Genomic DNA, 56,387 nt, shown 5'->3' on the forward strand with positions numbered 1-56,387 from the left:
CCTGTTCCGGTGATGATGCTATTTTTTGCCGATATCCTCAAACTCGGCATCGACGACATCTTCATCCGATTTATCTTTTTTATCCCCTTCGGGACCGCCAGAGGCATCCCCTTCTCCGCCGGGAGTTCCCTGCTGAGCTTGGGAGTAAATGGTCTGGGCGAGGCTATGCGCGACCTGGTTGAGTTTTTCAATCTGCTCTTTCATCGGCTCAACTTCGTCTTCCAGATGTTTTTTGGCTTCTTCAATCACTTCTTCTGTAGATTTAATATCCTCTTCTTTCAACTTCTCCTTGTTCTCACGGATTGTTTTTTCCGTGGAATAGATAATGGAGTCGAGCTGATTTTTTACGTCAATCTTTTCACGACGGCGTTTATCCGATTCAGCATTAGCTTCGGCATCTTTGACCATTTTCTCGATATCAGCATCCGACAGACCCGTGGAATCGGTGATGGTGATTTTTTGTTCCTTGTTGGTTCCCTTGTCTTTGGCAGTCACGTTGATAATGCCATTGGCATCGATATCGAAGGTCACTTCAACCTGAGGTATGCCCCGAGGTGCAGGCGGAATGCCATCCAGATGGAACTTTCCAAGGGATCGGTTGTCCTTGGACATTTCCCGTTCCCCTTGAAGAATATTGATTTCCACGCTGGGCTGGTTGTCTGAAGCTGTGGAAAAAACTTCACTCTTGCGTGTGGGAATGGTCGTGTTGCGTTCGATCAGTTTGGTGGTCACGCCACCGAGGGTTTCAATTCCCAGAGACAGAGGTGTCACGTCGAGCAGGAGAATGTCTTTGACATCGCCTGACAAAACACCGGCCTGAACGGCGGCGCCGAGTGCGACCACTTCATCAGGGTTGACTCCGCGATGCGGTTCTTTCCCAAACAGTTCTTTAACCAATTTCTGTACCATGGGAACCCGGGTGGACCCGCCAACTAAAACAGCTTCATGAATTTTGCTGGCATCAAGACCGGCGTCAGCCAACGCTTTATTACAGGGTCCGTGCGATCTTTCCACCAGACCCTCGATCATGGATTCGAATTTCGATCGAGTTATCTTCAGATTCAAATGTTTCGGCCCTGTAGCATCGGCTGTTACAAATGGAAGATTGATATCGGTTTCGTTGGTGGTGGACAATTCGATTTTAGCCTTTTCTGCGGCTTCCTTGAGGCGTTGCAACGCCATACTGTCTTTGGACAGATCAATGCCTTGATCTTTTTTAAACTCCGCGACCAGCCAGTCAATGAGCTTCTGATCGAGGTTGTCGCCGCCGAGATGGGTGTCTCCGTTTGTGGATTTTACCTCGACCACATTGTCCCCGACTTCCAGAATGGAGACATCGAACGTGCCGCCGCCGAAATCATAAACGGCGATCATGTGATCTTTTTCTTTGTCCAAGCCATAGGCGAGAGCAGAAGCCGTCGGCTCGTTGATGATCCTCTTGACATCCAGGCCGGCGATTTTTCCGGCATCCTTGGTTGCTTGCCTCTGGGTATCATTAAAATATGCGGGAACGGTGATGACGGCTTCCGTTACAGGTTCACCAAGATAGGCTTCCGCAGATTTTTTGAGTTTTTGCAGGATCATTGCGGAAATTTCCGGAGGCGTGTATTTTTTACCTCCGACATCAATAAGAACATCGTTTTTAGTTCCCTTGACCACTTTATAAGGAACCATTTTCATCTCTTCGGAAACTTCGTCAAAGGACCGACCCATGAAACGCTTTACTGAAAATACCGTGTTGGTCGGGTTGGCGATGGCTTGGCGCTTGGCGACCTGGCCGACAAGAATTTCTCCGTCTTTGGTGAATCCAACCACAGAAGGGGTGGTCCGGCTTCCCTCTTCGTTGAGGATTACCTTCGGTTCGTTGCCTTCCATGACGGCTACCACCGAATTGGTGGTCCCTAAGTCAATGCCTACAATTTTTCCCATGAGTCCAATCCTTTCAACATATTAAGTTGTTATTTTTCAACGTATTATAGATTTAAGGGTGCATAACCTTACGTTATGAAATAAGACTACGATGTGTTTTTGTCAAGGTGATGGAAAAATTTAAAGGAAAAAACTTGTGAATACCGTGAGTTTGGCATGGGGATATCTATAAAACTAGAATACAATCAATAAGTTATTGAAAAAAAAGTGACGGTTGAGGCTTTTATTTGGCTCCAATATCCCTTATACTATAACCGATCAACATTAATAGAAAGGGTACACCATGAATAAGACGGGCGATCAAAATTTGCGGGAATTTACCCGGGTTCCTATAAATGCCAGGGTTGAGGTTAAAACTGGCGAAGTTTCTTTTAATGCGACAAAAACCATTGATTTAAGTATGAAGGGAGTCTCTCTGATTGCCGATCAAATATTGCCTTTGGAGACCAAATGTGCAGTGACTATTTTTCTCGGAAATGGGGATCTTGGAATCACCATTAATGTGAAGGGCAAGGTTAAGCGTTCTGTGGAATCTGGAATGGCAATTGAGTTTACAGAAATCGATCTGGACAGTTACGAATATTTACAAAACCTCCTTATGCACAATTCCCAGACTGTCCATGACGTTGTTGAGGAAGAAATCCACAGCCATTTGGGCTTAAAACGTCGGAGTTAAAATAATTGTTATGTTCGGGGGATAGCCTTATTTTTTTCATATGCTGAAGTGGGTATTTATAGCTGACATCAAAAAGCATTCCAGTTGAGAAACCGGACTGCTTTTGAGTTTTTGACCTTTACAATCACAAGCCCGCTACGCAGGAGGGGAGGTTATTATTCTGCGTCGGAATGGGGAAGTGTGTGGTTGTCCTGTGTTTCCATGTACTTCTTAAAATGGCCAAAATTGATGTAGCACCGTTCGCAACTGTCGGGGAAGATGGTCACGATGACGCCTTTCTTGATTCTGGAGGCCATCTCCAGAGATGCGCTCATGGCGGCGGCGGCTGAGTGGCCGACTAACAGTCCTTCCTCCCGTTCCAGCCGTTCCACCATGTTATAGGAATCTTCGGTGCTGACGCTGATTTTCCCGTCCAGTTCTTCTTCCTTGTAGATTCCCGGAACGATGGATGAGGCCATGTGTTTCAATCCTTCAATGCCATGCAGGTCTTCAGAAGGCTCCACCGCGTAACATTGGATGTCAGGATTCAGCTCCTTAAGGCGGCGGGTGTTTCCCATGATCGTGCCTCCGGTGCCGATGCCGGCGAGGAAGTGCGTTATTTTTCCTTCGGTTTGTTTCCAGATTTCGTTGGCAGTGGTTTCGTAATGGGCTTGCCAGTTGGAGTCGTTGTTGTACTGGTCCGGCATGAAGTAGATATCTGGATTTTCGTTGTATATTTTTCGGGCAAGAAGGATGGCCCCATCGGAGCCTTCAAAGGGACTGGAGGTCACGATTTCGGCGCCATAAAAATCCGCCATCAGGCCCTTGCGTTCTTTGCAGACGTTGGCGGGCATGACCAGTTTTACTTTGTAGCCCTTGATTTTTCCGATCAGGGCATAGGCGATGCCGGTGTTTCCCGAGGTGGAGTCGAGGATGATCTTGCCCTTGGTCAATTTTCCTGACTTTTCTCCGTCTTCGATCATTTTCAAGGCCGGACGGGACTTGACCGAGCCGCCGGCGTTGCGCCATTCGGCTTTGGCATAGATTTCGACATCCTTGAATTCGCTACCCAGATGATTCATGCGGATGATCGGCGTGTTGCCGATGGTTTTTAGTACCGCTTCATCGGTGATAACGGGACAGGATGGAGCCTGAACCTCAGAAGGTGCTGGTATGGTCATCTTGAGTTTAGACATTTGTCTTTTAAGATGTATTTTATAATCATGAGGTTGCGAATTATTTGCCAATATTTCAGGGATCGATAAAAAACCTGTTTTATCTGGAAAGTCCGCAAAACTCCTCATAATCTATTAATTCTGTGATCGTGGGATTTTCACTGCAAACCGGGCAGTTGACATCCCGTTTTAATTTTAATCTACGAAATTCGGTATTGAGAGCGTCGTAGATCAAAAGAGTTCCCACCAGAGTTTTTCCTTTACCAAGGATGAGCTTCAAGGTTTCGACCACTTGCAGATTGCCGATCACCCCGGCCAGAACTCCCAAAACGCCGCCTTCCTGACAATTGGGCACCAGCCCTGGCGGTGGCGGTTCCGGATAAAGACATCTGTAACAAGGGCCTGCACCAGGCTTAAAAACAGTTGCCTGGCCTTCGAAGCGGAAAATACTGCCGTGGATATTGGTTTTGCCGGTCATCACACAGGCATCGTTGATGAGATAACGGGTGGCAAAATTATCCGTTCCATCGAGGATGTAATCGTAACCCTCAAAAATCCTCATGATGTTTTGCGAGGTCAGCATTTCATTAAAGGTCGTTACCTTGACATCGGGATTGAGAGCCTCGATGGTTTTTTTTGCGGATTCGGTTTTCAGCATTCCGATCCGCTCGGTAGAATGAATGATTTGCCGTTGCAGATTACTCAAATCGACCCGGTCGAAATCGACGATACCGAGGTTGCCGATACCGGCGGCGGCGAGATAATAGGCCGCAGGTGAGCCAAGGCCTCCGGCTCCGATAAGAAGCACTTTGGCTTCGAGCATTTTGACTTGCCCCACACCTCCCACTTCAGGAAGCATGATGTGCCGGCTATAGCGCTCAATTTGTTCGTCGGTAAAATCCATGATCAGCGTGATCCACCTGCGATGGCCGGGATAATGGAAATTTCATCACCTTCCTTGACTGCAGTCTTTTCACCGTCGAGAAAACGAATGTCCTCTTCGTTGACATAAATATTGATGAAACGCCTGGGCGAACCATTTTCTTCGCAGATTCGTTCCTTGATTCCTGAAAACTGCGACTCCAGGTTGTTTAAAATGTCTGAAATTGTCGCCCCCTCGGCGGTAACCTCACTCTGGTTACTGGTCAACTTCATGAGAGGGGTGGGGATTCTGACTTTTACCGCCATGATATGCTCCTTATTCAACCGTTAAACTGCTGTGAAAATTCCATTGAAACTGTGTAGATTGGGTTCGATCATCACGGGAGGTTCAAAAACCCCGGCAAGCGCCTCCTGTGTTTTGAGGCCGTTGCCGGTGATGCAAATGACCGTCACTTCATCGGGTTTGATTCTCTCTTGTTTGATCAATTTCTGAGTCACCGCCAAGGTCACGCCACCGGCAGTTTCAGTGAAAATTCCTTCCGTTTGCGCCATGAGTTGCATGGCTTTGACGATTTCTTCATCGGAGACATCCTCCCCATACCCACCGCTTTCATTAGCGGTTTTGACGCCGTAATAACCATCGGCGGGATTGCCGATGGCGATGGACTTGGCAATCGTATTGGGTTTGACGGGCGTGATGACATCGGTGCCATTTTTAATGGCGGTCGTCACAGGGGAACACCCTGTTGCCTGAGCGGCAAATATCTTGGTTTTGAAGGGGTCGATCAGATCCATGGCTTCAAATTCATGAAAAGCCTTCCAGATTTTGGTGATCAGGGAACTTCCGGCAACCGGAACCACGACATTGTCAGGGGCTTTCCATCCTAATTGTTCGGCGATTTCATAACCGTAGGACTTGGACCCGTCTCCGTAATAGGGACGAATATTGATGTTTACAAACGCCCATTTATGGTCTGCGGCGACTTCACTGCACAAACGGTTGACATCGTCATAGCTGCCCTTGACGGCGATCAACTGAGTTCCATAAATCAGAGTACCAAGTATTTTCCCCGCTTCGAGGCCATCCGGGATGAATATACAGCTTTTCAGTCCGGCTTCTGCAGCGTGAGCGGCCACGGAATTTGCCAGGTTTCCTGTGGATGCGCAGGAAAGGGTGTCAAACCCGAATTCTATCGCCTTGGACACCGCTACGGCAACCACTCGATCCTTAAATGAAAAGGTGGGGTGGTTGACGGAATCGTTCTTTATGTAAAGATTTTTCAAGCCGAGGGCTTTGCCAAGGTTTTTTGCCCGCACAAGAGGAGTGTACCCGGTATGCAGACCGACTTTCGGATCTTCATCGATGGGCAGAAATTCTCTGTAGCGCCACATGGAGGGCGGACCCGCTTCAATGGACTTTCGGCTGACTACCTTCTTGATACCTTCGTAGTCGTAATCGACTTCCAGGGGGCCGAAGCAAAATTCGCAAACATGAATCGGTTCTTTTGGAAATTCTCTTTTACATTCTTTACAGCGTAAGCCTTTTACGTATCCCATAGATCCTTCTTATTCGAAATATTTATAAAAGCTAAAGTATCTTTCACCGGTGTCGGGCAGGATCACCACAACGTTTTTATCCGGTCCCAATTCTTCTGCTAACTGATGGGCGGCAAAACCGGCCGCCCCGGATGAGATTCCTACGAGCAGGCCTTCTTCCTTGGCCAGTCGCTGGGAAAATTTAAAAGCATCCTCATCGGAAACGGGACGAATGCTGTCCAAAATATCCATATTCAATACTTTGGGTTTGAAGCCCGCTCCGATTCCCTGAATCTTGTGTGGTCCGGGAGGATTTCCAGAAAGAACAGCGGATGTTGCGGGTTCGACCCCGACAATTTTTGTGTCACCATAATGTTTCTTCAGTACTTCGCCTGCGCCTGTGATTGTTCCTCCGGTGCCGATTCCCGCGACAAACCCATGAACCGGTTCCCCATTCATGGAAGCAATGATTTCCGGTCCTGTAGTTTGCCGATGGACTTCAGGGTTGGCCGGGTTATTGAATTGCTGGGGCATGAAATAATCCGGGTTTTTTGCCAGCAATTCTTCAGCCCGTTCAATGGTTCCTTCCATGCCGAATTCGGCACGGCTCAATTCTATTTTTGCTCCAAAACTCTCAAGAATCATCCGCCGTTCGGTGCTCATGTTTTCGGACATGACCAGAATCACTTTATAGCCCTTAACCGCTCCTACGAGAGCCAGGCCAATGCCTGTATTGCCGCTGGTGGGCTCAATGATGGTGGACCCAGGTTTCAGGACGCCTCTTTTCTCAGCGTCCTCAATCATAGCCAAAGCTATCCGGTCTTTAACACTTCCACCCGGATTCATAAACTCCAGCTTTGCGTAGATATTGGCGCCATTGGGAGGAGAAACCTTATTAAGTTTAACCAATGGGGTGCCGCCGATCAACTCTAAACTATTACTAAATCGGGTTTTAAGTTTTTCGATCGGTTTTGAGTTTGCCGTCATATTCTGTTGGATCCCATCCAGGAAGTAAAACACGGAATTTTAAGGGATAACTGGTTTTCAGTCAACATTTGGATGAGCAAAAGGTCTTCATAACCAGAAAAAAACTTGGGGATGATGCATCGAATTTAGCTATTAAAAACCCCTATTTGAGACCAGTATGCCCTAAAACCCCTTGATTTTTATAATTTATCAATGGGACTACTATGCTTCAGATTGGGGTAAAATTCAACAGGAATTCTTTGTAATTAGGAGATTCGGAATGAACCTTAAAAGTTTATTCCGAGGGCGAGAGAGGCGATGTTTTCCCTATAGTCCGAGGCAGCCAGATTGGAAGTGCTGTTGATAAACTGATAATTTAACTTGGCGAATATATTTTTATACACCGGCTGGATGACCCCAAATCCAATCGAATGTCTGTAATCATCCCTTCTCTCTCCAATGCTTGGCGTGACATTTTTAAAATCTTTGAAGAAATACTGATAGCTCAAGCTGACCTGTGTTTTTTTGGAAAAGGGGAGGGGTAGTTTAATTTTTGTATCCAGGTAGTGACCCAGAAAATCAAATGCATCTCCAGTGGTGATCTCATTTTCGAATCGGTAACCTAATTGAATGATCCCCTTGCCATTCATAATAAAAAGGTAATTGCTGAGAGCGAAACCATGATTTTGGGCGTCCCGTTCGGGAAGGTCGAAAAAATTGGTGTCCTTATAGGCGTAAGTCAGAGTAGCGTACCATTTGTCATTAACGGCTAAACCTACACTGGGGCTGGTCGAATGAATTTCTAAAAATTCATCGTCCCCCAGATTGGTGAGATTGTAAATGTTGAATAGCCCGAAATTTAATTTGCCCCATTCATAGGAACCGTTGAGAGAAAAGATATGAGACTGGAGATCAAAGGAAGAAAGGTTGTCATGGATGTTTTGATAAAAATCATATCCTGCTTCCAATTCATATTTTGGGGTTTGCAGGATTTTGTAGGCTCCCGTAAATTCAGCAATGTAGGAAAAATCACCCTGATTTGTAGTCAGGTTCTGTTCGTCGACGGTGATATTATCGTCATATTCGAATCCCGCCCCGAAGGAAAGACTCCAGGGCTTTTTGGGTTTTTCCCCATTCTGAACTTTTAAAAGAGTTTTGGCCCCTTTGGCGATTTCGGTGGTGGGATCAATTTTAATGGCCGCATTCCAATTTTTAGCGGCTTTTTCCTGGTTTTTCATTTGCGCATGGGCTTTGCCAATGTTGAACAATGCCAATTGAGAAAAATCAGGATCCAGGTTTCCAGCCTTTTCAAAGTAGGGAATGGATTTTTCAAATTGTTCCTGGCCCTGTAAAGACAAGCCGAGGAAAATCAGGGCAGAACTGTCGTTAGGGTCTTGGTCTAATATCTGCTGGAAAGTTTCTAGAGCTGAATCATAGGCTTGGAACTTGAAATAGGCGATTCCCAGGTTAAGGCGGGCGCTGTCGAAAGTCGGGTCGAGTTTCAGGGCCTGTTTGAAGGAGGCTATGGCCTTTTCTTACTCCCCCTCATCAGTGAAGGTCAGGCCCTGGGTTAAAAACCCATCGGCGGTTTCTTCAGCCCAGCTTAAATTAGGACAAACGAAGACAATAAAAAAATAAAGGAAAACTGCTAGGTATGTCAAAAACAAGGAGGGGAATGATCTCATGAGTCCGAATATCGTCAGGCATTTGGTAACGGGAGAAATTTCACGTCACTATACCAGTTCGTTGGACCGAACTCATTATTTTCATGAAGATAATTTTTAATCAAAAGAATTCCTCGTAGCTCTGCTACGGGGTTTCCTTTCACATTCCCCTCCTTTGCAAGGAGGGGTTAGGGGAGGTTATAAAAAAACTACCTTTAAATACCCCGCCCCTTGGAAGGGGGCGAATACGAAAAATATTTGCAACAAACAAAGCTGAATATGGATCAGTTTTTCAAATACAATGGATTTTCATAGTGGTTGTTAAATATATATTGCAATTGTTAGGCTTTTTCACAGGGATGTTACATATTTGTAACAATAAGTTAGCTTATTGATTTGTTTATTGATTAGAAGTTATGATCCCATTTTTGGGTGTGAGAGGGGAGTGTCATTTGAGATCCCCTTTTAGGGAAAAAGAAGAAATTATGAAAACGCGATATAATGACTGTGTTCTGAGAAATGTTTCTAGTTCTTGGTTCCTTGTTGAGATAGAGGCTATAAAAGGAAAGAAGTCCGGGAATCATAATTTAATGGGAGGGGAAATTGAGCGCACAGAGTTTATTGGTGGAAGTGAAAAAACAGTTGCCATTCAGGGTTTACGGCAAGGGTCCGGTGATTGAGCTTTTTCGAGAGTTGAAGATTTTTGTCGATAAAAAGACGCCGCTCCAGGTCACTGATGCCTTCAGGTCCGATGCGTCTGGAGAGATTGTTTGCGAAGTGACGGTAGAAGGTAAGGGGAAAATTTCAGCGGCCTTAACCAATTTGAAGCTGGATATTTCTCATCCGTTGTATCGCAAGGTTAAAAATTACCGGGATGAGGTGGTGAATGATTTGCAAAATCAGGAGCTAGATGTGAACCGGGCTTCATTTTCGGTTGGGGATTTGTATCGCAGGAATAAGTAGAATTGTTTATTTCTCAGAAACCATCACACTTAAGTGTGTGGGGCCAGCAGCGGCACGCTGTTCGAACGTGAATGTTTGTGCCGTTTAACGCTGTTGGAAAAGGGGAGGTTCGGCTCCCCTTTTCCTTGACGTTAATGAATTGGACGATAAAGACTAGGTGACACTTTACTCATCGTCATGATGGTGATGATGATGCCCTTTATTTACTTCTGTTACTTCCAGCTGCGTCGAAGGAACGCAGAGCAATTCGGACTCATCGATTTTGAATGACTGTTCACCAAACTGGTTTTCTACTTTTACCTTCCGTTTTGGCTTGAAACCTTTGACCCTGTAACAGGTCAAGTGGCTGTCAGGATTTGTGATTCCCTCACCGTTTTTATTAACCGGTGTGCAGTACTTTTCAGCTCTCCGGCTGACTCTGACGTTTTCTCTCACGGCGAACTGATCTTCCAGGTTCACGGTTCTGCGGTCGAGCTTTGTCGACCAATCAATGTCATAGCACTGTAAATGATCTGCACCGGGTTCAACCGGTTCGGCGCCTCCAACCAGGATTTGAATATCAGCTCTGGCGACGACATCCGCTCCATTCCTTGCCAGAAGGTAAATGGCATAGGTTCTAGGGGTTTCAGGGTTAAAGCCTGCCAGAGGACCTAGAGGGAAAAAGTCGTACCTCCAGGAATTCTGGGCGACGTTGTTGGCCGCAATCAGAGCCGCATACCCGGGTGCGTCAACCGCTTCGACTCCGTTACCGTTAGTGGTGGCGTTAGTGCCGATTGAATGATCCCAAAAGGGTGCGTTGATGGGAGGGGTGTTTGGGGTGATAGGATCGAAAACCAGGAAGTTGGTTCCAGGGCCTGGGTCTGCATCCAGCCCCAATTCGTAAGTGAGATTCTCCAGCACCAAGCCGCCTGAGGTTCCGTTAAAATCCGTATTGACCGACCATTCAAAACTCCACTCTGGCGTGGGAGTTGTTTTTGTCGGTCCAACAATAGCCTGGAAGCTGTAGGTTCCGTTACTGTTGCTGTTGAAGGTGTTTTCAGGAAGACCGGCTCCATTGAACCGGAGTTTGCCGCGAAGCCCGATCTCGATACCATTTCGGCGGTCGGTGGTGAAACTGCCATTGGCGTTACCGCTTCCAAAAATAACGTCCGGAGTAACGTCTTGTTCGTACTGGACAACGGCTGAAACGCTGTTCGCGCCACTGATTGATATTGAATGAAAATTTATTAGGATAGCCTCCATTCGCATTGGCCTTCCGGAGAGCCATCTTCCCTTACGAGTATTGATTTTATTAAGGTCGCAGGCGTTGAAAATAGAAGGAGAGGATAGGGGGCATCCCGCCTCAAGCTGGGGAATTGGGATTAGCAGAAGAACGTTGGGACATTTTGAGGACTCTTTTTCCTCAAAAACCCATAGAGCGTGAATATTGGGTCCAGCGTCACGCTGGTATATGAGTTTGTTGGCGGTTTTGCGGCTCGAGAGCGAAGCGAGCGTCTGCCGGGCGCTGGGCCAGCGTTACGTTTGCTCGGTATTGATGAATTTTTTAAGAAAGGGGAACATGGCGCCGCGTTTGGTGATCATTTCCTCACGAGATTTTTTGACCACTTCTTCATCGATGAGAGCGATGCCGCGTTCTTCGGCGAATTTTTCGATGCCCTTGACGACCATACCGCGAGCAAACGAGGGAATGCGCTCCAGCCGTTGTTTGGCTTCAGGGGTCCATGTTGTGTGAAACTCAACTTCCAGACCGAGAGTGTCTTCAATTTTAAGGGTGATTTCCTTGCCGCCGTGTTTGCCCGGTTCGTAGTCGCAGGATGGGTCCGTGGCCATATAGTTTCCGGTTTCCGCAAACGCCCGCGCCCGGCAACCTGAGCACATGGCGGAAAACTCGCAGGTTCCGCACTTACCCTCCAGATTCTTACGGTTGCGAAGCTCCTTCATGAGCGGCGCGTTATCCCATAAATCTTTAAATGTGTTGGTTTTTAAACTGCCGACCGATTCCTCGATAAAAGGGCAGGGGGTCAGGTTGCCCTCAGGGGAAATCCTGCTGTAATGTGTCGCCGCCGGACAGCCGCCGGAATAGGTCCGGGTGTAGACGGAATCAGGATCATTTTCATAAACCACCCGTTTGTATTGCGGGGCGCATTTGGAGTTGATCATCAACCGGCCCTTGTACTTCATCTGCTGCTCATAGAGCATTTTCAGCGCTTCTTCATAGGCTTCATTGGAAATGTCGGTGTTGCCTTGTCCGCGCCCGGTGCAAACCAGGAAGTAGAGATTAAAGGCGACCGCGCCTATTTCTTCGGCGAAAGCCACCACGTCCGGGATTTCCTTGTAGTTCATATCCGAAACAGACATCTGGAGGAGAAAATCGATGCCCACCTCGTTCATCACCTTGAAAGCTTCCATGGAATGTTCCCATGCCTTTTCCACTCCTCGGAATTTGTTGTGCTTGCCGGGGTCCATCGAGTCGATGCTGATGCCGACGCCGTGCGCGCCGGCTTCCTTGATCTTCACCGCGTTGGCGTGATTGATCAGAGTTCCGTTGGTTCCCAGCACCACCATGAATTTTCTATCCGCCGCATAGCGGATGATTTCGTAGATGTCCGGGCGTAACAGCGGTTCGCCGCCGGTTAAAATCAGAAAGGCGTTTGGATTGACTTCAGCGATCTGGTCGATGACGTTGAAACACTGCTGAGTGTCCAGCTCGTCGGTTCTTAGGCCACCGCGAAAGTCTGCGTCCAGGTAGCAATGGTCACAATTGAGGTTGCATCTCTTTGTGAGATTCCAGGAAATGGAGTAAGCCCTGAAATCCATTTTGCTGGGGCTGATTTCTAAACCGGTGGATGATATTTCCATGATAAATTAGTCCTGCAAGCTGGATAGCCTAAATTTAATAACAAAATACGGATTCCTGTGGGCATATTTCTCGTGAGTGGATACAAGCACGCCCGACGTATTCAATTTGAAGAATTTATCATATAGGGTTGCAGGCCATGAAACAAATTTTTTGGGGGTGTCAAGGAGGCAAAGCTCTAATTTTTATGGCGCTGGCATTTTTTTGGGGCGTTTCGGGAGGCCAGGGCGCCCATGCGGAGGAGCGGGTTTACAAAATTATCGGACAGGAAATAAAAGGGCAGGGAGTCGATACTTTTGAGTGGAACCAGGATCAGCTGGAAAGTTTGGGAACGGAAGAAATCCCCAGCGCCTATTTCGATAAAGCCCTGGGATATAAAGATTCAAAGTTTCGCGTCATTTCATTTTCCAAATTAGTTCATCGTATGGACCCTGAGGGCCTGAGCGATGCGGTGCTTTTGAATTGTTTCGACGATTATCAAGGGATTTTGTCGGTTGCGGATATCAAGCGTTATGATCTTCAATTGGCCACCCGAATTCACATCCGTTCGGAGTATCAAAAACCCGATTGGTTGAACCCTCTTCTGATAATAGTTCCCGATAAAAAGGCAGCCCCATTTCAGGAACGTTATCTCACGGCGAATATTCGGGAATTGCGGTTTGCGAAATTGGAAGACTATTACTCCCCCCTCCTGAAGGTTGCGGGGCCGCCACCTCAGACGGGATTTTCAGCCTTTAAAGACAATTGCCTGTTTTGTCATTCCTTGCTGGGGGTTGGCGGTAATAAAGGAGTTCGGTTGTTAGCGAGATACGATTTTTCCAGGACTGATAGGAAAGAACGATTCAGGAAAGATTTCTCCGCATTTCATCATAAAGATAATCCCGACAAGCAAAATGTAGAACAGTTTGTATCTGAAAACCAGCTGGAAGCCATTATTGAATTTCTCCGGCGCGTGAAGGATTTGCAATCAGATGCTTTGCCAATTAAGGAGAGCGAGTGAGCCTTCAGCGGCGGGTCACTGGCTTATCCCAAATTGTGGTCTACCTCATAGCAGGTTCGTTCATGACATTTCTGATCGTTTCAAATAGTCGGAGTTTGAAATCATCGCTATCTTCTGATTTGGGGAGAAAACCATTCGCCCCGCTTCGCTTGGCATAGCTTTTCGCCATTGTATTATTAATAGCAGTCACCATGATGACCTTTGTTTTATTCCCTGTTTGCTTGTCCCGGTTGCGAATGGCCTTGATGACCGTGATTCCGTCCACGTCCGGCATCATCCAATCCACCAGCACAAGATCGTAGATTTCCCGGGTAATAGCGGTCAGAATACCTTCTGCATCTAAAATAGGGGTGGTTGTGTACCCTACCTTTTTCAAATACACTTCTAAAAGATTTAAAAAATCCCTGTCATCGTCAATAGCTAAAACTTTCATTTTGTAAATTCTCCCGTTGGTTCATTCTAAAAACTGAGCGCATTCGCAAAGTCCCAATTCATTGTAATTATTGGAATTTGCAATTCCCTTACCGAAAGAGAATCAAGGCTGGAAAAATCGGTAGAAAAATTTTATTTATGAAAACTTTCTATCAAAAGCCCCACCTTATAGGCGATAAAGGGTGTAGGGTAAGGATGCTCCGGGAGGATTTTTCTTCTTTTTGAACGAAGTTAAATGACGATTGTGCGGGATTGGTTACATTTCGCCGAGAGGGGTGTGTGGACTTGGTTTCACGAGATGCGTATTGACTGCTTCCACAAGACCCATAATTTTGATATTTTAGGAGCTTCCATATTTCCTTTTCCGCTTCTGCAAAGAAAAGGGAAATAGTTTGCAAATTGTTTGGACCTGAATTGAGGGAGTGATTGTGAGTTTAATTGTAACTTTGTGTTTCGCCTTGGGAACAATAGTTGAAATTTACGGGTTAACATGGGTGAGTGACTATATCAGCATCCTAAACACCGTCAATGTGATCATGCTGACTATACTGGTTGGCGTGGTGGTCGGGCGCAGCTGGGGGAAAGAGGCGTTTGAAAAGATGCAGTGGCATTTGAAATCCCGAACTCTGCCGGAGAAAGATGTTTTGAACGGAGCCGTTATGGCCATCGCCAGCATGCTTCTTATCACTCCAGGGATTGTGACTGATGTTTTGGGGTTCTTGATTTTGATACCGATTTTTAGAGGTGTTTTTATAGATATTGCCTTGGATCTGATCAAGAAAAAAATTTCCCAAGGGGAAGCCTACTTTTTTTTCAAAAACTGAAACTCCTGTAACTGCTCATCCGGTGGAGGGATGTAACGCATGATTTTTTCGCCGCCGCCCAGGAACCTGCGGGCGGAACTGCTTGACCTGGATGAAGCGCCTTACGAAGAAGTGCGGGAAAGCCTGGGTGATGTGCGCAGGGTCAACCGTTATCTGAGCGGTTATCGTGTGTTGCTTCATCATGCAGGGATATTCCTCCGCGCCCACAAGAAGTCGCGCCCGGTAACAATTCTGGATGTCGCTACGGGATCCGCCGACCAGCCAGTCGCCCTGGCGGAGCTGGCCCGCAAGCTTGGGGTTCCCGTTCGCATTCAAGCGATCGACATCAATTTTAAGATGCTGAAATTCGCCCGTGAAATGACGGCGCGTTTCCCGGAAATCGAATTGGTCCAATGCGATGTTTTAGCATTGCCGTTTCGGGAAAATAGTTTCGACCTGGTGATCAACTCCCTCTCGTTGCATCACTTCTCATGGGAGAAAGCGGTGGCCATCCTGACCGCTATTTATAAAATCAGCCGATATGGTTTTATCGTCAATGACCTGCACCGGAGCCGAATCGCTCACGCCGCTATATTTCTGCTGACCCGTTTACTGACCAAAAACCGGTTGACCCGGTTTGACGCGCCGGTTTCCGTGATGAATGCTTTCACACCTGCCGAGTTTTTCAAACTGGCACGCGAAGCGGGAATTCCCCAATTTGAAATTCACCGTCACTTTCCTTACAGAATCGCACTGGTAGGCAACAAGAAGCATTCCTGATGAACCGTTACGATGTCATTGTCATAGGAGGCGGGCCTGCAGGTTCAGCCACGGCCTTATTTCTGGCTCGGTCAGGTCATAAAGTGATGCTTTTGGATCAGGCCACTTTTCCCCGCGATAAAGTCTGCGGAGAATTTATCAGCCCTGCTGCAGATCCCATTCTCGATGAACTGGGAGTGCTTTCCGCCATTGAAGCCACATCGCCGTTACGGTTGCGTGGAGTGGCCATTTCTTCCTATGAAAATACGGAGCTTGCTATAGAGTACCCGCCCCATCCAGATGTGAAGGGACCGATGACCAGTCTGTCATTGCCACGGTTTGTCTTTGATGAATTGATGATGCAGAAAGTGAAACAGGTGGGTGTTGAGGTGAGGGAAGGGCACAAGGTGACCGACTTTATTATCGAAGATGGGAATGTTATTGGAGTACGTGGCCGGGGCGCGTCCCGCAAGGCTTTTGAGTTTCGTTCCCCTGTGGTTGTGGATGCCGGGGGCAGGAATGGTATTTCCCTCAGGCGATTTGCTTTGAAGAAAAAAAACACTGGCTCCGGAAAAATTGCGCTGGCCGCTCACTGGACGGTCCCGAAACCACTGCTGGATTACTGTTACATGCATATCAGTCCTCCTGGCTACACAGGCATCGCTCCTACAGGCAAAAATCAGGTCAACGTGGTTCTTGTGGTCGATAAAAATTGTTTGCAAGGAACAGACCTCCAGGGCTTCTACGTGCAGACGGTCCTGCAAAATCCGTTGCGTCGAAGCCTGCTGGATAAGGGCGAAGTGGAAGAAAAGGTGAGGAGTGTCGATTCACTGGCGTTTTCCGTGCGACCTCCAAAAGCAGGCGGATTGCTACTGGTGGGCGATGCGGCGGGGTTCATCGATCCGTTTACTGGAGAAGGAATTTATCTGTCTTTACGTAGTGCGCAGATTGCCAGCGGGGTCATCGATGCGGCTTTTAAGAAAAAAGATTTTTCCAGAGCCGCGCTGTCTGCCTATGAAGGATTACGGAATCAAGAGTTCAAAAAAAAATTCCTGCTGAGTAAAATTCTTCAGTGGCTGATTTACAATCGTCCCCTGTGCAACCGGGTCATCCGCACCCTGGCCGGAAATCCGGATCAGGCGGCCACCCTTGTGGGCGTGATCGGGGATTATTATTCTGCTGATAAGGTGATGTCTTTCCGCTTCCTGTGGCAATTGCTAAAAGGTGCTACAGGTTTTTCTACAAAAACCCCTGCCGCTTAAAAGGCGGATGCTTCCTTAGGCTTTTAGAGCTCTGTTCTCGCTCCACTCCTGGCGCAATTAAGAAAATACAATCAGGCCTGAAACGTGCTGAGAATTTCTTCGAGCCGGTCTTTGGCTTTCAGCTTTTCTTTCTGGTGTTTTTTCTTTTCCAGTTCCTGTTCTGCCGACAAAAATTTCATTTTATTTAATTTTTCGACTCTATTATTTAAAACGGTGTGCTCCTCATAGAGCTTTTTGAACTCTTCGTTTTCATTGGTAATTTTTTCGAGTAGCTCGGCATTGATTTTCATGTTTCCGACCTCCAGTTGTTGTTTTTTCTGTAAATGTATTTCCGCTTCCGATTTTCTGACGTATGTAATTTTTAATTCATCCAAGTCCATACTGGGATTTTGGTCCAAAAAAGGTTTTGCCAGAATTGCCGCGCTTGCCGCCACGGTGCGGCTTCTCGTTTTTGAGCCATCGATAAATCGAGACCCTAACTCGTGCTGGAGAAATTCGCTGTAAGTATCCAGTCCGTTGCCAATGAAAACGGTGGGTTCAGAAATATTGCTGCATAATTCTTCAGGGGTGATGGCTCTGTCCGAAGTCAAACGCTTCCGGTAATTTCCTTGATACTTGAAAAATGCACAATAGACTTCTTTTTTTCGGGCATCCAAAAGTGCGCATATAGGGTGGGATGTGGGTTCCACACATGCGGAAACTGCTTCCAACGTATCGATCCCCTTAAAAGGTATTTCCCTGGCAAGCACAAATCCCTTGATGAGACTCACTCCAACGCGCAGTCCCGTAAAAGAACCAGGGCCGGTGGTGATAGCGAATCCACCGACATCCTTCAGGTGGATTCGGGCTTGGGATAATACACAGTCCACAGCCCTTAAAAGGCCGTCTGAATGACCTGCTCTATCTTCTAAATAGGTTTCGGAAATAATGCGATTGTTTTCGAGGAGGGCAATACTAGCCAGCGGGATCGACGAATCGACGCCCAGGATCTTCATCATTCTAGAAAATTTCCAAAAATAGGCACCATAAAATGAATACCTCGTTACATAATATACGATATTAAAATTAGGTTATCGGTAGCAAAAAGTCAAACAAAAACCCTTCTTTTCCCCCTGGCCTCAATAAATAATTCGATTATACGTTAATAATTTTTAAAACAATAGCTTACCTCTATTCTTTCGATGGTAAGAGTTTGTGGATATTTATTAAATAGTTGATTTTATTATAGTTATTGTTATATTCTCTGTTTCGCGAATATTGACCCTCAATTCCTGGCAAATAACCAAGGCTTCATTTAATAATATTTATCATTATCAATGTAATTATAATAAGCATACTCATTGAAATAATGGAACTTATTTGCTTGACAATTTTTATCTAAATATTTATTGTGTAATTCCTAGTAAACCTTTAAACGGCCAAAAGGGAATGTGGAGATTGAGTGTGATGGAGACAATAAAGGAGGATGAAAGGCTTTTATTTCGAATTGGGAGAACGTTATGTTTTTCGAAGTAAGAATTTTTGATGCAGATGGAGAATTGAAGCGAGTCCTGTCACCAAAAAAGTTGAGCAAAAAGTACTGGAAAGAAAAAAGTGAGGGGATGCCGGATTATATCGACCAGGATGTAAACATGGAAGATATGGACCGTCAGAAAACCTGGGGGAAATCCAATATTCAGATGGACGAAACAAGTGTGTAAAGACTTCTTGCTCCAAAAAAGCATAATGTGCCGGACAATTTAATAAGCTATTGGTTAATTTAGGCTTTTTAAAGGTCCAGATGTCCTGCACATTATGCTTTTCTGCAAAGGCACTTGGATTTCCCCTGCCCGGACAGGGGCAAAAGACGAAAATTCTTGGCCTGCACCTCAAATTCCCCCCCCAAGCATCTATAAATGTGGTACTAAATATAGCATTTTTAGATTTGCCCTGATCAATCATTTGGAGAATGTTATGTATATTACCACCGAGGATGAACTTGCTATCCTCTGTGAGAAATTGAAAACGTGTGAAGTTCTGGCGCTCGACACAGAGTTTGTCCGGGAGCGAACCTATTTTCACCGCCTGGGCCTCATTCAAGTGGCCGGTGACGACGTTTGTGCCGCGATCGATCCAATTCTCATTTCCGACCTCAGTCCATTCCTGGATATTATTAGGAATCCCAAAGTAATCAAAATCTTTCATGCATCCAGGCAGGATCTGGAAATTCTGGTTCGCCTGACAGGGGAGGTCATCACTCCTGTTTTCGACACTCAGGTAGCGGCGGCCCTGGTTGGCTGGGGCTCGCAGATATCCTTTGCCAAGATTGTACAAAAGGTCCTCAATAAAAAAATTCAAAAGACGGAAACATATACCGACTGGTGTCGAAGGCCGTTGAGTCAAAGCCAGATCGATTATGCTCTGGACGATGCCAGGTTCTTATTGCCGGTTTACAAAAAGCTTATTCAGGTGCTTACGAAAATGGACCGCCTGAGTTGGATTGAGGGTGAGTTTGTGAATTTGGAAAATCCCGATGCGTATGGGCTTCCCGATCCGCGCCGACAATTCTTAAAAATAAAAAATATCAGAAATCTCAAGCGCAAGAATTTGGCGGTTATGGTTGAGTTGGCCGCATGGCGCGAAGATGAGGCAATTGAGCGAGACTGTCTGCCGAAAGCGGTTGTGCGGGATGAGCCTCTCCTGGAAATCGCCAGAATATTGCCAAAGAAACCGGGCGATCTTGCGAACATCCGGGGATTCCACGGTAAGGAAGTCGGTAAATGCGGCGAGGCGATTATAAATGCCATCGAAAAGGGTTTAGCGCTTGCTGAAGATCAGATCCCTGAAATACCGGAATATGACGGCTACTCAACGGGCAGGGGGGTGGAAGAGCTTTTGGCGGCATTTGTGCAGATCCGTTCCGAGGAGATAAAAATTGAACCCAGCGTTCTGGCGCATCGCAAGCAAATTCACGATTTTGTGAAATGCTACGAACAGGATAAAAATGTTGAAGATCATTTTTTGTTGAAGGGCTGGAGGAAGGAATGTATCGGTTCTTTGTTGTCGTCCATTTTGGACGGTAGTAAGGCCCTGGCCATCGGTGAAAAAGGTAAGGTGAAGTTGATTGCGATGAACGACAAATGATCAATTCATGATTTCAAGATTTGCTCTGGATGGATAGGAACCACGCCTTAAAACCCGCTTTTGTTCTCAAACTTTCCAGGTCGGGATCGGTCTGGATTTCCTGAAAGTTCTTATAACCAAAACCCACCGCGTTTTTTAAAGCGTCCAAACTGGCTTCCGGTTGATTCGTTAAAGAGTAGTAACACGCCAGGTTGTAATGCAGGAGCGGGTTGGAAGCATTGATTTGTTCCAGCTCCTGAAGCGTTTTCAGCGCCTCATCAAACTTTTTCGCCCGAAAGTAGGTTGTGCTGAGGTTGATATATGTTTCCTGGAATTCCCTATTGTGGCGCAACGCCTTTTGGTAGTTTTTTTCCGCATCCTCCCATTTCTCCTGCCGCAGACTTTTATTGCCTTCATTGAAATGAAAGATCGCCATCCGTTTTATATTTTCAGGATCTGAATGATCGGAATCAGAACCCTCGGAATGCTCATGATCCTCAGTGGGGGAGGGGGTGGAATTTTCGCCTTTTACTTTTCCCTTGTTTTTAGAAGGGTCCAGCTTGAGGTGGTCGGTCACAAAAAATAAAACGATGGCAAGCAATAGAAGAATGGGAGTGTATTTTTTCATATCGATTCTTGCGCCTCTATAATAGAGGCTGATTTTTCTATCAGTTCATTGACTGACCCCAAATGGGTGATATTTTCAAGTTCCGCCCCATGTGAAATCAGGTTATATATTGTTGTCTCAGGATGTTGGATCGCTATTTGCTCAAGGGTTCGCTTATAACTGAACATGGCCTGACTGGTTACAACCTTCGACCCGCAGGCTCCAGCGATGGTGATTTGTTTGCTCAACCCGGCTTGCTCCGAATGTGTATTGACGAGGGTGCCGTGAGGAATCCGGTCGAGCAGTTGCAGGTTGCGGTCGGAATAGCGGGAATAGGTCCGTCGTCCCGAATAAGCGCAGTCCTGCCCGGTCAGAAAAACCGGGTCGCATCCCAACCAGATCAGGCTGTCGAGCCCCAGGCAGGAGACCGATCCCCCTGACTTCGTGGACCCTTTTTCATTTATTAGAGCCTGCTCATTTTTATACAGGGAATGGTTCTCCTTGAACACCACGAATTTTTCTCCCTGAAAATGGGACATAATTTTAGGGTGCGCCGAGGGGGTATAAATCAATTTGAAAGCGCTGTCGAGATTTTCCCGGAAATACCGGAAGCTCTCTTCCTGCGGGTCCAGGGTGAACACATAATGGGGACGAATCCCCGCCCGCGTCAGGATGGGTAGAGCGGTGTCCACACAGCCGATGACAGCCATGTCGCCAAACCGTTGCAAATGCGGGAGAAGGTCGTCCAGCGAGGGCCCGGCACTGACCAGAATTCCCGGCTGGCCATGATGCGTCCCCGAAAGCGCATTGATTCCGGGACTCTGCCGGATGATCTCCTGGTTTAAAATATAGTTCTGGGTTTCCAGATCACCGAGGACTGCGGGAAACCGGCGCTCCATCAGCATCACTTCGAGAGCATTGGTGAGAGAGGGAAAGCCTTCCGGTATGCATTTGAAAGACGGCGAATGAAACAGCACCTCAGGCGGTGACTCCGATACCTCACTCCATGTTTCCATCTGCTCCGAAATCTCTTTGGAGACACTGGTTTCCTCCCGGCCAAAAATAAGGTGTAAGCGTCTATCCAATAACAGCGTTGTCTGGTCCCTTAGAATCATAGCCGCCGCCAGCAGATCGGGGTTCAACTCGATGACCAAGAGTTTTCCCGCGGGACCAATTTTCTCCAGCAACGCACGAACGTGATACCCCAGGCCAAACCCGTACAAACAAACAAAACTTCCCGGTCCGATGTCCTTGGCAAATTGTTCCCCTTCTTTAACCGGATCGTAAGCGCTGTGAATGAGAAGGTTGTCGTAGCGAACCGTCACATCCCCCGTCTTTGTGGAGAGAACTGCAACCCGTTCCGATGTTGTGTCGGGCAGTGCGGCCGGCAACGTCCATCGCGCTTTAAAGGGGGAGATATTTTTTTTATAAAATGAGTTCATACGGATAGGGGAAGAAATCTAGAATTGCTTTGCGTTCACCTCTTATTGTAACCTTACAATTAGATCGGATAGGTTCTAATAATCATTAGAAATAACCCGCCACCTTTTAACCAACAAATCGCATGTCTTCCCCAATTTCCAGTACAAAAAATTCTAGAATTCATGTTCTTCCCGAAGCATTGGCCAACCAGATCGCCGCCGGTGAAGTGGTGGAACGCCCCGCATCCGTCGTCAAGGAGTTGGTTGAAAATTCCATCGACGCCGGTGCCACGCGCATTCAAATCGATATTGAAGCGGGCGGGAAAAACCTCATCAAAGTGACGGATAATGGCCTGGGCATGTCCAGGGAAGACGCTGAACTGGCCTTCGCACGGCACGCCACCAGTAAGATCGCGCATCCAGAAGATTTGGAAGTCATTCATACCCTCGGGTTTCGTGGTGAAGCGTTGCCCAGCATTGCATCGGTTGCGAAAGTGCGCCTGTCCACCGCGAGCGATGAAAATCAGGGCGGGGCTCTGGTCAATGTTGAAGGAGGGACGATGGCGGCTGTGAAAGACATCGCCTGCCCCCGGGGCACGACCCTGGAGGTCGCGCATTTATTCTACAACACCCCGGCGCGCAAAAAATTTCTTAAAGGCGATTCGACCGAATTCTCGCATATATCACAGGTGGTCACCCAACAGGCACTGGCGAATCCGCAGATTCAATTTAATTTGAAGCACAATGGCCGGGAAATCATCACCACGCTTCCGACGGATCAATTGCTTTACCGAATCGCTGAGCTGTTTGGATCTGATCTGGCTAAGGAACTGGTGACGGTCAACAGGGAATCAGGAAGCTACAAACTACAAGGGTATATTTCCAGCCCCATATACACACGCTCCAATCGGTCGGCACAATTTTGTTTCATCAACCAACGGTTCATACGCGACAAGGTCATTTTGCACGCCACCCAGCAGGGTTACAGCCACCTTTTGCCGAGGGGCCGACACCCGGTGATTTTTCTGAATTTGTCGATGGACCCAAAATTGCTCGATGTGAATGTGCATCCCAGTAAGGCTGAGGTCCGCTTTGCGTTTCAGCAGGAAGTGCATCAACTGGTGAGCGAGGAAGTGAGAAACTCGCTCAGCCGCAACGAAAAGGCGTCTCTGCTGTCCTCGCAGGAAGAACCCGAATACCGTGTTAGTGAAAGTGAAGCCAGTTATGCCTCACCGAAGGGGCAACAGGTTCACGCCTTTCTGCCTCCATCGAGAAATGACGCAAACGCTTACTCAGCGCACAGGCACCAGCAAACCCTGTCGAATGCGATGGAGACGCTTTACAAACCGCATGGCGAGGCATCGCGCTCCATTGCCAACGCGGATCAAAAGGCAATGTATTATGATCAAAAACCCGTTCCTGTTTCCAGTTTGATTTTCTCGGAATTTGAACCGCTGGGGCAACTGGATAATTCCTTCATCGTTCTTCAGGGTAAAAAGGGAATGGTCATTATCGATCAACATGTGGCGCACGAAAGAATCCTGTATGAACAATTTCGTGACGCCGCAAAAAATAAAAAGGTGGAAGTGCAACAGCTTCTTTTTCCAATCGCTGTGGAATTTTCTCCCGGTGAGTCTGAATTGCTGGGCCTGCATTTGGAAAAGCTGGCGGCGTGGGGGCTGGAATTGGAGGCCTTCGGGAAAAACGAATTTCTCTTGCGATCGGTTCCGGCCATCTTGAAGAACAACGACCATGAACACATTCTAAGAGATATTGTCGAGCTGTTGCCGCGTCAGGGAGAGTCGCAAGTTTTGCAGGAAAAATATGAAGACATCCTCATCATGATGTCCTGCCGCAATGCGATCAAGGTCAACCACCCGATGGGGCCAGATCAAATCGCCAAATTGATTTCGGACTTGGAGCGGACAGAATTGCCATTCACCTGTCCGCATGGGCGACCGATTGCGCTCTTTTATGATATCGAGGATTTGCTGAGGAAATTTTTACGCAAATAACGGGCCGCCACCTCATGAACTTGAGCGGAAAGAGAATCTTTCTCACTCAACTCACGGGCGTTGTTCCAACGGTTTGTCAGGCATTAAAAAATTACCGGGGAGATGGTAATCAGCCCTTGAGGGTGATTTTTTTAATGGCCTTGGTCATCTTTTTCAAACGGGCGGTATTGTTAGCCTTGACCACGTTCTTGGCCACTTTTTTCTTGTTTCCGGCTTGAAACGTTGCTTTGCCATTATTCAGCATCCATTCCATGTCAACCAGGTACTTGTCCTTCTTGGGTTTGTCCATTTTTCTAAACTGGGTCAGAAGCTTTTTTTCGCTATTGTCGGTGCTGATCAGGAAGTCACTTTTTAATCCCTTGAACATCAAACGTCCATCATCCAGGCTTCCACCAATAACTTGCAAATTTATTGCTGTTGCGGGTATTTTTTGAACATCTGGAATTTTCAGATCCTCAGTATCCAATTCGGTGGTCAGTAAACGATCCAGCGAGATATTCCCCAGTTTGGCTAGTTTTACCATGAGGGCAATGGGCGCATCTCTTTCGCCCGCTTCATAACGGACATAGGTTCGGAATCCAATATCTAAAACATTAGACAAAGCCATTTGCGTATGGCCCAGGTTTTTACGAATCATTTTTAGATTTTGTGCCAGGACGGTCATTTAAAAAATCCTCTTATCTATTTAATGTTTAACCGCATGATTAATTATCAGGCGAATTCAATACCATTTTTTCTTAAAAATTTATAGGCTTCTTCAATCCAATAACGTTCTTTTTCCAGTTTGTATTCCGGTAAATCTTTGGAGGAACCAATGAGGCTTTTCATTTGATCAATGGCTTCCTGTTTTTGTCCAATTTTGTCAAGCATGCGGCCATAATGATAATAAGCTTTGAAGAAAGCAAATGAGTCGATCACTTCCTTATAGGTTTCCAGGGCCTTTTCTTCCATTCCCGCCATGCGGTAACATTCGGCGAGTCCGAAAATGGCATTCCCGTAGTCAAATTTCTTATCCTCTTTGATAAGAGCCTCAAGGACCTCAATCGCTTCCTTGTATTTTCCCAATCCGTGCAGACTTTTTGCCAGCCCATATCGGGCTTCGTTCATTTCGGGATCTTTTTTTATCGCGGACTCAAACTGCGGAATGGCCAGCTCATAATTTTTTTGATCGAAATAAACCTGGCCCAGTTTTTCATAATGGAAAGCTTTTTCATGCTTTTTAATCAATTCCTTGAGGTGCATTGTATCTTCCGATTCTACCTCTTTCGGTTTGGAAGGCATCGGAAATAGATTGCCGCGTTTTTTACCTTTGGTTTTAACGGCAAAATAATAGATGACGGCACCCACGGGGAACAACACCACCATGATGACGATCCAGATAAAATGTTCCTTACGTTGAATGCAGTCCAGACACATCCAGACCATGAGCACAAGGCCGAGAGTTATAAAAATATCCATTAAATTAAAATCGATTCGATTGAGAATGATTGATAAAAAATCTGCGTCAAATACCCGGAAGGGGAGGCTTTCTCGTTAATAAATGAATGACACTACACAACTTCATTATTAATATCAAGAAGTGCAACCTTTGGCGCATGCTTTTCAACTTCAGGGTCTATAATACCATAAGCCGCAATTATGATGCGATCATTAATCTGAGCCAGACGGGCGGCGGCTCCATTAAGGGAGAACACTCCGCTGCCGCGTTTCCCTATTATGGCGTAAGTGATAAAACGGTCGCCGGTGTTAATATTATAAATATGAACCTGTTCATACGGGGCGATACCCACCCGTTCCAACAAGTTTTCATCAATTTCGATGCTACCTTCGTAGTCCATTTTGGTGTCGGTGACACGGGCCCGATGAAGTTTGGATTTTAACATTATTCGCTGCATTTCACTCTCCCTACAATGCAATTATCTATTAAACGAGTCTTGCCAATCCGAACGGCAAGGGCTATCAAGGAACTTCCCTTAATTTCTTCCTGCTCTATAAAGCTTTCTGGATCACATACTGAAATATAATCGATTTCTGCTTTGTCATACTTTTCTATCTGTTCGCGAATTTCCTGCCGTATCTTCTGCGCGGAGGATTCTCCGTTTAGAACTCTTTGTCGGGCTGCATCCAGGGCGCGGGAGAGAGATAGCGAAGGCTCTGTTTCCTCTTTGGATAAATAGAGGTTCCTGGAACTTTTTGCCAGCCCCTGAGGTTCTCTGACAATGGGCAGGCGTTTGATGGATACGTCCAGGTCCAGATCTCGAACCAGGCTCTCTATCACCGTTGCCTGTTGCCAGTCTTTGTTGCCGAAAAAAGCGGCATGCGGTCGAACAATATTAAACAGCTTGAGGACAACGGTGGCGACACCCCGGAAAAACCCCGGGCGGCTCTTGCCGCACAGGTGATCGGTGATTTCCTCAACAGTGACAAAAGTTTTATAGCCCTTCGGGTACATGGTGTTTCGAGAGGGCAGAAATAACACGTCCACTCCGGCGGTTTCCAGTTGTCGCTGATCTGCTTCCAGATTTACCGGGTATTGGTCGAGGTCTTCATTTTCGCCGAACTGGGTGGGGTTGATAAAAATACTGGCCACCGTCACATCGCAGGTAGAAACGGATTCCAGGACCAGGCTCATATGACCTTCGTGCAGACAGCCCATGGTGGGAACAAAACCAATGGTTTTGTGCGAACTTCTGACTTGATCGGACCATTGCTTCATCCCGGTGATGGATTTAATGATTTCCATCGGAATTGTCCACTTTTTTAAGCGATTGTTTTTCGTTCCCGTAAGAGTGTTCTTTTCCCGGAAATGCGCCTGAGCGCACTTCTTCGATATAGCTGCCTACCACCTTTTTTATTTCCGCGTTCAAATTCGCATATTTCTTGACGAACTTGGGAGTGAAGTCCTGCGTCAATCCCAAAAGATCGTGAAGGACCAGGATCTGGCCGTCGCAATGAGGTCCCGCGCCAATCCCGATGGTTGGAATTTTCAAGCAATCCGTGATTTCACCTGCCAGGTCACTGGGAATTCCTTCGAGAACAACGGCAAACGCGCCAGCCTTTTCCAGTTCGCGGGCGTCCTGTTTGATCTGTCGGGCTTGAAGCAAATTCTTCCCCTGTACTTTATAGCCGCCAAATTGATGCACGGATTGTGGGGTGAGGCCGATGTGTCCCATCACCGGGATTCCCGCCTGGACGATGGCGTGCACTTTTTGAGAAACCTTGACGCCGCCTTCGAGTTTGACCGCCGCCGCCCCTCCTTCCTGAAGGAAACGACCGGCATTGGCGATCGCCTGCTCGTCGGAAATCTGGTACGACATAAAAGGCATGTCTCCAACAATCAGGCTGTTTTGGACCCCCCGTTTAACAGCCTGGGTAAGCAGGATCATTGCATCCATGGTGACAGGAAGGGTGTTGGAAAATCCTAGTGCGACCATGGCGAGAGAGTCTCCCACAAGGATGATGTCGATATCCGTTGCGTCCAGTATCCTGGCGAAGCAGAAATCATAGGCTGTCAGAGCCGTAATTTTGGACCGGGAATTTTTCTTGCCGATGATGGACGGTATGGTGACTTGTTTTCTATCCATGACAGTTCTCCTGAACAGCTGAACGTTGGACCTGAAAACAGGGAAGCCTAAACTCGCGGCGGGGGAATAAAAAAATAAAAAGCCCACCGACGAGGAAGGATGGGCAGGCTGGAAATTACAATAAATCGCATCTTCTGAGTTTGAGGCCTTGATGAAAAGGTCCCCCTACGAACACGATCTACTATGAATCAATTTTCTTGCCCCGTCCCGGTCCTGTCAGGATCCAAGCGGATTGTAATACTCTCTGCCAATTTTATGATGATTGATCTTATTAATCAACTCCTGAAGGTCAATTTTTTTTTCGACGAAATCAATCTCGTTGGTATTGACGACCAGAAGAGGGGTTTCCGAGTAATAAAAGAAAAAATTGTTAAAGGCCTTATTGACGGCTTCCAGATAATCCCAATCCAGATAGAATTCATAATCTCGGCTTCTTTTTTCGATCCGTTCTTTAAGAATATCCGTATCGGCTTGCAGAAAAATGACCAGATCCGGTTTCGGGGGACGAAACTTTATCAGGTCAAATATTTGATTATACAGCTGAAGTTCATGGCTCTTTAAATTAAGGTTGGCGAAAAGGGGATCTTTTTGAAACAGAAAATCCGTTAAAACCACCGAATTGAAGAGGTCTCTTTGTGCCAGATTCAGGTATAGGCTGTAGCGGTTCAGTAAAAAAAAAATTTGCGTCTGAAAGGCAAACGATTCCTTGTCCTGATAAAATTTAGGGAGAAACGGATTTCCTTCGTCATTCTCAAGAACCAGTCTGGCGTCAAATTGTTTTCCCAGCAATTTGACCAAAGATGTTTTCCCGGCTCCAATCGCGCCTTCTACCGCGATGAAATTTGGCTCGATCACTGATTTTGTTAGGGTGACCATAGAAAGAATTAAAATCCGGTTAAAAAGTCATGTTGCCAAATCAAGGCATCAGTTGGAATCGGAACCCCTGGGGATGCTGGCTGTCGGGGAAGTCGGTCATTGCGAACTAATTTCACCAAGAATATCCTTGATCGTGGACTTCAATTCCCGGAGGTCGGCGGATTTTACCACATACGCATCGGACGCCCAGACCCGAAAATCCTGTTTATAGCGTCCATAGGCGGAACAAAGGATCACGGGGATATCGTTCTTATCTTCCTTTAATTTTCTCATAAACTCAATGCCATCCATTCCGGGCATCTTAATATCCAGGGTGATGATATCCGGTTTGTCCTGCTGGATTTTTTCCATCGCCTCTTCCGCAGTTGCCGCCACGGTGACTTGATAGCCGCAATCTTCCAGTTCTTCTTTGTAGAGAAATCTGATATTTTGCTCGTCATCAACCACCAAAATTTTTTTCATATCCTGCTCCAGGCTGGAAAACAGTATTCAGGGAATAATCGCAGAAATTCCTTTCTAAAATAAAACCGTAAGATACAAACCGATAAATAAATCATAGGCATCTCTAAAAATTGACTAAATGCTCCTAATCGTCAATTTAAGGGAATAGCTTTGTTTTAGTGGGACAGGCTTTCCAGCCTGTCCGCACGGGACACTAGAAAGGCGGAATTAAATTCCGCACTTCCGCATAAACTTTAAGGATAGGTCGCCCGTGCCACTGATATAAGAAATCCTTGTACAATGTTCAATTTCCTGTAATAAACTAATTTTTAGAGATGTCCTCATAAAATTAGCGGGACACTCGTTGTTTATAATAATCGCATCAATTTTGCAATGGTAAATGAAGAAATACAGTAACTCCACGTCCAAAATTATTCTCGACTTGAATGGTTCCCCCATGAATTTCGATAATTTTTCGAGAAATGGAAAGCCCCAATCCGGTACCGGAAGATTTTGTGGTGAAAAAGGGATTAAAAATATTTTCAAAAATATCCTGAGCGATCCCGCCACCAGTATCCTCAATACGCACGGTGATTACATTTTTTCCGCCGATATATTTTTCATGATAGGTTTGTATGAAGAGTTCTCCGCCTGATGGCATGGATTCCATCGCATTATAAAACAGATTGATCAGCACCTGTTTGATTTTTGGCTTGTCAAGCTGAAGAGGAGGAAGATCCTTTTCCAGTTGCCGATGTACGGCGATACCTTTCATAAAAAACCCTGATTTGAATAGAAAAACCCCCTCTTCGAGAAGCTCATTGATATCGCATGCCTCGCGCTCCAGAACACCGGCTTTCGAATACATCAGGATATTTGTCAAAAGTTTTTCCAGACGATCGACTTCGGACATAATGATATTGGAATAATCCGCTATATTCTTTAATTCTTCATCGTGATCAAATTTCTCGGAAAATTGTTTGATTTTTTTTTCGAGGCGGCGGGCGAATCCGCCGATGGAAACCAGCGGATTTTTGATTTCGTGCGCCACCTCTGCGGATATTTCCCCCAAAGCGGCCAATTTTTCCGATTGCACCAGTTGCTCTTTGGCGGAGAGAAGTTCTCTATTGGTCTCCAGCAGCTTGGTGAGCAATCGGGAGTTTTCAATCACCCAACTCGCATGCGTGGCAAACCGGGTCAAAAGACGGAGTTGCTCGTCTGAGATGGGTTGGTTGTTATATCGGTTATCCACCAGGATGACCCCTAAAACCTCCTTGTGGGCAATGAGTGGTATGGTGGCAAAAGCATTCGTTCCCAGGGCGTGAAGGAACTCGTCGTTGACCAGAGGATGGTTACTTGCATCGGTGACATTGAAAGGAGTTTTTTGAATCACCGTTTCGACCAGGATGTTTGTCCCCGGCTGGATGGGGAAACGCAAACTTTGAGCGAATTGATTGAATCCGGAATTTTTATATTCATCCTTATCCGCCTCGGTGACAATCCAGTGCAGCATATTTTGCTTTTTGCGTCCCCATTCGGCCCAGATGCGGAAGGCATCTTCCGGAGTATCCGGTCCGAGGCCCATGTATCCCTGCAGGGTATCGGTTTTTTCGTTGATGATAAAAATCATGGCCCGGTTGAATCCGCCGGCTTCTCCCATGGTGATGCCGCTTAAGATAATCCATAGGCCATGTTCGAGTTTGATGGATGTTTGCACCGCCAGGCTGATATCGTAAAAAATTGTTTGCTCTTTAAGGAGCATTTGACTGTTGTTATATAGAATGGCGTTTCTAATGCATCCGGACATCTGGCTGGCGATGGTTTCCATAATGAGGATCTCAAGGTCGGTGAACTCCCTTTGTTCCACAGTATGAACATTGACGACGCCAATAGATTGTTCATTCACCAGGATGGGAACCGACAGCATGGATTTAAATTTTTCTTCTTCTATTTCGGGAAAGTAGACAAATCGCGGGTCATTGTGGGCGTCACTGAGAGCCAGGGTGGACTTGTGCTGGGCAACCCAGCCGGTGATGCCCTTGCCAATTTCCAGACGGACGAACGGGGAGGTATCCTGGCGAAGTCCGTTGCTTGCTCTTAAGTCTAGAAATTTGCAGCTTTCATCGGCGAGATAAATCGAACAACCGTCGATATATAATTTGGTTTTGATGGTCTCGATGATTTGTGCCAGGGTTTCATCGAGATCCAGCGTGGAGTTGGCAATGCGGGTGATATCCTGAAGGATTTCGACACCCAGTTTATTTTTTTTCATAAGACCTCACTTCTTCAGGGCACGCATATAGACCTGACAGTATTTTCGGGCCGCTCGGTCCCAGCTGTGATCCACCTCCATGCCATTCAACATCAGCCGACGCCAATCTTTCTTCTTTTGGTAAAGGGACAACGCCTTTTGCACCGCTTGAAAGAAGGAATCAACTTCAAACTTTTTAAATTTAAAACCCGTTCCCTTCAACGTTTTTTTATTAAACTCCTTTATGGAGTCCTGCAACCCCCCCACCGCGCGGACAACAGGGATGGTCCCGTATTTCAAAGCATACATTTGCGTCAGCCCGCAGGGCTCATATTGCGAAGGCATCAACAAAAGATCGCTACCAGCCAGAATTTTATGGGCTAACTTTTCATCAAATCCGATATGAGTACCGATTTGATCCGGGTACCGTTTGCTCATCTGCAAAAAATATTTTTCATATTTTGGGTCTCCAGAACCCAGAATGATCAGTGCCGCCCCAGTAGCCAGGATGTCGTCCATGGTTTCTATGACCAGTTCGATTCCCTTCTGACTCGATAGGCGGGTGACCATCGACAGTATGGGAATTTTATCAGTGACCTTGAGAGAAAATAAGTCTGCCAGGTTGCTTTTGCAAGCGGCTTTTCCCTTTATGGATTTTGGGTCGTAGTTTTTTGCGATCCACGGGTCGAGAGCAGGATTCCATTCCAGGGTATCGACGCCGTTTAATATACCAAACAGATCCTTAGACCGATTGCGCAGAACGCCATCCATTTTAAAGCCAAAAGCTTTGGTCTGAATTTCTCGGGCATAAGTGGGGCTCACAGTGTTCAGAAGATCCGCGTACACCAACCCGGATTTTAAAAAGCTGAAATAGTTATAAAACTCGACCCCCTCAGGCGTGTATACCGAGAAAGGCAGACCGGAGGCTTTCAGTTTAGCAGAGGGAAAGTTTCCCTGATACCCCAGGTTGTGGACGGAAAAAAGGGTGCGGGTATTTTGGAACCATCGGTCCTTGGCGTAAATGGTTTTAAGATAAGCCGGGACCAGCCCGGTTTGCCAGTCATTGCAATGAATGATGTCAGGTTGAAAACCCAGAGATTTGCAAACCTCCAGAATGGCTCGGCAAAAGAAAATGAACCGCTCCGCGTTATCCGGGTAATCGCCATGAGAGGTGCCATAAATTTGATCGCGGAAATAATAGGTATCGTTGGCTACGAAGTAAATGGGGATGTTTTCATTGAGGCTTCCAAGAAATAAAAATCCTTTTTTCCTGGTTGCCCCTATAGGCACGTCAATGTCCAGACCAACGGGATGAATGCCGAGTGGGCATTTCGCGACGGATTTATATTTCGGCATGATGACTCGCACATCGTGCCCCAGTTGTTTTAAGGCTTTGGGCAGGGAGCCGGTAATATCGGCGAGGCCTCCGGTCTTCGCGTAGGGGTAAACTTCCGATGAGGCGATGAGTATCTTGAGTTTTTGAGCCATTATCGATTATGAGGGAAGCTGGGTATTGCGCAGGGTTTCCGCCGCTACCTCGGGAAGAACGGGGTTGATGTAAAATCCGGTTCCCTGCTCGAAGCCCGCCATTTTAGTCAGCTTCGGCATGATCTCGATGTGCCAGTGGTAATGTTTGCCATGATCTCCATTCACCGGGGAGGTGTGCAGAACAAAGTTATAAGAAGGCGCCTCCAGAGCATAACGCATTTTCATCAAGGATTCTTTCAACAAACTGGCCAAACAGGAAATATCTTCCGCCGCACAGTCTTCAAAACGGTCCGAATGGAATTTTGGCAGAAGCCACATTTCAAAAGGAAACCGCGGAGCGTAGGGGCACAGGGTGATAAACCGGTCATTTTCGTTCACGATGCGGAGACCAACAGCTTTCTCCTGCGCGATGATGTCGCAAAAAATACAGCGGTTTTTTACAACAAAGTGTCTTTGCGCTCCGGCGATTTCATCCGAGACCAGCTCGGGGACGATGGGAAGGGCGATCAACTGACAGTGAGAATGTTCCAGCGTGGCACCTGCCGCTTCCCCGTGATTCTTGAATATCAGAATATATTGAAACCGCGTGTCTTTCTTAAGATCCAATATCCTATATTTGAAGGTCCATAAAGCATCTTCCACTTTCTTTTCCGGGAGCAGGTCCAGGTCCGCTTCGTGGTCGGGGGATTCAATGATGACCTCATGCGCGCCTATGCCGTTCATCATTTCGTACAGGCCATCCGAAGATCGGTCCATCTGGTCTTCGATTTTCAAAGCGGGAAACTTGTTGGGAACAACCCTGAGTGTCCAGCCGGGAGTATTTGGAAGTGAATTTTCCGGCCTGAAGGCCAGTATTTCAGGGGGTGTGGTGCTTTCATTGCCCTGGCAAAAGGCGCAACTGGCTTTATGGAGTTTCTTTTCCGGGGGCGGAAAATCCTGGGGTCGCTGTCCCCGCTCAGGGGAAATGATGACCCAGCGGTTCAGTATGGGGTCTTTTCTGAGTTCGGGCATGGGAAACGGGTCCGTGTAAAGTACTTTATTATAGGAGAAAAAGGTCGTAAGGGCTAATAAAGGCTTCATACTAAGAAAGGGAGTATAGAATGTCAATCAGGGATGCTGGGGGAAGCTTTTTTCAGAATGGATAAAGTGGCAAAAGACGTTGAACATCAAGTTTTAAAACTCTATAATCATTTAAAACCAACAGTTTAATAATTGAACCCGCAGTCCGGGTTGTTAGTAGCACAGGCTTTCCAGCCTGTGCACAATTTAATTTTGCGAATCAGTATTTTTAAAAAGAGTTAAAAATTTATGTCATCATCCCTGCAAGGCAAAAAAATCGTTCTCGGCGTTTCGGGAGGTATCGCCGCCTACAAGGCGGTTGAGCTGTTGCGCCTGATGGTCCGTGAAAAGGCCGAGGTGTTCGTGGTGATGAGCGCCCACGCCGGGAAATTTGTCACTCCGCTGACGTTTGAAGCCCTTTCCGGGAACCCGGTCTATTACGAAGTTTTTGGGACTGAAAATTCAGCGTCCATGCCGCACATCCGCGCGGCGGAAAATGCCGACCTGCTGCTGGTGGCTCCGGCGACGGCAGGCACACTCGGTAAACTGGCCTGCGGACTGGCGGACGATGCGTTATCCAATTTGTACCTTGCCTACCGGGGGCCGGTTATCATCGCTCCGGCGATGAATGACGGTATGTATGCCAACCCTGCGGTGCAGGAAAATATCGAAAAGATGAAACAGCGCGGCGTCGAGTTCATCGAACCGGAAGAAGGGGAGCTGGCCTGTGGAACGGTGGGGCAGGGGAGACTGGCCGACCCCGCGCGAATATTGACTGCTGTGCAAAACCGGCTCCGGGTCAGGGAAGATTTAAAAGGCCTCAAAATTCTGGTGACCGCCGGGCCGACGCACGAGCCGCTGGACCCGGTGCGCTACATCTCCAACCCGTCTTCGGGAAAGATGGGCTATGCGGTCGCTGAACAGGCACGCCTGCGTGGAGCCGAAGTGACCCTCATCAGCGGACCGACAAAGCTGAACCCTCCACACGGAGTGAAAGTCATTCCCTGTAAGCAGGCCAGAGAAATGAATGCGCTTGTGCAACAACATTTGCCCGATTGTGATGTCTTGTTTATGATTGCGGCGGTGGGGGATTTTTCCGCCGAAAAAGTGCAGAAGGAAAAAATCAAAAAAAACGGCGAGCCATTGATCCTGAAACTCGTGCCCAACCCGGACATTCTGCAGGAAGTGGCGAAGATAAAAACCCGTCAGTTCATTGTCGGGTTTGCCGCCGAATCCGAGAACGTGGTGCAAAGCGCCCAGGAAAAATTAGAGAAGAAGCAACTCGACCTGATTGTCGCCAACGACATCAGCGCCCCCGGTATCGGCTTTCAGTCCGATTCCAACCAGGTCACCCTCATCGACAAAGATGGAGCCATCGACTCCCTCCCGCGATTGTCCAAACGAGAAATCGCCGGTGTTCTGCTGGACAGGGTTAAGGGGAAAATGAGGTCTAAGGGCTGACACCAATATTTCCCCTATTTGGATAAAACAAAGGCGCGTTTTTTCAACCCAATACAGGGTATGATTACTTTTTGGCGTGCGATTTCTTACGTTTTTTTTTCAGTTGCCAAAAGTCTTTGATGAAGGAGATCGGCTTCTTGAACCAATGTGGGTTCGAGCTCTGCGATTTGAATGGGTAAATCCATTTGCCCGTGTTTTATCGTCAGCACCAGAAGAAAATCTTTTAGCTCAGTGCATACCAGGAAATGCTCGCGGACGCGATAAAATTTGAAGTGTGTTGAAACCTGAGGTTTTGGGCGCAGAAGATCAGGTTTTTCCTGTAATAGAGATAGGGCCGTTTGAATATCTTCAAGATAACGGTTTGCGGTTTTTTTACCCCACCTTTGGATAGAATATTCTTCAATCGCTTGAAGGTCATAATGGGCTCGGTCCGTGAGCTTTATGGTGACCGTCACGCTTATTTACCGCGTTTTTTGAATTTTTCCATGTCGTCTTTCAAGTTTCCCGAAAACTTGGTGGTTCGGCCAGCGATAGCGTCTTGATAACCTTCCAGTATGCCGGCGCGCAACTCGGCGGCTTCCAGGCGTTGCTTTTTTTCCCGTAAGACATCCCGCATAAATTCTGTGGGTGTTGCGTACAGGGTTCCGTCCCCGCAGTTACGATCAATGAAAGCACGAAGCTCATCGGTTAATGTAAGATTGAGACTGCTACTCATAAGATACACTCCAGTTTTGTTTCTTATATTATGAGCATTACGTCGAATATTGTCAATATTCGACGTAGAACCTATAGCAGGTAGACCGGGCGACAGGTTTATTTCCCCTCAGCACTTTTCACACACCGAAAGCCGACGGTCTTGTTCCTGACAGTTGGCAGGGTGGCGTTTCGGTAAACCATGTTGACGTCGTAGGCGTTGTTTCTCCAGTTGCCGCCGCGGATGACCTTATATTGGCCCTTGTCGTGGCCCTGCGGGTTTGCCTTGGGGGAGAACAGATAATATTCCGCCAGATGCCAGTCGTGGGTCCATTCGGAGACATTGCCCGAAAGGTCATAAACGCCGTAATCCGATTTCCCCGCTTCATAGGAACCCACGGGTGTGGTTTTGTTCACTTCTTCGTGAAAATTCACTTTGGTTTTATCCGGCAGGTCGTTGCCCCAGGGATAAATGACTAGACGCTTGCCGCGCGATGCCTTTTCCCATTCCGCTTCGGTGGGAAGACGCTTGCCTTTCCATTTGCAGTATTTGTCGGCCTCTTTCCATGAAACCCCAACCACGGGTTGCGTGGGTCCGTTGAAATCGGGGTCGTCAGCGTAGGCCGGTTGTGTGGCTCCGGTAGTTTTCACGTATTCCTGGTAATCGGCGTTGGTGACTTCATAAATATCTATGCTGAAGGTGTCCACATGTACATGGTGCGCGGGGTTTTCCGGCCCCAGGGAATGGCGGTCGTGGTGCATGAGTTCCCCAGGGTTCAATTCCTGAAGGGAGCGGCGGCTTCCCATTTCATAAATGCCGCCTTCTATAAGAGCCATGTTTCCCATTCCAGCGGTGCTTTTTGCATCCTCCGCAAAAGAAGCCGTAGTGAATAATTGCAACAAAAGGACCAAACTGGGAATGAACCAACGCATAATGTATTCTCCGACAATTCAAAAATGGAAATAGACTGAAATTTCACCGATTAAATAGATAATAACGAAACCTGCGGCCTTTTTGGGAAAAATGTTTAACCTCAGAGAGAGGCTGATGTCCCTACCTGCATTCGTTTTCCGCCTGTTTGTGGATTGACTCTCTATTTTAATCAGTATAAAATTTTATCACAGTCTGTAAATTGTGTTTTTTCATTGAGATAGCCTGTATCTGCCCGATTCTCGAAACTTTAGCCCCGCTCTATTATGGATAAGCCGAATAAAGAGTCTCTTTTAAATCAAAAACCGGACAATAAAGTCTGTTTGAATTGCGGCTTTCCCAATCGAGCCTCCGATTTGCATTGCATGTATTGCCAAACCAGTCTCGTGGAAGATTCAGGGGTACTGAACTGGTTCCGGCAAACGTTCTACATCCTGCGCTGGCGATGGCAACTGAAGCAAAAGCGGGAAAACGTAAGCCGGTCGGACCGGATGCCCTTTTTGAAAGCCATCGGTTTTTTCCTGTTGGGTGCGATTCTCAGCGGCGTGGGGCTTTTCTTGTTCACCGAGGCGGTCAGCAGAAATTCTTTCTCCAAGGGATTGATCGCCATCCTTTTTCTGTTCTATGGAGTGTTCACCCTCAAAGGTATCTTCATCAAAAAATAAACCGCAAGCGGTTTATTTAGTTTACCTCCGCAACGATTCTCAGCGGTGCGCCGCTTCCTTTGCCGATTTTCATGGGCAGGGCGATTATACGAATTCCCTTTGCGGGCAAGGTGGCTAGATTGCAGACGTTCTCATAACCGGGAACGTTGGCCTCACCAAAAATCTGATGCGCGATGAAATCCTGCGATTGCCCGGCATCAAGGCTCGGCGTGTCCAGTCCCACTGCCCCTATGCTTCTTTCGCCGACCAGAAACCGTGCCGCTTCTGCGCTGAATCCTGGAAAGTGAAGGTTGCCGACGTCACCGGGTTTTTCCGTTCCAAGGTATCTCTTTTTGTCCGGCCAGAAAGACTCCCACCCGGTTAGAACTAAAACCGTGGCGTTTTCCGGAATTTTTCCGTGTTGTTTTTCCCATTCCAAAAAATCTTGTTTACGGATAAGGTAATCAGGATTGCTCAACGCGTGTTTACTTACATCCACAACGATTCCAGGAGCGATCAGGCGGTCGAGAGGAATCTCTTCCACATGCCATTTGCCGTGGGCAAAATGCGCTGGAGCGTCGAGATGCGTACCGCCGTGCTCGGACCCGCTGATATCATTCGACTCGTACCAATACCCTTTGGGAGTTAAACCTTCATGGACTTTCTCAAGCGTAAAGGGCTTGCTGGTCGGCCAATAAATGGTGGTTTCATCAAAGGAATGCGTCAGATCCACCAGGCGGGGTTCAGCACTTGCTTCAAAACCCTGTGTCCCAAAAAGGATTTGTATGAGGCAAAATGTCAGTAGAGATTTTTTGAAAAACCTTTGAAACGTTTTCATAGAAAAAATCCTAAAAAAAATGGTGTATCCTGAATATAACATGATTCTTTTTGAGATTATCCAGCTATGTCAGTGACCCAAACATCCAAAATTCAATCTGTAAACCTTCCAGTCAAGGGAATGACTTGCGCCAGTTGCTCGGCCCGTATCGAGAAAAAAGTCGGGGAACTGGAAGGCGTTGAAAAAGTCAGTGTGAATTTTGCCGCCGAAGTGGCCACTGTCGCCTATGATCCTGAGAAAATTTCTCCAGCCGATGTTTCCCTCACGATTGAAAAACTCGGATTTCAGGTGCCACGGGTCAAGCGGGTATTTCCCGTGCAGGGAATGACTTGCGCCTCCTGCGTTTCCCGCGTGGAGCGCAAGCTATCCGGCATCGAGGGTGTTTTTGCGGCGCGTGTGAATCTGGCGACGGAAAAAGCGGTGATTGAGTATCTTCCTTCCATCACGGGATTGCAAAATTTTCAATCCGCCTTGAAAGACATCGGCTACACCTTGCTTCCGAGTGAGGAAGAAGGAGAGAGCCGTGAGACTACCGAAGAAGAACGGCATGCCAGTGGACTTAAGCGTGTGAGGTTAAAGTTTGTGTCCAGCGCGGTTTTGAGCGCCGTGATTATGTTGAGCGGCATGCCGGGGATGATTCCTTTCCTGCCGAATGCGGAATCTCCATTTTTTCACACCTGGTTATTTGCTCTGGCAACGCCGGTGCAGTTTTGGGCGGGCTGGCAGTTTTACCGGGGAACCTGGGCGGGATTGAAACACAGCTACGCCGACATGAATACCCTCATCGCGGTGGGAACGTCATCCGCCTATTTTTTTAGCGCCTTTGCGACTTTTTTTCCATCGTCTCTCCAGTTTCTGGGGCAGGAGATTGCCGTTTATTACGACACTTCGACCATGATCATTACTCTGGTGCTTCTGGGAAGATGGCTGGAGGCCAGAGCTAAAGGCCGTGCTTCAGCGGCGATTAAAAAACTGATGGGACTGCAACCAAAAACCGCTCGCATAGAGCGCGATGGGGAAGAAGTTGAAATTCCAATTGCAGAATTGGTTCCGGGAGATACGGTGATCGTCCGGCCGGGTGAAAAAATTCCGGTTGATGGAACCATTATTTCGGGAACAGCGGTGGTTGATGAATCGATGATCACCGGGGAAAGCATCCCGGTTGAGAAAGACTCCGGCAAGGACGTGTTTGGGGCCAGCATCAACAAAACCGGGTATTTTAAATTACGCTCCACCCATCTTGGCAAGGATTCGGTGTTATCGCAGATCATCAAATTGGTGGAAGAAGCGCAAGGGTCGAAGGCCCCCGTTCAAAGGTTGGCCGATAAGGTGGCGGGAATCTTTGTGCCTGTAGTGATCGGCATCGCCGTTGTGGCATTTTTCTTCTGGTGGGGAGTGGGGGAGGCGGTGGTTCATTTGCCGACGACTCCGTTTACTTTTGCCTTGATGATTTTCATTTCGGTACTGATCATTGCCTGCCCTTGCGCTCTTGGGTTGGCCACGCCGACGGCCATCATGGTGGGTACAGGGAAGGGCGCTGAAATGGGCATCCTTATTAAAGGTGGAGAAACCCTTGAGCTGGCGCAAAAATTGGACACTATCATTTTTGACAAGACGGGAACGCTCACCTGGGGCCAGCCGGAAGTGACGGACGTGTTCATCGAAACGGAAGCGAAAATTTCAGTGGACCGGTTTCTGATTCTTGCCGCCTCCCTGGAGAAAGGCTCGGAGCATCCTTTGGGGCAGGCGATTGTCAAGGAAGCGGCGCGGCGGAATCTTAAGCTGGTTCCCATTGCCAATTTTGCCACCCGGCCCGGATATGGCGTTCAGGGGCAGGTGGACGGACTTGACGTTTCCCTGGGTAATTTAAAAATGATGCAGGATGATGCCGTGGATATTTCTGCATTAACAGGCAGAATCGAGGAAATGGCGCATCAGGGAAAAACTCCCATGATCCTGGCCCTTGGTAAAAAGGCGACAGGGATTATTTCCGCCGCCGACACCGTGAGACCGCAAGCTAAAGAGGTCATCAAACGATTGCAGAACATGGGCCTTGAGATCGTGATGATCACCGGCGACAACCCTCACACCGCTAAAGCCATTGCGGACGAGCTCAAAATTGACCGGGTGCTTGCGGAGGTTCTTCCCGCCGGCAAAGCCGAAGAGGTGAAAAAATTAAAACAGGATGGCCGCTTTGTGGCTATGGTGGGGGACGGAATCAATGATGCCCCGGCACTCGCTGAAGCGAATATTGGCATCGCCATTGGGTCGGGAACCGATATCGCCATGGAAGCGTCCGACATCACTCTGATGACGAAAGACCTCAACGCCGTAGCCGATGCCATCGAACTCAGCAAACAGACTATGCGCAAGATCAGGCAAAACCTGTTTTGGGCATTTTTCTATAATGCTCTGGGAATTCCCTTGGCAGCAGGTGTCTTTTTTCCACTTTATGGAATTCTTTTGCAACCCGTTTATGCCGCCGCCGCCATGGCGTTCAGTTCCGTTTCTGTGGTTAGCAACGCGCTGCTATTGAAACGTTTCAAGTCTTCAGGCTCGTAAGTTCCTAAGATAACGAGCCCATCAAACCTCAGGTTGTTCGCTTAGAATTTTTTTCGTGCTTTGATTTTTTAGACTGTTTGAGGCAAAAGATTTCACATCGTCCGAAAGGCTCACCGTTAGTTGGTTGAATGGAATGACCAGTCCATTTTCATTGCAGATTTTCACCAGGGTTGTGCTGACAGCCCATTTCAAAGGGTAGTAATCCTCCGCACATTTTCCATTCGCAGTTACAATAATTATCAGATTGAGTGAACTCGCTCCCGCATCGTTAAAATATACGTGAACATTCAGAAAATCGGGAGGGTCTTTTTCAAAATGTTGCGCGAGATGCTTTCGTAATCCTTCTTCAAAAATTTTTGGAATTTCGTCGCAGATTCGGGATTGCTCGCCGTAGTCCAGACCAAACTCAATAATGATTTTAAAGCCTGTGGAAAGATTAACGGGATGCAGAGTGAGAAATTCCGTAGTTGGATAATACTTCATGGATCCCTTATGGCAGATAATGACCTGCTCAATCGTCTGGGTTACTATTTGTCCATAGATTTCGCCAGAAAGAATGACCCAATCTCCTGCTTTAGTGGGAAACCAGGGTTCGGTCTTCACAACGGGTCGCGAGTGTTGCCCCAACAGTTCCCCCGTCGGCATTTTTATGATTCCTCCTGCCAGACGGATATTTACGAGAGTGGTATAGATCCCGATGTCTTTTACCAGAAAAGGAACTCCTTTCCAGAGTAATCGCTCACCTTCCCTAACGGTTCCAAGATCCAGGATTAAACGTAACTCCTTGAGAAACTCCGGGATGATCTGTCGCGAACTCCAGGCAACGGCGAAAAGAGTCATGATGACAATGCTGAGCAGAAGCCAGTCATCCTGCATGTAAAGTGAAACCAAACCAGCAAATACCGAAATGGCCAAAATAAAAACGTTGCTTGCGGCCTGGACTAATTTTCGGAGCTGAGGATTCAACCTTTTGAGAAGCTTGGTTTTATCGCTCACGAAGTGGAGCATTTTATTAATACCCCACCAGAACCCAAAAAAAGCAAATAAGGCGAATAAAAAATTCTTTCCACGAACCTTGAAAAATTCTCCGAAAGAATCGGTTAAAAATTCAAAAAAAGATTTTTCTGTTGCCTGAATTTGGTTCAGGGATCGTTGCGTTTCCTCCAGTTTGAATTTGAGTGATTCCGAATTATATTTTTCAGCCAGCTTCTTTAGCCGAGTCACATAATTTTTCTTTATTTCCTTATCTTCAATGGAGTTTTTTGCAGCCAAGGCCTCAAGGTGCTTTTTAGCATCCTCGTAGCGGCTGATTTGTTTTGCCAGGGATTCTTTTCTGGCTTTCAGGGTATCGATCTTCCGGGGCTTGTCCGAAATTTCACGAATAGCCAACAGCAGAGGTTTGGTGATCTCCTGCAATTCCCTGGACCAGTCAAATTTGACTTCTTCTTTTTGAGACAGTTCTTCTTCCTGAAGTTTCGTGGCCGCCGTTTCGAAACTCTGATTGAGGTTGGCCACCTCTTTTTGCAGTGTATTGATGCGGTCGGTGATTTCCTGGGTTACAGGTTTTTTCTCCAGAAGGTCAAGCTCTTCTTTTACAGTAACAATTCTTTCTGTAATTTGCAGAAGAGTGGCTTGGTCCTTTTCCAAACCGAGTTCTCTTGTATTTTCCTTTGCATTCTTGGTTTCTTGACCCAGAGAAAGATTCGTAAAGGAATAGAGAGAGAAAAAAAGCAAAAAACTAAAGATTACAAGAAAGTTTTTAGGGAACCGTGAATAACTTCGGTGGATAGGCAATTGTATTGGACCGGTTAAATGCATGATGTCAGATAAAATTAAATCCTAATTCCGTAAAGAATTGGGGTTAATTAAAAGAAATAAAATGTAAAAATATTATATAAGAAAATTTATTTTAACCAATACTATTTGGTTAACTGGAAGTTTCCTCTTAGAAACCCTGAAGAACTAATCCGGGCTGGGATTGGAAATTCTTTGAAAAGAGGATAGCCCCGGAATCCGATACCAGCATCGCTTCAATCCCGTCCAGGGAATTCACAAGCTCTATGCCATTTTCCGGCCCGAGGACAAAAACCGCTGTTGCCAGGGCATCGGCGTCCATAACGTTATCGGCGAGTATGGTGGTAGAGATCATTCCCCGCGCTGGCATGCCAGATGCCGGATTCAATATGTGGTGATACCTGGTACTGTCCACCATAAGATATCTCTGGTAATCGCCGGAGGTGGCCACAGCTTTATTGGACAAGGCAAAGGAGGCAATCAATTGCTCCGGTTTTCTCGGATGCTGTAGACCAATATTCCAGGGCTTGCCGTCCTCTCTGCTTCCCAGGGTTTTTAAATCGCCACCGGCGTTGATGAGCGCATGCCGAATCTGCAAATTTATAAGGACGTCCATCGCCTTGTCTACGGCATACCCTTTGGCGATAGCTCCGAGATGCAGGGACATCTCCGGTTGCTTGAGCCGGACTTGGGATGCATCGACCTCGATGTCGCGGAAGTTTACCAGCCGGATCGCTTGAGCGAGCTGTTGGGCATCTGGCAGGGAGGGATTTTCATCATCGAACTGCCAGAGGCGGCTTAGCGGGCCGATGGATATATCCAAAGCGCCGTCGGATCGGTCGCCCCAGTGAATTCCCCGCTTTATGACTTCGAGGACTGCATCGGAAACAGGAAAAAATGAATTTTTTCCCGCCGTGGCGTTCAGTTTGGAAATTTCAGAATCGGGAAGATGCGTGCTCATCAGGTTTTCCAGTCGTCGCATTTCGGCAAACGCCTGGTTGATGGCCATTTGGGCCCTATCTGCATCCGGCTCGCGAACGGTGATTTCCACCAGGGTTCCCATGATGAACTGGCTTCGCTTAAGAAGATTATCTTCTTTGGGTCCACAGGCACTGAGGACCTGCATGAAAAACAGGATTAAAAAGATAGGCTTCAGTTGCAAGGGGTAGAGAGGCATTAGTTGTTGAGGAAGAAAATTTTAACGACCAAATTCGGAGACCAGAACCTCGCGGTTATAGGCGGCGACCATATCCCCCCGGTTGAGCATACCGATGACCTTGCGGGATTCTTTTCCGGTCACGACGGGAAGCTGGTCCACATCCAGACGGGCAAACATTTCCATGGCTTCATTCAGATTTTGGTCGGGTTGCAAAAAAAGAACCTTTTTTGTGGACAGCTCACCGGCGACAACGAGGTCTTCCAGGCCTTCCACAAAAAACATTTCCCGAATGTCATTGAACGAAAGGATGCTGGTCATATCTCCTTGGCGGTTCACGACCGGGAAATAAAAGTTTTTCGAATAGGAGATGGTCTCCAGTATTTTCCGGAAGGGCATTTCTTCAGGGATCGTCGTGATTTCCCTGTTCATAACCTCTTTCACCTTGATGGCGTCGAGGATGGAGACTACCCGCCCATGCTTGATATTGATACCTTCATTCAAAAGATACTGAACGTAGATGGAATGCTTGGCAATCGCCCGGTACGCGAAAGCCGCGAGTATACACGTCACCATAATGGGCAGGATGAGGGTGTAATCGTTGGTCAACTCAAAAAGCATGAGAATGATGGTCAATGGAGCCTGCATCACCGCCGCCGCGACCGCTCCCATTCCCACAACCGCATAAGTTTCCGGAGTGGCTGTTATCCCTGGGAATAACCAATGGATTCCTGTTCCAAAAGTCACGCCCATCATAGCGCCCATGAAAAGCGAGGGAGCGAATATTCCACCCAGTCCGCCGGAGCCCAGAGTTAAAGAAGTGGAAAGTATTTTCAAAAAAACCAAAGCCAACGCCAGCCCCCAGAACATGTTTCCTGTCAGTGCCTTTTCCATGGCCTCGTACCCGTTGCCAAGAACCTCAGGGATTTGAATGGAAATGAGGCCGACCAGAAGCCCCCCTAAGGCAGGCTTCATGTGGGTTGGAATCGTGAGAGTCTTGGTGAAAAATTGTCTTACCTGAAAATAGAACAGGATGAATCCCCTCGAGACCAGAGCGCAAAGCAGGCCGAGGACCATGTAGAATATAATCTCGGTATAACTGACCAGTTGATGGAACGGAACCTGGAAAGTGATTTCATTGCCTTCGAAAGCGCGGCCGGTCACGGTGCCGATGACAGAGGCGATGATGATGGGGCTGAAAGTGTGAATGGTAAAGTTGCCGATGATGACCTCAAGAGAGAATAAAACCCCCGCCAGTGGCGCGTTGAAAGAGGCCGCAATGCCGGCCGCGGCGCCGCATCCGACAAGTACCTGAATACGTTCGGTCGACAAGTGAAATAATTGACCAACGGATGAGCCCACCGCTGAGCCAATTTGAACGGTGGGGCCTTCCCGGCCGGCGGAACCGCCGGAACCAATGGTTAAGGCCGACGTGATGGCGCAGGAAAATATTGTGCGCTTGCGTATCTTGCCACCTTGCATAGCCACGGCGTGGATGACCCGATGCACACCATTTTCCTTAACCGCATTGGGAAAAAAGTGGCAGATGGCGCCGACAATCCAACCCCCGATCATGGGCATAAAGGGCAGCATAAAGGGGAATAAAGCTGGCGAAATTCCGATCAGAGAGAGCCCCTGCTCAGAAAACACCGTGTCGACAAAATGAATCATCCAACGAAACACGGTAGAGGCGATACCCGCTAAAAAACCGATCAACGCTGCCAGAATCAGCAGATTGTGATCTTTCATCAAGAGATCCCGCAGGGTTTCTCTAATTTTTTCTTTATTTAATGACATCGATTCCTAGAAAGGGTAGATGAAAAGCATTTTCAGTATAAATTATGTCTTAACCAATGACTAGCAGTAGTAATATCTAATTAGCTAAAAGTTTTTTCAAAGTGACATTTAATGATTTATGCACCTTCTATCCCTGTGTTATTCTCATCGCTGGACACTATGTCAGGATAAAAAATTTTTTAAGGAATCTCAGAGATGGTAAAAATTGCTCCCTCAATTCTTGCAGCGGATTTCAGCAAACTGGGTGACGAAGTCAAAGCCGTGGAACAGGCAGGCGCGGACTGGATTCATATTGATGTGATGGATGGGCATTTTGTCCCCAATATAACCGTGGGGCCAATGGTCGTCGAAGCGATTCGGAAAGTCACCAGGTTGCCATTGGATGTGCATTTGATGATCGCGGATGCCGATCGATATATAAAAGATTTTGCGCAGGCTGGGGCGGACATTTTGACCGTTCATGTGGAAGCCTGTCCGCATCTGCATCGGACGATTCAGCATATTAAAGACCAGAAGGTTCGCGCCGGCGTGGTTCTCAATCCCGCGACGCCGCTTTCCAGCCTGGAAGAGGTCCTGCATGAGATTGATATGGTGTTGCTGATGTCGGTCAATCCTGGGTTTGGCGGGCAAAAATTTATACCCTCCCTCCTCGATAAAACCATGAACCTCAGCGAAATAATGAAAAATTACGAGCATGAATTTGATCTCGAAGTGGATGGCGGGGTGAAGGTGGAAAATGCCGGAGAACTCAAGGAGGTGGGCGCCAATGTCCTGGTGGCGGGTTCGGCCATTTTTAATAGCAAGGACTACAAAAAAGCCATTCAGCAATTGCGAGATGCTTAATAGCCGGAAAGTTCACTGGGGGTATTTTCATTTTTGCCGCCTAGTGGAATAGAGTCAGAAATTTGCCAGTCTGGCACGGCCATTTGCCTGTTATTTCCCTTGTAATTGATGGTTGAATGGGGCTAAACTATTCAAACTCAATAATTTCTAACAGTTTGTTTTTTGATTAAGTTTCCTTGGGGAAGCTTTTAAAGAAAATTTTACGGGAGGGTTGTTGCCATGATGGGAATCGGATTTCCGGAATTGATGATCATACTGGTCATCATTATGATCATCTTCGGGGCGGGGAAATTGCCGGAGATCGGAAGTGCTTTCGGACGCAGTATCAAGAACTTTAAAACGTCCATGAAAGAAGCTGAGGAGGAAGATGCCCCCGTGGGAGACCAACCCGCAGCAGCAATTGAAGAAGGGAAGGGGCAGGGTCTGGACGATCCCAACCTGACCGATGAAGAAAGAGAAGCTTTAAAGCGGAAAATAGCACAAGAAGCAGGGGATGCTAAAGACCTGGCAATGAAGGAAACCGCTGATGCGTTTACAGCCTCTCTGCCGAGAAAAGGTTCCTACGATTTTAGTAAAGAACAGGAAGAATCGAAGAAAAGCTAAGAAGCAAATTTCCTGTAGATTTTAAGAATACAAAAACGCCCAGCGCTAGTTATAGCGCCGGGCGTTTTTTTTTGCCCTGAATGTCTCGGGGGGGATATCCCGCTTGGGGTTTTGTCAGCCAGAAGTTCATCGCACGTTAATATCTGTTCCTGCGTTACTCTGGTTCAATCGTATTGCCAGGGTTCTTTCAGGTTGTCCGTCGTCCACACGGTCAACCCGTCCATATCTTTATAGATCCCACGGGTAAAGAAATTAAATGGATCAAAGAACCGTGCGCCTTTGTCCGGGTCCAGTTCAAAGTTTACTTTTGCATTTTGCAGGGGGTGGGCCTTACACTCCAAAAACTTTTCGCCGTCAACTTCCGACAGACTAAAGATTTGTTCAATCTTTTCCGGCGGATATTGGCCCGAGTCGAGCACTTCCTTCACCACCGCCATGATAGTTCCCACCTTTTCTTTATCTAAATGGTGCATCTTCATAAGAAAAATCACTCTAGATTAAAAAGTTATAAATCGTATGGAACGATTATACCGTAGGAAGTGGCAACAGCCAACTGCAAGTTGGACTATTGTTGGGCGAGAGAAATGATAGGGTCGGGGAAAATTCCCAGCTGAATGGTTCCGATAACGGCCAACGCCACTACGAAAAGAGTGATGGGAGACAGGGTGATCTTGAACTCTCCCACTGGTTCCTTCATGTACATGTACACGATCACCTTCAAGTAGTAATAGAAGGAAATGACGCTGTTTAAAACCGCAATGATTACAAGAAAGAGGAAACCTTCTTTGAGGGCTGCACTGAAAATATAGAACTTGGCGACGAAGCCCGCAAAAGGAGGCAGTCCGCCCAGCGAAAGCAGGAAAACGGTCATGCTCAGGGCGAGCACAGGGTGCTTGAACCCCAATCCGGAATAACCTTCAAGCTCCAGGTTTTCATCGCCCTTTCTTCCAAGGATGATGATAATGCCAAATATGCCAAAAATCATGAGGGCATAAGTGACCATGTAAAATAACAGGCTGGCGCTACCGAGGGAACCTTTGGCTATGACTGCAATCAGAATATAGCCAACGTGGGAAATACTTGAGTACGCAAGCAGACGCTTGATATTGGTCTGCATGATGGCACCCAGGTTGCCAACAAACATGGTCAGCACTGCAATCACATAAAGCAGGGTTTCCCAGGTGGATGCCAGGTCAGGCAAGGCCTCTGCAAAGACTCGGTAAAAAGCCGCAAATGCCGCCGCTTTAGGACCCACCGCCATAAAAGCGGTCACAGGGGAGGGCGCTCCCTGATAGACGTCTGGCGCCCACATGTGAAAGGGGACTGAGGCTACTTTGAACCCGAAGCCGATCACCAGAAGAACCACGCCCATCAGCATCAGCGGTTGAGAACCGACCTCGCCGGATTTGATCATGGCGGTGATTTTGATCAGGTTGGTGGTGCCGGTGGAACCGTACATAAGGGCCATGCCGTAAAGGAGAAATCCCGTAGCGAACGCTCCTAATAGAAAATATTTCAGCGCCGCTTCGTTGGATTTGACATCATCTCGGCGAATGCCGGCAAGCACATACAGACAGATGGACACGATCTCGATGCCCAGGAAAATCATGATCAGGTCGGTAGACGACGCCAGAAGAATCATTCCTACGGTGCAAAATAATATTAAACTGTAGAACTCTCCAGCCTTGATACCCTCGCGGTTGTTGTATTCGATGGAGAGTAAAATAGCCAAGGCCGAACTGACGGTAAAAATTAAAATAAAGAATACAGAAAGATGATCGACGATATAACTGTCGTTGAAGGAGTGAACAGGCAGACCCACCTTGGCAAATGCGCTGATGGCAGTCATCAACAAACCGACCAGGCTCACAAAGGCAAGCAGAGTTTTATTTTTCCCGGCAAATAGGTCAAGAATCAGAACCCCGGCGGCAAAGACGGTCAGTACAAGGACTGGCGCCAGGGCGACTAGATCAATTGATTCGGGTGCGGCAATGGGTTCCACGTCAACTCCTTAATGCTTGTTGCCCTGAAGCTTTTTATTCAACTGCGCCAGATCTTCCTGCTTGATCAAAGCCGCATGGTGTTCTTCTGTCTTCTTGGGTCGGAAATTATCAGGATTCACCTTGGTGATCAAATGGGTCACCGAGGCCTCAAATGTTTTCATAAATGGTTGCGGGTAGATGCCAATCCAGAAAATCAGAACGATCAGCGGCACGATAGTGATCATTTCCCGAAGATTCATGTCCGGTAGTTTGAAATTTTTAGGATTCTTTAACTCCTGAAACATAACGCGCTGGAACATCCAAAGAATATAGCAGGCGGAAAATATAACTCCACTGGTGGCCAAAGCGGCCCATAACCCGTTAACCTGAAAAATACCGAGAAGTATCAAAAATTCGCCGACGAAACCATTCATCCCCGGAAGACCAATGGATGATAAAGCGACGATCATGAAACAAACGGTGTATTTTGGCATCACCTTGGCCAGCCCGCCAAATTCAGAGATCAACCGGGTATGACGCCGGTCATAAATCATCCCCACCAAAAGGAAGAGAGCGCTGGTGCTGATTCCATGGTTGATATTCTGTAAAAGTGCGCCCTGCATGCCGTAGTGATTAAACGCAAATATACCCAGCATGACAAAGCCAAGATGGCTGACACTGGAATAGGCGACCAGTTTTTTCAGGTCTTCCTGCACTATAGAAACAAAAGCGCCATAAATGATGCCAATGATAGACAGGACGGCAATATACGGCAGAAACTCGTTACTGGCATGCGGAAACAGAGGCAGGTTGAATCGTAAAAACCCATAGGTCCCCATTTTTAACAGCACCCCGGCCAGAATCACGCTGCCTGCTGTCGGAGCTTCAACGTGTGCATCCGGTAGCCAGGTGTGAAACGGAAACATGGGAACCTTGATGGCAAACGCCAGAAAAAACGCCAGGAAGAGCCATTTCTGCGTGTCCAACGGAATATTGAGATGTTCCGTTATATACATCAAGTCTGTGGTCGTGACTCCCGTCTGTTCCTGGATTATGAAATAAATCCAGATGATGGCTACCAGCATCAACAGAGAGCCGACCGCCGTATATAAAAAGAACTTAACGGCGGCATAAATACGACGCGGACCGCCCCACACGCCAATGATGATGTACATGGGCACCAGTTGAAATTCCCAGAATACATAGAACAGGAACATATCCAGGGAAATGAACACTCCCAGCATGCCGGTGGAAAGCGCCAGCATGGCCATCATGTATTCGCGGATGGATTTTTTTATGTCCCATGACGAGATGATGCAAATCAGCGTTAAGAAGGTGGTCATCACAAACAGAAGCAGTGAAATTCCGTCTAAGCCGACGTGATAACTGATTCCCCAGGAAGAAATCCAGGGCACAGTGTATTCAAACTGCATCGCGTGTGTGGTGTTATCGAAATCGATCCACAATTGCAGGGATAAAAGAAAATCCGCGGCGGCAAACCCGACGGCAGTCTGCTTGATCAGGCTTTCCTTTTCCTTGGGCAGGAACGCCAGGACGAGTGCCCCTACAATGGGTAAAACTGTCAGAAAAGTAAGAAACATATTTTTATAACGCTATCATCAATAATCCAATAAAACCAATAACAATGAACAGGGCGTAGTTTCTTACAAAGCCAGATTGAAAACCTTTTGCCTGCTCGCTGAACCAGCCGATGACCTTGGCCACACCATTGACCGTGCCATCGATACCTTGCGCGTCTGCTTTTTTCCAGAGTATGTGTGAACCTTCCAAGATGGGTTTGACGACGGTCTCGTCGTATAATTCATCCACCATGTATTTATTTTTTACAATTTCATAACCCCATTGACCCTGAGTGAGTTTGTCGGGGAGATCAGGCCTCTTGATATAGAAAATATAAGCCATTACGATTCCGGTGACGCCGACAAGAACCGAGAACACCATTAAGGAAACTTCCAGCCAGATATTGTGTTCTTGTTCCACCAGTAAATGTCCCCATGATGGCGCGTGTTCGCCTCTTTCGTGGAGCAAATGCTCGGAATGGCTCAGTACAGCAGGTAGATCAAAATGTAAAACCGGTTCCAGCCAGTTGTGAAGCACATGCCATCCGTGAATCAGCGGAACCCCCAGCAACCCGCCGCCAACGGCCAGTGTTGCCAGAATCACCAGAGGCATGGTCATTACATTGGGAGACTCGTGCGGATGGACTTCAGGGTCAACGCGAGATTCGCCATGAAACGTCATGAATACCAAGCGAAACATGTAAAACGCCGTCAGCAAAGCCGCTGAAATTCCCATTCCCCATAAGATGACGTTGCCGTCGATAAGGGAATGATAAAGCACTTCATCCTTACTGAAAAAACCTGAGAGCGGAGGAATCCCCGCAATGGCCAGAGTGGATACGAGAAATGTTTTGTATGTAGTAGGCATGTGATCTTTGAGGCCGCCCATTTTTCGCATGTCCTGCTCGCCATTGATTCCGTGGATCACGCTTCCCGAACCCAAAAAGAGGCAGGCTTTGAAGAAAGCGTGTGTGACCATGTGGAAGATCGCTGCAGTGTATGCGCCGATGCCGCAAGCCATAAGCATATAGCCGATTTGACTACAGGTCGAGTAGGCGAGGACGCGTTTAATATCGAACTGGGTCATGCCGATGGTTGCCGCAAACAAGGCGGTTCCGCCGCCGACAAAGGCCATTATCATCATGGTCATTGGAGCCATGTTAAACAGCACACTGCAACGAACGACCATAAAAATTCCGGCGGTGACCATCGTTGCCGCATGGATCAAGGCGCTGACAGGAGTCGGGCCTTCCATTGCATCTGGAAGCCAGGTGTACAGAGGGATCTGCGCCGATTTACCGGTCGCCCCAATTAAAAGCAGAAGGGTGATGATGGTAATGGCTTCTTCGCCGAAGATAATTTTATGCGGGGCCGCGTGAAATACTGTGGTGTAGTCGATACTTCCAAAAATATCGAATATGTACATAACCGCGAGTAGAAAGGCGAAGTCTCCCACCCGGTTGACAACGAATGCCTTGGTACCTGCGTCGCAAGCTGATTTCTTCTCAAAATAATAGCCGATGAGGAAGTACGAGCAGCAACCGACTCCCTCCCAGCCAATGAACATGACGAGAAAATTGTTGCCCATCACCAAAAGCAGCATGGCAAACATGAACAGGTTCAAGTAGGCAAAGAAACGGTAAAAACTGTATTCTTCATGCATGTAACCGGTGGAATAGACGTGGATGAGAAACCCCACACCGGTGACAAAGGTCATCATTGTCAGGGAGAGTGGATCAATTTGAAAACCGAATTGGACATTGAAGTCCCCGGCTACAATCCATTGAAAGAGCACTTGCTCATAAACAGCTCCGCTATCAGGAAGCAGGAGATAGCCGATAAATACCAAAAGGGTCGTCAGGAAAGACAACGCCACCGACCCACAGGCGATCAGGCCAACGAGTCTCTTGCCGAGCTTCAGACCGAAGAAACCGTTGATGATGGACCCGATCAACGGGAACACAGGTATTAACCAGGTAAGCTTTAATAGCATGCGATGCCCTTCACCACTTTAATAAGTTGAATTCGTCTAGATTGACGGTCGGTTTATTTCTATACAATGAAATAATAATGGCAAGACCTACTGAAACCTCTGCGGCGGCCACGCACATGACCATGAAGCTGAAGATTTGCCCGTCATCCTGATTCAGGTAACGGTCAAAGCCGATCAGTGAGATATTTACCGCGTTCAACATGATTTCAACGCACATAAATACCACGATAGCGTTTCTGCGGATGAGAACTCCGAGAACGCCAATGGTAAACAGTATCGCGCTCAAAATGAGATAATGTGCTATAGGAGCCATTTAAATTCAATCCAGTTTGTTTTTCGCCAACACAACGGTACCCACCATGGCGGCAAGCAGGAGCACCGATGCAACTTCAAAAGGAAGCACGAAATCCGTAAACAGGGATTCCCCCACCTGTGCGGCCGTGCCGAAGGTCTCTGAAACTTTTTGCGGAGCGCCAAAATCAGTTTCCAGAATCACATCAATTATTTTATACAAAGCGCCTACCATCAAGATACCCGTGAGAACGGATAAAAAAGTGTTTCGTGGGCGCGAGTTCCAGACCTCGGCATCACTCTTCAAATTGAGCAGCATGATGACGAACATGAACAGAACCATGATCGCTCCAGCGTAAATTATAATCTGGAGAATAGCGATGAAGTGTGCCTGGGTGGCGGCAAATAATCCAGCCAACCCAAGCATCATACCGATCAGGCAGATGGCGGAGTTGATAGGGCTGGTATTAAAGACGACCCCCAGAGCAAGAACGACGCATCCGATGGCGATGGGATAAAAAATTAATAATTCCATTTGGCGTACATGTTTCGGGTGAAATCAATTCGGTCCTGTAATTCTGCGACCGGTGTTAAGAGTTGTTCTTTGTTGTACTTCATTTTTGTGCGGTCGAGCATGGAAATTTCACAATCATTGCTCATGAAAATTGCTTCTTCCGGGCAGGCTTCCTCGCAGTTTCCACAGAAAATACAAACTGCGTAGTCGATGGTAAATTCCGCTGGCCAGCGCTCAACCTCATTTTGTTTTCCGGTGTTCTCCGCCGGAACGATATCGATGCAATAAGCGGGACAGGCAATTTCACACAATCCGCAGGCCACGCAATAAGGCGTCCCATCCTCTTTCATGGGCAATACAGGTCGTCCCCGGTAGGCGATAGGATAATCCACCTGTTCTTCCGGGTAATACACCGTAAAAATTTCCCGTTCTTTTTTTCTTCCAAGAAAAAAGGGAATAAAACCAAACAGGTTTATAAAAAAATGCCGCGAGGTGATGTACATCCCTCGTATGATTTCTGGAAGATATACTTTTTCCCACCATGTCAATTTAACATTGCGGTTTACGTAGTAAGCCATGGCAACCTCCTTTATTGAAGCGCCAAAATAACTATCCCGGTAATGACTATATTTGCCAGGGATAGGGGTAATAATATTTTCCAACCCAGTTTCATGATCTGATCATAGCGAAACCTGGGAAGGGTCCAGCGGATGGTCATTTGAAACCAGATGAAGAAAATCACCTTGCCGAAAAACACACCGACATGAATTAGCATTACGATGATGTTTGAGCCGGTTGTACCTAAAAAGTCGAACATCGAGATCAAGCCGGCAGTGGTCACGAAAGGAATGTGCCATGCGCCGAAAAACAGAACCGTTACGATGGCGCCAATGGTCACCATTTCGATAAATTCCGCCATGAAAAACATGCCAAACTTGAGTCCGCTGTATTCAGTAAAATATCCTGCAACCAGCTCTGATTCTGCTTCGGGAGCGTCGAAAGGAATCCGCTTGTTTTCAGCGATGGATGCAGCCAAAAACATGAAAAATCCTAACGGTTGAAGAAAAATTCCCCAGCGGAAAAAGTCTTCCTGAATAGCTCCAATCACCGTGAGCTTCATTGAGCTGTACACCATGAGGACCCCGATAATGGTCAAACCCATGGTCACTTCGTAGGAAATCATCTGCGACGCGGTTCGCATGGAACCCAAAAGTGACCAGTTGTTGTTTGAACTCCATCCGGCGACCACGTACCCGTAAGTGGCGATTGATGCGATGGCAAAGACAAACAACAAGCCCACATCCAGATCAGAAATGACCAGGCTCACTTCTTTGCCAAAAATATTGTAGGACCCACCAAAAGGGATCACAGCAAAGGTGAGAATGGCAGGAATGAGAGCGATGATAGGGCTCAGCGTGTGCAACATCCGATTGGCGCCGTCAGGAATAAAATCTTCCTTGGTAAACATTTTCAAAGCGTCGGCAATCGCATGGAACAAACCAAGCGCTGTGAAGCCTAAAATATCGGCTCGATTGGCGCCCACCCGATCCTGCATGATGGCGCTTTGTTTTCTCTCCACCCAGGTAAGAATAGGTGCGAAAAAACACACGGTGACACCAAGTATGAAAAGTATTTTGATGAAAGTGATAATGAAATCGACGAGCATTCTTTAAACTTTAGTTTAACGGCCCAATCAAGGGTTGCCGCTTGTTGATGGGATAATCTTTACGCAAGGGATGCCCCTTAAATCCTTCATACAACAAAATCCGACTCAAATTGGGATGATCCTGAAACTTAATACCGTACATATCCCAAATTTCTCGTTCATACCAGTTTGCAGTTTTCCATAATGGAGTGATGGATATGACTTTGCAATCTTTTTCATCCACTGGTATTTTTACACGAAAGCGAGAGTTATTTTTCAAACAGTACAAATGGTAAACCACTTCAAACCGTTGGGATTTCTTCTTATAATAATCAACGGCGGTCAGATCCATTAAAAAATTAAACGCTAAGTTTGGATCATCCCGAAGAAATTGAAAAAACTCTAAAGTACGCTCATTCTTTATAGTGACGGTTTGATCCCCACGGAAATTGTGCGAATCAATAACCAGATCGCCAAATTGAGACTTAACTCGATCGATGATTTCGGTGTTTTCCATTATTTAATAATCCGCTTCCAATCCAATGGGTGACTGTCTGTTATTCCCAATCGAGTCCGCCTCGCTTCCATACATAAAGCAGTCCAATACCGAGAATGAGAATAAATAACAGCATCTCAATCAAGCCGTACAGGCCCAGTCTTTTAAACAGTATGGCCCAGGGAAAGAAGAACACTGCTTCTATATCAAACAAAACGAACAGAACAGCTACCAGGTAAAATTTAACGGAAAAACGTTGACGGGGGGAAACAATTTGGCTTTCCCCGCATTCAAAGGGTTCCATCTTGTCTGGAAAATATCGTTTGGGGCCCAGGATAGATGTCATAACTACCATACCGACAGCGATGCCAGTAGCCATGAGCAACATTACAGCAACGCCAATGTATTGATCTAACATCTAATTCTCCAAAGGTATTAAGAAGCCTTTAGCGGATGGGGCAGGCTGTCCGCTGTTATAGGCAAGCCTTTAATTGAAATACCTGGTTGTGGACACTTACTCGCTTCATTATGTTTCATCTATCAGATTTTAAGACAATGAGCAGGAATAAAAAAAGTCCTAAAACAAGGAGTCCAAAACCTAGATAAAACGAGGGGGGATAGTACTCTAAGGGTGTACTTTTTGTCAATGAAAAAGCGCTTGAAATATCATAATTTCATTCATTTGGCGGGAGGATTTGCAGGGGGAAGAGTAGAGGTAAGTGGGGATTTGATTATTGGGAATGGTGGATAATTGGGGAGGGTTTTTTGGGCAGGTAACGTATAGCAGGGGAGGGGTGCAGAGTGTTTTGCTGGGAGATACAGGCAATAAAAAAGCCG

General features: G+C 47.1%; 55 protein-coding genes. 15 read left to right on the forward strand and 40 right to left on the reverse strand.

Translation table 11 applies throughout. From position 1 onward, the window contains the following. Positions 1-18 precede the first annotated feature (18 nt). Entirely contained in the window at positions 19-1,929 is a 1,911-nt protein-coding gene (gene dnaK, locus O3C58_08130) for a molecular chaperone DnaK (GenBank protein MDA0691820.1), read from the reverse strand. A gap of 283 nt (positions 1,930-2,212) precedes the next feature. On the opposite strand from dnaK, the gene O3C58_08135 reads away from it, so the two are divergent. After that, positions 2,213-2,605: a PilZ domain-containing protein gene (locus tag O3C58_08135; protein MDA0691821.1), complete on the forward strand. Its 393-nt coding sequence runs from the start codon at positions 2,213-2,215 to the stop codon at positions 2,603-2,605. A gap of 155 nt (positions 2,606-2,760) precedes the next feature. Here the strand turns inward: O3C58_08135 and O3C58_08140 are convergent, their stop codons facing one another. From O3C58_08140 to O3C58_08165, 6 genes are all read right to left on the reverse strand, one after another. Beyond that, positions 2,761-3,765 (reverse strand): cysteine synthase family protein, encoded by a 1,005-nt coding sequence (locus tag O3C58_08140; GenBank protein MDA0691822.1) that lies wholly within the window; start codon positions 3,763-3,765, stop codon positions 2,761-2,763. Between the two features lie 94 nt (positions 3,766-3,859). Next, the gene (gene moeB / locus O3C58_08145) at positions 3,860-4,663 is read right to left on the reverse strand and encodes a molybdopterin-synthase adenylyltransferase MoeB (GenBank protein MDA0691823.1); all 804 of its coding nucleotides are present in this window, start codon (positions 4,661-4,663) and stop codon (positions 3,860-3,862) included. A 2-nt stretch (positions 4,664-4,665) separates the two neighbouring features. Then, positions 4,666-4,947, reverse strand: coding sequence for a MoaD/ThiS family protein (locus O3C58_08150; GenBank protein MDA0691824.1), 282 nt, complete (start codon positions 4,945-4,947; stop codon positions 4,666-4,668). A gap of 21 nt (positions 4,948-4,968) precedes the next feature. Then, the gene (gene thrC, locus O3C58_08155) at positions 4,969-6,198 is read right to left on the reverse strand and encodes a threonine synthase (protein ID MDA0691825.1); all 1,230 of its coding nucleotides are present in this window, start codon (positions 6,196-6,198) and stop codon (positions 4,969-4,971) included. A 9-nt stretch (positions 6,199-6,207) separates the two neighbouring features. Next, entirely contained in the window at positions 6,208-7,164 is a 957-nt protein-coding gene (cysK, locus tag O3C58_08160) for a cysteine synthase A (protein ID MDA0691826.1), read from the reverse strand. 266 nt (positions 7,165-7,430) lie between these two features. Beyond that, positions 7,431-8,501, reverse strand: coding sequence for a tetratricopeptide repeat protein (locus O3C58_08165; GenBank protein MDA0691827.1), 1,071 nt, complete (start codon positions 8,499-8,501; stop codon positions 7,431-7,433). 81 nt (positions 8,502-8,582) lie between these two features. Between O3C58_08165 and O3C58_08170 the strand changes: the two genes are divergently transcribed. Both O3C58_08170 and O3C58_08175 read left to right on the forward strand, forming a co-directional pair. Beyond that, positions 8,583-8,717 carry a hypothetical protein gene (locus tag O3C58_08170; protein ID MDA0691828.1) on the forward strand — a complete coding sequence of 45 codons (135 nt, stop codon included), beginning with the start codon at positions 8,583-8,585 and terminating at the stop codon, positions 8,715-8,717. 693 nt (positions 8,718-9,410) lie between these two features. Then, on the forward strand, positions 9,411-9,770 hold the full coding sequence (locus O3C58_08175; protein MDA0691829.1) for a hypothetical protein: 360 nt from the start codon (positions 9,411-9,413) through the stop codon (positions 9,768-9,770). Positions 9,771-9,935: 165 nt separating this feature from the next. Here O3C58_08175 and O3C58_08180 read toward each other — a convergent pair whose 3' ends face one another. Both O3C58_08180 and O3C58_08185 read right to left on the reverse strand, forming a co-directional pair. Further along, complete coding sequence (locus O3C58_08180) at positions 9,936-11,012, reverse strand: hypothetical protein (protein ID MDA0691830.1); 1,077 nt, start codon at positions 11,010-11,012, stop codon at positions 9,936-9,938. A gap of 273 nt (positions 11,013-11,285) precedes the next feature. Next, positions 11,286-12,629: a radical SAM protein gene (locus O3C58_08185; GenBank protein ID MDA0691831.1), complete on the reverse strand. Its 1,344-nt coding sequence runs from the start codon at positions 12,627-12,629 to the stop codon at positions 11,286-11,288. 137 nt (positions 12,630-12,766) lie between these two features. On the opposite strand from O3C58_08185, the gene O3C58_08190 reads away from it, so the two are divergent. Then, a complete protein-coding gene (locus tag O3C58_08190) occupies positions 12,767-13,627 on the forward strand; it encodes a hypothetical protein (protein MDA0691832.1) in 861 nt (286 codons plus the stop codon). A gap of 40 nt (positions 13,628-13,667) precedes the next feature. Here O3C58_08190 and O3C58_08195 read toward each other — a convergent pair whose 3' ends face one another. Further along, the gene (locus O3C58_08195) at positions 13,668-14,060 is read right to left on the reverse strand and encodes a response regulator (GenBank protein MDA0691833.1); all 393 of its coding nucleotides are present in this window, start codon (positions 14,058-14,060) and stop codon (positions 13,668-13,670) included. A 427-nt stretch (positions 14,061-14,487) separates the two neighbouring features. Here O3C58_08195 and O3C58_08200 point away from each other — a divergent pair, with 427 nt between their 5' ends. From O3C58_08200 to O3C58_08210, 3 genes are read left to right on the forward strand one after another with little or no spacing between them, the layout of a single operon-like run. Continuing rightward, positions 14,488-14,883 carry an FxsA family protein gene (locus tag O3C58_08200; GenBank protein MDA0691834.1) on the forward strand — a complete coding sequence of 132 codons (396 nt, stop codon included), beginning with the start codon at positions 14,488-14,490 and terminating at the stop codon, positions 14,881-14,883. Between the two features lie 39 nt (positions 14,884-14,922). Next, complete coding sequence (locus O3C58_08205; protein ID MDA0691835.1) at positions 14,923-15,642, forward strand: methyltransferase domain-containing protein; 720 nt, start codon at positions 14,923-14,925, stop codon at positions 15,640-15,642. Further along, the gene (locus O3C58_08210) at positions 15,642-16,883 is read left to right on the forward strand and encodes an NAD(P)/FAD-dependent oxidoreductase (GenBank protein MDA0691836.1); all 1,242 of its coding nucleotides are present in this window, start codon (positions 15,642-15,644) and stop codon (positions 16,881-16,883) included. Before O3C58_08205 ends, O3C58_08210 begins: the two co-directional genes overlap by 1 nt. Before the next feature lie 71 nt (positions 16,884-16,954). Here the strand turns inward: O3C58_08210 and tsaB are convergent, their stop codons facing one another. After that, the gene (tsaB, locus tag O3C58_08215; protein ID MDA0691837.1) at positions 16,955-17,881 is read right to left on the reverse strand and encodes a tRNA (adenosine(37)-N6)-threonylcarbamoyltransferase complex dimerization subunit type 1 TsaB; all 927 of its coding nucleotides are present in this window, start codon (positions 17,879-17,881) and stop codon (positions 16,955-16,957) included. Positions 17,882-18,382: 501 nt separating this feature from the next. Between tsaB and O3C58_08220 the strand changes: the two genes are divergently transcribed. After that, on the forward strand, positions 18,383-18,583 hold the full coding sequence (locus tag O3C58_08220; protein ID MDA0691838.1) for a hypothetical protein: 201 nt from the start codon (positions 18,383-18,385) through the stop codon (positions 18,581-18,583). Between the two features lie 253 nt (positions 18,584-18,836). After that, positions 18,837-20,006 carry a ribonuclease D gene (rnd, locus tag O3C58_08225; GenBank protein MDA0691839.1) on the forward strand — a complete coding sequence of 390 codons (1,170 nt, stop codon included), beginning with the start codon at positions 18,837-18,839 and terminating at the stop codon, positions 20,004-20,006. 13 nt (positions 20,007-20,019) lie between these two features. Here rnd and O3C58_08230 read toward each other — a convergent pair whose 3' ends face one another. Together O3C58_08230 and O3C58_08235 are read right to left on the reverse strand one after the other, a co-directional pair. Continuing rightward, positions 20,020-20,613: a tetratricopeptide repeat protein gene (locus tag O3C58_08230; GenBank protein ID MDA0691840.1), complete on the reverse strand. Its 594-nt coding sequence runs from the start codon at positions 20,611-20,613 to the stop codon at positions 20,020-20,022. Beyond that, positions 20,610-22,034 (reverse strand): DUF115 domain-containing protein, encoded by a 1,425-nt coding sequence (locus O3C58_08235; GenBank protein ID MDA0691841.1) that lies wholly within the window; start codon positions 22,032-22,034, stop codon positions 20,610-20,612. The genes O3C58_08230 and O3C58_08235 overlap by 4 nt, the downstream gene beginning before the upstream one ends. A 122-nt stretch (positions 22,035-22,156) precedes the next feature. On the opposite strand from O3C58_08235, the gene mutL reads away from it, so the two are divergent. Beyond that, positions 22,157-24,028, forward strand: coding sequence for a DNA mismatch repair endonuclease MutL (mutL, locus tag O3C58_08240; GenBank protein ID MDA0691842.1), 1,872 nt, complete (start codon positions 22,157-22,159; stop codon positions 24,026-24,028). Between the two features lie 109 nt (positions 24,029-24,137). Here mutL and O3C58_08245 read toward each other — a convergent pair whose 3' ends face one another. The 10 genes from O3C58_08245 to galT all read right to left on the reverse strand — a co-directional run bounded on the left by O3C58_08245 (position 24,138) and on the right by galT (position 33,679). Next, a complete protein-coding gene (locus O3C58_08245; protein ID MDA0691843.1) occupies positions 24,138-24,692 on the reverse strand; it encodes a helix-turn-helix transcriptional regulator in 555 nt (184 codons plus the stop codon). Positions 24,693-24,739: 47 nt separating this feature from the next. Beyond that, a complete protein-coding gene (locus O3C58_08250) occupies positions 24,740-25,486 on the reverse strand; it encodes a tetratricopeptide repeat protein (GenBank protein ID MDA0691844.1) in 747 nt (248 codons plus the stop codon). A 92-nt stretch (positions 25,487-25,578) separates the two neighbouring features. Further along, positions 25,579-25,923 (reverse strand): aspartate 1-decarboxylase, encoded by a 345-nt coding sequence (locus O3C58_08255; GenBank protein MDA0691845.1) that lies wholly within the window; start codon positions 25,921-25,923, stop codon positions 25,579-25,581. Continuing rightward, positions 25,911-26,771 (reverse strand): pantoate--beta-alanine ligase, encoded by an 861-nt coding sequence (gene panC / locus O3C58_08260; GenBank protein ID MDA0691846.1) that lies wholly within the window; start codon positions 26,769-26,771, stop codon positions 25,911-25,913. Before panC ends, O3C58_08255 begins: the two co-directional genes overlap by 13 nt. Further along, positions 26,758-27,612, reverse strand: coding sequence for a 3-methyl-2-oxobutanoate hydroxymethyltransferase (gene panB / locus O3C58_08265; GenBank protein ID MDA0691847.1), 855 nt, complete (start codon positions 27,610-27,612; stop codon positions 26,758-26,760). The genes panC and panB overlap by 14 nt, the downstream gene beginning before the upstream one ends. Before the next feature lie 216 nt (positions 27,613-27,828). Then, a complete protein-coding gene (locus O3C58_08270) occupies positions 27,829-28,488 on the reverse strand; it encodes a deoxynucleoside kinase (GenBank protein MDA0691848.1) in 660 nt (219 codons plus the stop codon). Between the two features lie 96 nt (positions 28,489-28,584). After that, positions 28,585-28,950, reverse strand: coding sequence for a response regulator (locus tag O3C58_08275; GenBank protein MDA0691849.1), 366 nt, complete (start codon positions 28,948-28,950; stop codon positions 28,585-28,587). A 361-nt stretch (positions 28,951-29,311) separates the two neighbouring features. Continuing rightward, positions 29,312-31,201 (reverse strand): GAF domain-containing protein, encoded by a 1,890-nt coding sequence (locus tag O3C58_08280; GenBank protein ID MDA0691850.1) that lies wholly within the window; start codon positions 31,199-31,201, stop codon positions 29,312-29,314. Positions 31,202-31,207: 6 nt separating this feature from the next. Continuing rightward, positions 31,208-32,668, reverse strand: coding sequence for a glycogen synthase GlgA (gene glgA, locus O3C58_08285; protein MDA0691851.1), 1,461 nt, complete (start codon positions 32,666-32,668; stop codon positions 31,208-31,210). Between the two features lie 6 nt (positions 32,669-32,674). After that, positions 32,675-33,679, reverse strand: a complete 1,005-nt coding sequence (gene galT / locus O3C58_08290) for a galactose-1-phosphate uridylyltransferase (protein MDA0691852.1) — start codon at positions 33,677-33,679, stop codon at positions 32,675-32,677. Positions 33,680-33,976: 297 nt separating this feature from the next. Here galT and coaBC point away from each other — a divergent pair, with 297 nt between their 5' ends. Then, complete coding sequence (coaBC, locus tag O3C58_08295; protein ID MDA0691853.1) at positions 33,977-35,188, forward strand: bifunctional phosphopantothenoylcysteine decarboxylase/phosphopantothenate--cysteine ligase CoaBC; 1,212 nt, start codon at positions 33,977-33,979, stop codon at positions 35,186-35,188. 86 nt (positions 35,189-35,274) lie between these two features. On the opposite strand, the gene O3C58_08300 is transcribed toward coaBC, so the two are convergent. The 3 genes from O3C58_08300 to O3C58_08310 form a co-directional block, all read right to left on the reverse strand. Continuing rightward, a complete protein-coding gene (locus O3C58_08300) occupies positions 35,275-35,643 on the reverse strand; it encodes a type II toxin-antitoxin system RelE/ParE family toxin (protein MDA0691854.1) in 369 nt (122 codons plus the stop codon). A gap of 2 nt (positions 35,644-35,645) precedes the next feature. After that, positions 35,646-35,903: a CopG family transcriptional regulator gene (locus tag O3C58_08305; protein ID MDA0691855.1), complete on the reverse strand. Its 258-nt coding sequence runs from the start codon at positions 35,901-35,903 to the stop codon at positions 35,646-35,648. A gap of 98 nt (positions 35,904-36,001) precedes the next feature. Further along, positions 36,002-36,814 carry a formylglycine-generating enzyme family protein gene (locus O3C58_08310; GenBank protein ID MDA0691856.1) on the reverse strand — a complete coding sequence of 271 codons (813 nt, stop codon included), beginning with the start codon at positions 36,812-36,814 and terminating at the stop codon, positions 36,002-36,004. A gap of 264 nt (positions 36,815-37,078) precedes the next feature. On the opposite strand from O3C58_08310, the gene O3C58_08315 reads away from it, so the two are divergent. Then, the gene (locus O3C58_08315) at positions 37,079-37,477 is read left to right on the forward strand and encodes a hypothetical protein (protein MDA0691857.1); all 399 of its coding nucleotides are present in this window, start codon (positions 37,079-37,081) and stop codon (positions 37,475-37,477) included. Positions 37,478-37,493: 16 nt separating this feature from the next. Here O3C58_08315 and O3C58_08320 read toward each other — a convergent pair whose 3' ends face one another. Beyond that, the gene (locus tag O3C58_08320; protein ID MDA0691858.1) at positions 37,494-38,294 is read right to left on the reverse strand and encodes a cyclase family protein; all 801 of its coding nucleotides are present in this window, start codon (positions 38,292-38,294) and stop codon (positions 37,494-37,496) included. A 66-nt stretch (positions 38,295-38,360) separates the two neighbouring features. On the opposite strand from O3C58_08320, the gene O3C58_08325 reads away from it, so the two are divergent. Beyond that, on the forward strand, positions 38,361-40,856 hold the full coding sequence (locus O3C58_08325) for a heavy metal translocating P-type ATPase (protein ID MDA0691859.1): 2,496 nt from the start codon (positions 38,361-38,363) through the stop codon (positions 40,854-40,856). Positions 40,857-40,877: 21 nt separating this feature from the next. Here O3C58_08325 and O3C58_08330 read toward each other — a convergent pair whose 3' ends face one another. From O3C58_08330 to O3C58_08340, 3 genes are all read right to left on the reverse strand, one after another. Beyond that, the gene (locus O3C58_08330; protein ID MDA0691860.1) at positions 40,878-42,503 is read right to left on the reverse strand and encodes a mechanosensitive ion channel; all 1,626 of its coding nucleotides are present in this window, start codon (positions 42,501-42,503) and stop codon (positions 40,878-40,880) included. Positions 42,504-42,801: 298 nt separating this feature from the next. Next, positions 42,802-43,776, reverse strand: a complete 975-nt coding sequence (locus tag O3C58_08335; GenBank protein MDA0691861.1) for an FAD:protein FMN transferase — start codon at positions 43,774-43,776, stop codon at positions 42,802-42,804. 72 nt (positions 43,777-43,848) lie between these two features. Continuing rightward, positions 43,849-45,603 carry a chloride channel protein gene (locus O3C58_08340; GenBank protein ID MDA0691862.1) on the reverse strand — a complete coding sequence of 585 codons (1,755 nt, stop codon included), beginning with the start codon at positions 45,601-45,603 and terminating at the stop codon, positions 43,849-43,851. 195 nt (positions 45,604-45,798) lie between these two features. Between O3C58_08340 and rpe the strand changes: the two genes are divergently transcribed. Continuing rightward, positions 45,799-46,446, forward strand: coding sequence for a ribulose-phosphate 3-epimerase (gene rpe, locus O3C58_08345; protein ID MDA0691863.1), 648 nt, complete (start codon positions 45,799-45,801; stop codon positions 46,444-46,446). A gap of 219 nt (positions 46,447-46,665) precedes the next feature. Next, positions 46,666-47,049: a twin-arginine translocase TatA/TatE family subunit gene (gene tatA / locus O3C58_08350; GenBank protein ID MDA0691864.1), complete on the forward strand. Its 384-nt coding sequence runs from the start codon at positions 46,666-46,668 to the stop codon at positions 47,047-47,049. A gap of 164 nt (positions 47,050-47,213) precedes the next feature. Here tatA and O3C58_08355 read toward each other — a convergent pair whose 3' ends face one another. The 10 genes from O3C58_08355 to ndhC form a co-directional block, all read right to left on the reverse strand. Further along, positions 47,214-47,528, reverse strand: a complete 315-nt coding sequence (locus O3C58_08355; GenBank protein ID MDA0691865.1) for a hypothetical protein — start codon at positions 47,526-47,528, stop codon at positions 47,214-47,216. 86 nt (positions 47,529-47,614) lie between these two features. Then, on the reverse strand, positions 47,615-49,051 hold the full coding sequence (locus O3C58_08360; protein MDA0691866.1) for an NADH-quinone oxidoreductase subunit N: 1,437 nt from the start codon (positions 49,049-49,051) through the stop codon (positions 47,615-47,617). A gap of 9 nt (positions 49,052-49,060) precedes the next feature. After that, entirely contained in the window at positions 49,061-50,632 is a 1,572-nt protein-coding gene (locus tag O3C58_08365) for an NADH-quinone oxidoreductase subunit M (GenBank protein MDA0691867.1), read from the reverse strand. Between the two features lie 4 nt (positions 50,633-50,636). Next, positions 50,637-52,604, reverse strand: a complete 1,968-nt coding sequence (nuoL, locus tag O3C58_08370) for an NADH-quinone oxidoreductase subunit L (protein ID MDA0691868.1) — start codon at positions 52,602-52,604, stop codon at positions 50,637-50,639. Positions 52,605-52,614: 10 nt separating this feature from the next. Beyond that, entirely contained in the window at positions 52,615-52,917 is a 303-nt protein-coding gene (nuoK, locus tag O3C58_08375; protein MDA0691869.1) for an NADH-quinone oxidoreductase subunit NuoK, read from the reverse strand. Between the two features lie 6 nt (positions 52,918-52,923). Continuing rightward, positions 52,924-53,430 carry an NADH-quinone oxidoreductase subunit J gene (locus O3C58_08380; GenBank protein ID MDA0691870.1) on the reverse strand — a complete coding sequence of 169 codons (507 nt, stop codon included), beginning with the start codon at positions 53,428-53,430 and terminating at the stop codon, positions 52,924-52,926. Beyond that, positions 53,418-53,987, reverse strand: coding sequence for an NADH-quinone oxidoreductase subunit I (locus O3C58_08385; GenBank protein MDA0691871.1), 570 nt, complete (start codon positions 53,985-53,987; stop codon positions 53,418-53,420). The genes O3C58_08380 and O3C58_08385 overlap by 13 nt, the downstream gene beginning before the upstream one ends. 11 nt (positions 53,988-53,998) lie before the next feature. Further along, positions 53,999-55,075 carry an NADH-quinone oxidoreductase subunit NuoH gene (nuoH, locus tag O3C58_08390; GenBank protein ID MDA0691872.1) on the reverse strand — a complete coding sequence of 359 codons (1,077 nt, stop codon included), beginning with the start codon at positions 55,073-55,075 and terminating at the stop codon, positions 53,999-54,001. Between the two features lie 10 nt (positions 55,076-55,085). Next, positions 55,086-55,571, reverse strand: a complete 486-nt coding sequence (locus O3C58_08395) for an NADH-quinone oxidoreductase subunit C (protein MDA0691873.1) — start codon at positions 55,569-55,571, stop codon at positions 55,086-55,088. A 40-nt stretch (positions 55,572-55,611) separates the two neighbouring features. Next, positions 55,612-55,968, reverse strand: a complete 357-nt coding sequence (ndhC, locus tag O3C58_08400; protein MDA0691874.1) for an NADH-quinone oxidoreductase subunit A — start codon at positions 55,966-55,968, stop codon at positions 55,612-55,614. Positions 55,969-56,387: the final 419 nt, after the last annotated feature.

This window comes from Nitrospinota bacterium (genome assembly GCA_027619975.1).
Classification (GTDB): domain Bacteria; phylum Nitrospinota; class Nitrospinia; order Nitrospinales; family VA-1; genus JADFGI01.

Bases quoted from the DNA above. Each gene is read 5' to 3' on its own strand.
- panB (MDA0691847.1), bottom strand. From the start codon at position 27,612: ATGGATAGAAAACAAGTCACCATACCGTCCATCATCGGCAAGAAAAAT.
- coaBC (MDA0691853.1), top strand. From the start codon at position 33,977: ATGTCATCATCCCTGCAAGGCAAAAAAATCGTTCTCGGCGTTTCGGGA.
- nuoH (MDA0691872.1), bottom strand. From the start codon at position 55,075: ATGCTCGTCGATTTCATTATCACTTTCATCAAAATACTTTTCATACTT.
- O3C58_08180 (MDA0691830.1), bottom strand. From the start codon at position 11,012: ATGGAGGCTATCCTAATAAATTTTCATTCAATATCAATCAGTGGCGCG.
- O3C58_08310 (MDA0691856.1), bottom strand. From the start codon at position 36,814: ATGCGTTGGTTCATTCCCAGTTTGGTCCTTTTGTTGCAATTATTCACT.
- O3C58_08315 (MDA0691857.1), top strand. From the start codon at position 37,079: ATGGATAAGCCGAATAAAGAGTCTCTTTTAAATCAAAAACCGGACAAT.
- O3C58_08210 (MDA0691836.1), top strand. From the start codon at position 15,642: ATGAACCGTTACGATGTCATTGTCATAGGAGGCGGGCCTGCAGGTTCA.
- dnaK (MDA0691820.1), bottom strand. From the start codon at position 1,929: ATGGGAAAAATTGTAGGCATTGACTTAGGGACCACCAATTCGGTGGTA.
- panC (MDA0691846.1), bottom strand. From the start codon at position 26,771: ATGGAAATCATTAAATCCATCACCGGGATGAAGCAATGGTCCGATCAA.
- O3C58_08245 (MDA0691843.1), bottom strand. From the start codon at position 24,692: ATGACCGTCCTGGCACAAAATCTAAAAATGATTCGTAAAAACCTGGGC.
- cysK (MDA0691826.1), bottom strand. From the start codon at position 7,164: ATGACGGCAAACTCAAAACCGATCGAAAAACTTAAAACCCGATTTAGT.
- O3C58_08340 (MDA0691862.1), bottom strand. From the start codon at position 45,603: ATGTCATTAAATAAAGAAAAAATTAGAGAAACCCTGCGGGATCTCTTG.
- O3C58_08365 (MDA0691867.1), bottom strand. From the start codon at position 50,632: ATGTTTCTTACTTTTCTGACAGTTTTACCCATTGTAGGGGCACTCGTC.
- O3C58_08220 (MDA0691838.1), top strand. From the start codon at position 18,383: ATGTTTTTCGAAGTAAGAATTTTTGATGCAGATGGAGAATTGAAGCGA.
- galT (MDA0691852.1), bottom strand. From the start codon at position 33,679: ATGCCCGAACTCAGAAAAGACCCCATACTGAACCGCTGGGTCATCATT.
- O3C58_08275 (MDA0691849.1), bottom strand. From the start codon at position 28,950: ATGAAAAAAATTTTGGTGGTTGATGACGAGCAAAATATCAGATTTCTC.
- O3C58_08190 (MDA0691832.1), top strand. From the start codon at position 12,767: ATGAAACAAATTTTTTGGGGGTGTCAAGGAGGCAAAGCTCTAATTTTT.
- mutL (MDA0691842.1), top strand. From the start codon at position 22,157: ATGTCTTCCCCAATTTCCAGTACAAAAAATTCTAGAATTCATGTTCTT.
- nuoK (MDA0691869.1), bottom strand. From the start codon at position 52,917: ATGGCTCCTATAGCACATTATCTCATTTTGAGCGCGATACTGTTTACC.
- tatA (MDA0691864.1), top strand. From the start codon at position 46,666: ATGATGGGAATCGGATTTCCGGAATTGATGATCATACTGGTCATCATT.
- O3C58_08270 (MDA0691848.1), bottom strand. From the start codon at position 28,488: ATGGTCACCCTAACAAAATCAGTGATCGAGCCAAATTTCATCGCGGTA.
- O3C58_08205 (MDA0691835.1), top strand. From the start codon at position 14,923: ATGATTTTTTCGCCGCCGCCCAGGAACCTGCGGGCGGAACTGCTTGAC.
- ndhC (MDA0691874.1), bottom strand. From the start codon at position 55,968: ATGTTAGATCAATACATTGGCGTTGCTGTAATGTTGCTCATGGCTACT.
- O3C58_08185 (MDA0691831.1), bottom strand. From the start codon at position 12,629: ATGGAAATATCATCCACCGGTTTAGAAATCAGCCCCAGCAAAATGGAT.
- O3C58_08230 (MDA0691840.1), bottom strand. From the start codon at position 20,613: ATGAAAAAATACACTCCCATTCTTCTATTGCTTGCCATCGTTTTATTT.
- rpe (MDA0691863.1), top strand. From the start codon at position 45,799: ATGGTAAAAATTGCTCCCTCAATTCTTGCAGCGGATTTCAGCAAACTG.
- O3C58_08335 (MDA0691861.1), bottom strand. From the start codon at position 43,776: ATGCAGGTCCTCAGTGCCTGTGGACCCAAAGAAGATAATCTTCTTAAG.
- O3C58_08385 (MDA0691871.1), bottom strand. From the start codon at position 53,987: ATGGCTTACTACGTAAACCGCAATGTTAAATTGACATGGTGGGAAAAA.
- O3C58_08140 (MDA0691822.1), bottom strand. From the start codon at position 3,765: ATGACCATACCAGCACCTTCTGAGGTTCAGGCTCCATCCTGTCCCGTT.
- O3C58_08235 (MDA0691841.1), bottom strand. From the start codon at position 22,034: ATGAACTCATTTTATAAAAAAAATATCTCCCCCTTTAAAGCGCGATGG.
- tsaB (MDA0691837.1), bottom strand. From the start codon at position 17,881: ATGATGAAGATCCTGGGCGTCGATTCGTCGATCCCGCTGGCTAGTATT.
- rnd (MDA0691839.1), top strand. From the start codon at position 18,837: ATGTATATTACCACCGAGGATGAACTTGCTATCCTCTGTGAGAAATTG.
- O3C58_08255 (MDA0691845.1), bottom strand. From the start codon at position 25,923: ATGCAGCGAATAATGTTAAAATCCAAACTTCATCGGGCCCGTGTCACC.
- O3C58_08305 (MDA0691855.1), bottom strand. From the start codon at position 35,903: ATGAGTAGCAGTCTCAATCTTACATTAACCGATGAGCTTCGTGCTTTC.
- nuoL (MDA0691868.1), bottom strand. From the start codon at position 52,604: ATGCTATTAAAGCTTACCTGGTTAATACCTGTGTTCCCGTTGATCGGG.
- O3C58_08195 (MDA0691833.1), bottom strand. From the start codon at position 14,060: ATGAAAGTTTTAGCTATTGACGATGACAGGGATTTTTTAAATCTTTTA.
- O3C58_08380 (MDA0691870.1), bottom strand. From the start codon at position 53,430: ATGGAATTATTAATTTTTTATCCCATCGCCATCGGATGCGTCGTTCTT.
- O3C58_08355 (MDA0691865.1), bottom strand. From the start codon at position 47,528: ATGAAGATGCACCATTTAGATAAAGAAAAGGTGGGAACTATCATGGCG.
- O3C58_08150 (MDA0691824.1), bottom strand. From the start codon at position 4,947: ATGGCGGTAAAAGTCAGAATCCCCACCCCTCTCATGAAGTTGACCAGT.
- moeB (MDA0691823.1), bottom strand. From the start codon at position 4,663: ATGGATTTTACCGACGAACAAATTGAGCGCTATAGCCGGCACATCATG.
- O3C58_08325 (MDA0691859.1), top strand. From the start codon at position 38,361: ATGTCAGTGACCCAAACATCCAAAATTCAATCTGTAAACCTTCCAGTC.
- O3C58_08250 (MDA0691844.1), bottom strand. From the start codon at position 25,486: ATGGATATTTTTATAACTCTCGGCCTTGTGCTCATGGTCTGGATGTGT.
- glgA (MDA0691851.1), bottom strand. From the start codon at position 32,668: ATGGCTCAAAAACTCAAGATACTCATCGCCTCATCGGAAGTTTACCCC.
- thrC (MDA0691825.1), bottom strand. From the start codon at position 6,198: ATGGGATACGTAAAAGGCTTACGCTGTAAAGAATGTAAAAGAGAATTT.
- O3C58_08280 (MDA0691850.1), bottom strand. From the start codon at position 31,201: ATGAAAAAAAATAAACTGGGTGTCGAAATCCTTCAGGATATCACCCGC.
- O3C58_08320 (MDA0691858.1), bottom strand. From the start codon at position 38,294: ATGAAAACGTTTCAAAGGTTTTTCAAAAAATCTCTACTGACATTTTGC.
- O3C58_08135 (MDA0691821.1), top strand. From the start codon at position 2,213: ATGAATAAGACGGGCGATCAAAATTTGCGGGAATTTACCCGGGTTCCT.
- O3C58_08395 (MDA0691873.1), bottom strand. From the start codon at position 55,571: ATGGAAAACACCGAAATCATCGATCGAGTTAAGTCTCAATTTGGCGAT.